Origin of the sequence: Desulfosalsimonas propionicica (assembly GCF_013761005.1) — a bacterium.
Taxonomy (GTDB): domain Bacteria; phylum Desulfobacterota; class Desulfobacteria; order Desulfobacterales; family Desulfosalsimonadaceae; genus Desulfosalsimonas; species Desulfosalsimonas propionicica.
The window spans coordinates 1-57,671 of sequence record NZ_JACDUS010000013.1; the positions used below are offsets into that span (position 1 = coordinate 1).

General features: G+C 52.4%; 48 protein-coding genes and 1 tRNA gene (1 of these 49 running past the window's edge). 25 read left to right on the plus strand and 24 right to left on the minus strand.

What is annotated here, in order from left to right; translation table 11 throughout:
• Window positions 1-79: 79 nt before the first annotated feature.
• From pglX to HNR65_RS15510, 6 genes are all read right to left on the minus strand, one after another.
• Window positions 80-2,296 (minus strand): BREX-1 system adenine-specific DNA-methyltransferase PglX, encoded by a 2,217-nt coding sequence (gene pglX / locus HNR65_RS15485; protein ID WP_181552436.1) that lies wholly within the window; start codon window positions 2,294-2,296, stop codon window positions 80-82.
• Window positions 2,293-3,153, minus strand: coding sequence for a HEPN domain-containing protein (locus HNR65_RS15490; protein WP_181552437.1), 861 nt, complete (start codon window positions 3,151-3,153; stop codon window positions 2,293-2,295). The genes pglX and HNR65_RS15490 overlap by 4 nt, the downstream gene beginning before the upstream one ends.
• A gap of 6 nt (window positions 3,154-3,159) precedes the next feature.
• Window positions 3,160-6,789 carry a BREX system P-loop protein BrxC gene (brxC, locus tag HNR65_RS15495; RefSeq protein ID WP_181552438.1) on the minus strand — a complete coding sequence of 1,210 codons (3,630 nt, stop codon included), beginning with the start codon at window positions 6,787-6,789 and terminating at the stop codon, window positions 3,160-3,162.
• On the minus strand, window positions 6,789-7,388 hold the full coding sequence (locus tag HNR65_RS15500) for a BREX protein BrxB domain-containing protein (RefSeq protein ID WP_181552439.1): 600 nt from the start codon (window positions 7,386-7,388) through the stop codon (window positions 6,789-6,791). Before HNR65_RS15500 ends, brxC begins: the two co-directional genes overlap by 1 nt.
• Window positions 7,360-8,178: a BrxA family protein gene (locus tag HNR65_RS15505; RefSeq protein WP_181552440.1), complete on the minus strand. Its 819-nt coding sequence runs from the start codon at window positions 8,176-8,178 to the stop codon at window positions 7,360-7,362. Before HNR65_RS15505 ends, HNR65_RS15500 begins: the two co-directional genes overlap by 29 nt.
• A 539-nt stretch (window positions 8,179-8,717) precedes the next feature.
• The gene (locus HNR65_RS15510) at window positions 8,718-8,957 is read right to left on the minus strand and encodes a YheU family protein (protein ID WP_181552441.1); all 240 of its coding nucleotides are present in this window, start codon (window positions 8,955-8,957) and stop codon (window positions 8,718-8,720) included.
• A 167-nt stretch (window positions 8,958-9,124) separates the two neighbouring features.
• On the opposite strand from HNR65_RS15510, the gene HNR65_RS15515 reads away from it, so the two are divergent.
• Window positions 9,125-9,484, plus strand: coding sequence for a helix-turn-helix domain-containing protein (locus tag HNR65_RS15515; protein ID WP_232364801.1), 360 nt, complete (start codon window positions 9,125-9,127; stop codon window positions 9,482-9,484).
• Window positions 9,435-10,544 (plus strand): tyrosine-type recombinase/integrase, encoded by a 1,110-nt coding sequence (locus tag HNR65_RS15520; RefSeq protein WP_232364806.1) that lies wholly within the window; start codon window positions 9,435-9,437, stop codon window positions 10,542-10,544. The genes HNR65_RS15515 and HNR65_RS15520 overlap by 50 nt, the downstream gene beginning before the upstream one ends.
• A 49-nt stretch (window positions 10,545-10,593) precedes the next feature.
• Here the strand turns inward: HNR65_RS15520 and HNR65_RS15525 are convergent, their stop codons facing one another.
• From HNR65_RS15525 to HNR65_RS15555, 7 genes are all read right to left on the minus strand, one after another.
• Window positions 10,594-10,941 (minus strand): hypothetical protein, encoded by a 348-nt coding sequence (locus HNR65_RS15525; RefSeq protein ID WP_181552443.1) that lies wholly within the window; start codon window positions 10,939-10,941, stop codon window positions 10,594-10,596.
• A gap of 201 nt (window positions 10,942-11,142) precedes the next feature.
• Window positions 11,143-11,217 (minus strand) — tRNA-Val (locus HNR65_RS15530).
• Between the two features lie 50 nt (window positions 11,218-11,267).
• Window positions 11,268-11,828: an SMC-Scp complex subunit ScpB gene (gene scpB / locus HNR65_RS15535; protein WP_181552444.1), complete on the minus strand. Its 561-nt coding sequence runs from the start codon at window positions 11,826-11,828 to the stop codon at window positions 11,268-11,270.
• Window positions 11,829-11,838: 10 nt separating this feature from the next.
• On the minus strand, window positions 11,839-12,555 hold the full coding sequence (locus HNR65_RS15540; protein ID WP_181552445.1) for a segregation and condensation protein A: 717 nt from the start codon (window positions 12,553-12,555) through the stop codon (window positions 11,839-11,841).
• Window positions 12,556-12,566: 11 nt separating this feature from the next.
• Entirely contained in the window at window positions 12,567-13,553 is a 987-nt protein-coding gene (trpS, locus tag HNR65_RS15545; RefSeq protein WP_181552446.1) for a tryptophan--tRNA ligase, read from the minus strand.
• Between the two features lie 54 nt (window positions 13,554-13,607).
• On the minus strand, window positions 13,608-14,246 hold the full coding sequence (locus HNR65_RS15550; RefSeq protein WP_181552447.1) for a site-2 protease family protein: 639 nt from the start codon (window positions 14,244-14,246) through the stop codon (window positions 13,608-13,610).
• 61 nt (window positions 14,247-14,307) lie between these two features.
• Entirely contained in the window at window positions 14,308-16,998 is a 2,691-nt protein-coding gene (locus tag HNR65_RS15555) for a CBS domain-containing protein (protein WP_332309039.1), read from the minus strand.
• Between the two features lie 203 nt (window positions 16,999-17,201).
• On the opposite strand from HNR65_RS15555, the gene HNR65_RS15560 reads away from it, so the two are divergent.
• The 17 genes from HNR65_RS15560 to HNR65_RS15640 all read left to right on the plus strand — a co-directional run bounded on the left by HNR65_RS15560 (window position 17,202) and on the right by HNR65_RS15640 (window position 37,466).
• On the plus strand, window positions 17,202-18,413 hold the full coding sequence (locus HNR65_RS15560; RefSeq protein WP_181552448.1) for a type II secretion system F family protein: 1,212 nt from the start codon (window positions 17,202-17,204) through the stop codon (window positions 18,411-18,413).
• A gap of 10 nt (window positions 18,414-18,423) precedes the next feature.
• Window positions 18,424-19,749 carry a two-component system sensor histidine kinase NtrB gene (locus tag HNR65_RS15565; RefSeq protein WP_181552449.1) on the plus strand — a complete coding sequence of 442 codons (1,326 nt, stop codon included), beginning with the start codon at window positions 18,424-18,426 and terminating at the stop codon, window positions 19,747-19,749.
• A 103-nt stretch (window positions 19,750-19,852) separates the two neighbouring features.
• A complete protein-coding gene (gene lysS / locus HNR65_RS15570; protein WP_181552450.1) occupies window positions 19,853-21,352 on the plus strand; it encodes a lysine--tRNA ligase in 1,500 nt (499 codons plus the stop codon).
• 53 nt (window positions 21,353-21,405) lie between these two features.
• Complete coding sequence (locus tag HNR65_RS15575; protein WP_181552451.1) at window positions 21,406-22,641, plus strand: lipoprotein-releasing ABC transporter permease subunit; 1,236 nt, start codon at window positions 21,406-21,408, stop codon at window positions 22,639-22,641.
• On the plus strand, window positions 22,634-23,371 hold the full coding sequence (locus tag HNR65_RS15580) for an ABC transporter ATP-binding protein (protein ID WP_181552452.1): 738 nt from the start codon (window positions 22,634-22,636) through the stop codon (window positions 23,369-23,371). The genes HNR65_RS15575 and HNR65_RS15580 overlap by 8 nt, the downstream gene beginning before the upstream one ends.
• A 26-nt stretch (window positions 23,372-23,397) precedes the next feature.
• Window positions 23,398-25,653 carry an outer membrane protein assembly factor BamA gene (gene bamA / locus HNR65_RS15585; protein WP_181552453.1) on the plus strand — a complete coding sequence of 752 codons (2,256 nt, stop codon included), beginning with the start codon at window positions 23,398-23,400 and terminating at the stop codon, window positions 25,651-25,653.
• Between the two features lie 224 nt (window positions 25,654-25,877).
• Entirely contained in the window at window positions 25,878-26,402 is a 525-nt protein-coding gene (locus HNR65_RS15590; RefSeq protein WP_181552454.1) for an OmpH/Skp family outer membrane protein, read from the plus strand.
• 57 nt (window positions 26,403-26,459) lie between these two features.
• Window positions 26,460-27,530 (plus strand): UDP-3-O-(3-hydroxymyristoyl)glucosamine N-acyltransferase, encoded by a 1,071-nt coding sequence (lpxD, locus tag HNR65_RS15595; protein ID WP_181552455.1) that lies wholly within the window; start codon window positions 26,460-26,462, stop codon window positions 27,528-27,530.
• A gap of 24 nt (window positions 27,531-27,554) precedes the next feature.
• On the plus strand, window positions 27,555-28,325 hold the full coding sequence (lpxA, locus tag HNR65_RS15600) for an acyl-ACP--UDP-N-acetylglucosamine O-acyltransferase (RefSeq protein WP_181552456.1): 771 nt from the start codon (window positions 27,555-27,557) through the stop codon (window positions 28,323-28,325).
• A 23-nt stretch (window positions 28,326-28,348) separates the two neighbouring features.
• Window positions 28,349-29,200, plus strand: coding sequence for an LpxI family protein (locus HNR65_RS15605; RefSeq protein ID WP_181552457.1), 852 nt, complete (start codon window positions 28,349-28,351; stop codon window positions 29,198-29,200).
• Between the two features lie 167 nt (window positions 29,201-29,367).
• A complete protein-coding gene (locus HNR65_RS15610) occupies window positions 29,368-30,342 on the plus strand; it encodes a Gfo/Idh/MocA family protein (protein WP_181552458.1) in 975 nt (324 codons plus the stop codon).
• Window positions 30,339-31,535 carry a lipid-A-disaccharide synthase gene (gene lpxB / locus HNR65_RS15615; RefSeq protein WP_181552459.1) on the plus strand — a complete coding sequence of 399 codons (1,197 nt, stop codon included), beginning with the start codon at window positions 30,339-30,341 and terminating at the stop codon, window positions 31,533-31,535. The genes HNR65_RS15610 and lpxB overlap by 4 nt, the downstream gene beginning before the upstream one ends.
• A 7-nt stretch (window positions 31,536-31,542) precedes the next feature.
• On the plus strand, window positions 31,543-33,336 hold the full coding sequence (locus HNR65_RS15620) for an ABC transporter ATP-binding protein (RefSeq protein WP_181552460.1): 1,794 nt from the start codon (window positions 31,543-31,545) through the stop codon (window positions 33,334-33,336).
• A gap of 21 nt (window positions 33,337-33,357) precedes the next feature.
• Window positions 33,358-34,545 carry an LPS export ABC transporter permease LptF gene (lptF, locus tag HNR65_RS15625; RefSeq protein WP_181552461.1) on the plus strand — a complete coding sequence of 396 codons (1,188 nt, stop codon included), beginning with the start codon at window positions 33,358-33,360 and terminating at the stop codon, window positions 34,543-34,545.
• A complete protein-coding gene (lptG, locus tag HNR65_RS15630; RefSeq protein WP_181552462.1) occupies window positions 34,542-35,639 on the plus strand; it encodes an LPS export ABC transporter permease LptG in 1,098 nt (365 codons plus the stop codon). Before lptF ends, lptG begins: the two co-directional genes overlap by 4 nt.
• Before the next feature lie 22 nt (window positions 35,640-35,661).
• The gene (lpxK, locus tag HNR65_RS15635) at window positions 35,662-36,810 is read left to right on the plus strand and encodes a tetraacyldisaccharide 4'-kinase (RefSeq protein ID WP_181552463.1); all 1,149 of its coding nucleotides are present in this window, start codon (window positions 35,662-35,664) and stop codon (window positions 36,808-36,810) included.
• The gene (locus tag HNR65_RS15640; protein WP_181552464.1) at window positions 36,807-37,466 is read left to right on the plus strand and encodes an RIO1 family regulatory kinase/ATPase domain-containing protein; all 660 of its coding nucleotides are present in this window, start codon (window positions 36,807-36,809) and stop codon (window positions 37,464-37,466) included. The genes lpxK and HNR65_RS15640 overlap by 4 nt, the downstream gene beginning before the upstream one ends.
• On the opposite strand, the gene HNR65_RS15645 is transcribed toward HNR65_RS15640, so the two are convergent.
• The 8 genes from HNR65_RS15645 to HNR65_RS15680 all read right to left on the minus strand — a co-directional run bounded on the left by HNR65_RS15645 (window position 37,463) and on the right by HNR65_RS15680 (window position 48,271).
• Window positions 37,463-38,053, minus strand: coding sequence for a methyltransferase family protein (locus HNR65_RS15645; protein ID WP_181552465.1), 591 nt, complete (start codon window positions 38,051-38,053; stop codon window positions 37,463-37,465). The genes HNR65_RS15640 and HNR65_RS15645 overlap by 4 nt on opposite strands.
• 44 nt (window positions 38,054-38,097) lie before the next feature.
• The gene (kdsB, locus tag HNR65_RS15650; RefSeq protein ID WP_181552466.1) at window positions 38,098-38,844 is read right to left on the minus strand and encodes a 3-deoxy-manno-octulosonate cytidylyltransferase; all 747 of its coding nucleotides are present in this window, start codon (window positions 38,842-38,844) and stop codon (window positions 38,098-38,100) included.
• Complete coding sequence (locus tag HNR65_RS15655) at window positions 38,841-40,136, minus strand: 3-deoxy-D-manno-octulosonic acid transferase (protein ID WP_181552467.1); 1,296 nt, start codon at window positions 40,134-40,136, stop codon at window positions 38,841-38,843. Before HNR65_RS15655 ends, kdsB begins: the two co-directional genes overlap by 4 nt.
• 134 nt (window positions 40,137-40,270) lie before the next feature.
• Entirely contained in the window at window positions 40,271-41,203 is a 933-nt protein-coding gene (locus HNR65_RS15660) for a methylenetetrahydrofolate reductase (RefSeq protein ID WP_181552468.1), read from the minus strand.
• Window positions 41,200-41,871, minus strand: a complete 672-nt coding sequence (locus HNR65_RS15665; protein WP_181552469.1) for a methylenetetrahydrofolate reductase C-terminal domain-containing protein — start codon at window positions 41,869-41,871, stop codon at window positions 41,200-41,202. Before HNR65_RS15665 ends, HNR65_RS15660 begins: the two co-directional genes overlap by 4 nt.
• 52 nt (window positions 41,872-41,923) lie before the next feature.
• A complete protein-coding gene (locus tag HNR65_RS15670) occupies window positions 41,924-42,355 on the minus strand; it encodes a hydrogenase iron-sulfur subunit (protein ID WP_332309041.1) in 432 nt (143 codons plus the stop codon).
• Window positions 42,352-46,818 carry an FAD-dependent oxidoreductase gene (locus tag HNR65_RS15675; RefSeq protein ID WP_181552471.1) on the minus strand — a complete coding sequence of 1,489 codons (4,467 nt, stop codon included), beginning with the start codon at window positions 46,816-46,818 and terminating at the stop codon, window positions 42,352-42,354. Before HNR65_RS15675 ends, HNR65_RS15670 begins: the two co-directional genes overlap by 4 nt.
• Before the next feature lie 274 nt (window positions 46,819-47,092).
• A complete protein-coding gene (locus HNR65_RS15680) occupies window positions 47,093-48,271 on the minus strand; it encodes an FAD:protein FMN transferase (protein WP_181552472.1) in 1,179 nt (392 codons plus the stop codon).
• A 144-nt stretch (window positions 48,272-48,415) separates the two neighbouring features.
• Here HNR65_RS15680 and mobB point away from each other — a divergent pair, with 144 nt between their 5' ends.
• Both mobB and HNR65_RS15690 read left to right on the plus strand, forming a co-directional pair.
• Entirely contained in the window at window positions 48,416-48,913 is a 498-nt protein-coding gene (gene mobB / locus HNR65_RS15685; protein WP_181552473.1) for a molybdopterin-guanine dinucleotide biosynthesis protein B, read from the plus strand.
• Window positions 48,910-49,773 (plus strand): TP0624 family protein, encoded by an 864-nt coding sequence (locus HNR65_RS15690; RefSeq protein WP_181552474.1) that lies wholly within the window; start codon window positions 48,910-48,912, stop codon window positions 49,771-49,773. Before mobB ends, HNR65_RS15690 begins: the two co-directional genes overlap by 4 nt.
• A 45-nt stretch (window positions 49,774-49,818) precedes the next feature.
• Here the strand turns inward: HNR65_RS15690 and metK are convergent, their stop codons facing one another.
• The 3 genes from metK to HNR65_RS15705 form a co-directional block, all read right to left on the minus strand.
• Window positions 49,819-50,988 (minus strand): methionine adenosyltransferase, encoded by a 1,170-nt coding sequence (gene metK, locus HNR65_RS15695; RefSeq protein ID WP_181552475.1) that lies wholly within the window; start codon window positions 50,986-50,988, stop codon window positions 49,819-49,821.
• Window positions 50,989-51,060: 72 nt separating this feature from the next.
• On the minus strand, window positions 51,061-51,975 hold the full coding sequence (gene panC, locus HNR65_RS15700) for a pantoate--beta-alanine ligase (protein WP_269750895.1): 915 nt from the start codon (window positions 51,973-51,975) through the stop codon (window positions 51,061-51,063).
• The gene (locus HNR65_RS15705) at window positions 51,965-53,293 is read right to left on the minus strand and encodes a DUF1015 domain-containing protein (protein ID WP_181552476.1); all 1,329 of its coding nucleotides are present in this window, start codon (window positions 53,291-53,293) and stop codon (window positions 51,965-51,967) included. Before HNR65_RS15705 ends, panC begins: the two co-directional genes overlap by 11 nt.
• A 376-nt stretch (window positions 53,294-53,669) precedes the next feature.
• On the opposite strand from HNR65_RS15705, the gene HNR65_RS15710 reads away from it, so the two are divergent.
• The 4 genes from HNR65_RS15710 to HNR65_RS15725 all read left to right on the plus strand — a co-directional run.
• On the plus strand, window positions 53,670-54,506 hold the full coding sequence (locus HNR65_RS15710) for a class I SAM-dependent methyltransferase (RefSeq protein WP_181552477.1): 837 nt from the start codon (window positions 53,670-53,672) through the stop codon (window positions 54,504-54,506).
• 143 nt (window positions 54,507-54,649) lie between these two features.
• Window positions 54,650-55,288 carry a corrinoid protein gene (locus HNR65_RS15715; RefSeq protein WP_181552478.1) on the plus strand — a complete coding sequence of 213 codons (639 nt, stop codon included), beginning with the start codon at window positions 54,650-54,652 and terminating at the stop codon, window positions 55,286-55,288.
• A gap of 157 nt (window positions 55,289-55,445) precedes the next feature.
• Window positions 55,446-56,915, plus strand: a complete 1,470-nt coding sequence (locus HNR65_RS15720) for a trimethylamine methyltransferase family protein (RefSeq protein WP_181552479.1) — start codon at window positions 55,446-55,448, stop codon at window positions 56,913-56,915.
• A gap of 95 nt (window positions 56,916-57,010) precedes the next feature.
• Window positions 57,011-57,671, plus strand: partial view of a trimethylamine methyltransferase family protein gene (locus HNR65_RS15725; protein ID WP_181552480.1) — the start only. It continues 806 nt past the right edge of the window; 661 of the gene's 1,467 nt are visible here — the first part of the coding sequence; it begins with the start codon at window positions 57,011-57,013; the stop codon falls past the right edge of the window.

Here is a 57,671-nt window from a genome sequence, read left to right on the forward strand (position 1 = left end):
ATTCTCGGGCCGCCGCCGGTCCGACCGATGTGCTTGAGTCTTCGATCAACTATCTGGGAATTTCAGTCTATCCCGGCATCTACCGGATGACCCAGTTATCTGCTGTTGCAAGTCCTTGTCTTGGTGGAGAATTTTCAACAAGGGTTGGATAGCTTTCAAACACTTTCCGTAAATTTGGTGTGATCCAATAAACCCATGGGCTTTCTGGTATAGAATCGAAATCTTTTTGCTTGTACTTAAAGGTTCTTATATCTGAATTTGATGTGCGAAGGTTATTCAATGCCTCTTCAAATTTGAGTCTCTTGGCCTCACTATTTGGTTCTTTGACGAGACGAAAATATATCCCTAATGATTCATCATCTTTTTTTCTTTTTGTTGCTTTACTGAATATGTAAGCAGTTGTTTGCAGTCTGCCGGGGTTACCAACAGCGAAAAGACTCGGCCCAGTATGAACCATAGTCTCAATTGTTGCTGCTCCGCGGATATAAAGCCTTAATTCTTTATATGTGGTGATAAACATAAAGGAGTGCATAGTTAGCATCCCCATATGCCCATAGTTTTTTGTCATTTCAAGGCAACGTTTAATAAACGCGCCATATAGATCACCTTTTCCCTCAGGATAATGATTCGCTACTATCTCCTTGAGCTTAGCGTTCATATTTCGATTGGACATATAGGGCGGATTGGTCACCACAACATTATACCTCTTAGATAAAAGCTCCAACAGCCTCAACCCCTTTACAGTTTCGCCCCCGAAAAAAGACTGCCCCTGCTGCTCTTCCATTGTTTTTGCAAAATGGTGGAGCGTTAATTCAATTTGTCCTTCTAGCGAATCCCAGAATTCCTTCTGAACTGCCCGGGATTCAAATTTGTTGTCGCCTTCTCCGAACAACTTTGTTTGGCGGCCTTCTTTGTTGAACTGTTTGCGTTCTCTTTCAATCAGGTTTTGAATTTCATCTTCTATTCTTAAAAGCGAGCCCAACTGCTTTGAATCTTTTAGTCGCTCCGAGAGGCTTTTCAAAATCCTCTGATAAATGGGTCGTTTTAATCCTACCTCATCCATAAACGCCTGCATTCGTTTATCATCTCCCAGTTCAACCCGGGCAGCCACCAGGTTGCTGTCCGTGAGCTTGGCTTCCGGATTAAGAGACTTGGCTTTCAAATACAGCGTCAGAGCGGATAGCTGCACAGCGCGGGTATCAATGTCAATACCGTGAATGTTGTTGGCAATGATGGCGGCAGGGATTTCATCTTCATTATTAACAGAAGGGCTTTGTGGCCAACCGGGCTGTCCGGCATTTTCAAGCTCTTCCCGGTACATTTCGACAAACAGATCAAATGCAACCAGCCCGAAGTGCATGGTCCCGCACGCAGGGTCTAATAGGGTAATTTCCCTGGCCGATTTTAGTGAGATGTCAGCAGTTGAATCAATGGGCACCAGGTATTGTAGCGTATCCTTTAAACGGGAATCCGGGTGCATGTCGATCCAGGTCCGGCCCAGGGTATTTTCCACGAGGTAGCGAACAATCCAGCGCGGTGTAAAAAGCTGGGTAACTGATGGGATATCTTTAGCCTCGAATTTGGTGCCGGAAACTCGGACTTCGCGGAATGCCGCTTCCAGCGCTTCGGAATTAAAACTCTGATATACCCACCCAATGGTTTCTTCGTTCCCCGGCGCCCAAGCTTCCTCAAGCGCCCCATCATTCATCATATCAATGAGCTGGTTTAATGCACGTGGCCGTGGAAAGATCCGGCTGGCTATGTTATCCGGATCAAACAGCACCTTGATCTCCCGGGATAACTGTTCGCACAGCCACAGCAGATACCAGCGATAGGCCTCCTGGCGCGGCCCTTCGCCGATGGCGTTTTGCGGCAGGTCGCCGGCTTCGTATTTTTCATAGGCGGCTTCATTATCCTCTTTGGCCAGCCATCTTAGAAATCCGTTGGATTGAGAGCCTTTCGAGACGCTTTGACGGATAATTCTCCGGGTTTCCATCATTTTAAGCGCCACCAAGCGGTTAAGCCTTGTAAAGGCGATCTCTAAAACTAGTTTTTCACGCGCCTCCCGGGCTGATAGGCCGGCATTTTTTTCATCCGCGATATATTGTTCCAGCCGATTGCGAGTTTCTCTGGCTTCATCAAGTCCTGAAATCGCCGGATATTTGGCAGCCGGTTCAAACGTGCCATCCGGCAAAAAGCCATACAGGCCTTCGAGTTGCTCTTCGGTCTCCTGGCACATGAGTTCTCTGGCTTTTAACGTGAAATTGTGAATGGCAGATACGGCTTCGTCTTTCATGACTGGTCCACCTGTTTGGAGATTTCTTCGAGGACTTGATTCGCCTTGGATTCCTGCTGCTCTTCGGCGGCCTGAATATCAGATTTCAGCTTGTTCATCCTTTGTTCAATAAGTTGGGCACTGGCGGATACCAGCGTTTTTGCGGTCTGAACCCGTTGGTTGGTCCAGGCAAGCGAGATCGGGCGCAGTCCATGTTCATTGGCTTCTTCATCTGATTCCGGCCGATCCGCCCGGTGGGTAATCTGGTTCCGCCGGTTAATCAGGTCGCCTACCAAACGTTTGATATCTTTTGCCGGGGTGCCGGCAATCTGTTCGACCTGGTCCCAGAATTTTGTAATCGTCATCACCTTGGTGATTTCTTCGATTCGCTCAGCGCTGTATAGGGTACCCCGCTTAAAGTTGTTTAATATGATTTGCTGCAGCCGGTAATCCGGATCCTCATATTGCTGGAGAGACACATAATCTCCCAGCGTGAAGGTGATTTTTCTGAGCATCTCATCAGCCCCGGTCTTTCTGGCTTTAACAATCGTGAGCACGTTTTCCCGCAAGGCATCCCAAAAAAAAGATTCTACGGTCGTGCATGCCGCAATTACCGCTTGACGGAGAAGAAAATCAAGCCCTCCGTCCATGGTGAGAAGCTCCGGGATCGGATTGGAGGACCGGGCGAGAACCATGACCCTGTCATTCAGCGCTGGGTGGATGGCCGCATTTTCCGGGGCTTCCCAGAAAGAACAGAGTGCAAGACGCAAGTTGTTGTCATTGATTTGCGTTTTCTTCAGGCCATTAAAAAGTTCATAAAGCTGCAGCAGGCTTTGGGTAACGGAGAAATTCTGATTAAAGAGGTTATAGGCTTCCATTCGGGATTACTCCAATATTACCCTGGCGCCGCTGGCCAGTAATTTTAACAAGTAATTTCTTATTTCACTGACCACGGTTTCAACATCTTCTTCCGATTCGACCGTGCCGCTGAATATCTGGGAAACATGTACCCGTTCGATTTTTTCTTCCGGGTCCGCGGTCATTTCCTTTAGTTTTTTGACCACCTGATCGTGGATGGCATCCGCAATAGATATATCGGTTTCTATCTGTTCAAGACTTGCGTTGCAGGTGTTGCAAACACCGTCCTCGGAAAGGGATAAACTGTCACAGGAGCGCGTTTTTAGGGGCTCGAGGGTCGTTTCCAATTCCGATTCATTCAGATTGGCAGCTTCCGGTAACCCTTTTGCCGAATCTATCCTTTCTGAATAGATCTTTGCCCGTTCTTCATGCTTGTCCTGGTACAGGGCATTGTATTTGTCAGTGATATATTTGGTTGCCTGGCGAATGGCCTCAATGTGTTCATAAAACGTTTCATCCTCGAGGCAGTCAATCAGTTCTTGCGCCTTGGTTTGCAGTTCTTCTGTATCATCAAATTTTTTCAATACGGGCAAAAGAGACAAATAGGCTTTACGCGCCTTTTTGAGGATGGCAATATTTTGTTCCGTCAAAGTTTTGTTTAGTTTTGCGCTGCGCTGCCGGGCCTCCATGTAGCTTTTTCCTTCACCAGCCAGGGTTCTTACACAGTCATCATTTGGCATTTCCAGCACGCTGTTAATTGTTTGCCGATGTTCTTCCAGGTAATCGGTGCCCGGAAAATTGTTTGCTTTCATGGTGGCAACAAGCTGGATGATTGTTTCGCGATCCTTGTAGGCAAGGTTCTTAAAGGCCTCGGCGATTGCACCTTCTTCGATATCCACTTCTTTGCCCGTGATTTCTTCATAGTTGTCTGCGGCCTTGGTAAGGGTCTTTAAATCAATGGCTTCCCTTGGGGCAAATGAGGCGGCTCTGAAGGTCTGTACCTTGGTAAAAGGGACCTTGCATGCAGGATCATTGTGATGCCGGTATTTGCGGCCCTGGTGGGTGACTTCGACAGCGCCCCCCCGCAGCAGTACAGCCAGAACCAGTTGAATCACTTCCCGGTCCCAGCCGTAACCAATGCCTTGGAAATGCGATTCCAGCATCTTGCCAGTGACCTTGTTGCCGTACTTATGCTCCCTAACAAGATAGGTCAGAATTTCTTTACAAATGTCCGCAGACAAATTGGGTATGTATTTCCCACCTTGCTTGGCTACAAGAAAAAGCCCGTTGTCCCCGTCATAAAATACCGGCGGCAGGTTGTTGAGGTTGGCTGCTGAGAGAAATTTATCTGCCTCGTTCCCCGATAGCTGCCTTATGCCCATCTCCAGTTTTGGGTAGAGGTCCGGGACAACGGTATCGAGATATTTCTGAAAAATTGCCGGCAGGTCAGTGCCAAGGCCAGAGGCATCTTTTTGGACACCCCGGAAAAAGCCGGTTCCGCCCTGGATACTTTCAGTTATTTTATTTCGTAATTGCCGATGATAACGGTCCCGGCGGACCTTTTCCTCGGACAGGCATGTGGATTCTTCCGCGGTCAATTTGCCTTGCGCGGCAAGCCGTTCATAGCTGGATATCATCTCCCGGGACCTGAAGGTCTCCAGCAAAAGCCGATCCATTTCATCATTGAATGGGGCGACCCAAAAGATCTCATTTTGTTTCGAAATACTTTCGCTTCGGGCCTCTTCGCAACGGCTGGTGAGATCGGTGGTGTCCTCGGCGATTAACATATTGAGCTGTATCTGCCCCTCGGACTCTACCGGCACGTTTTCCACGGACAATTTCAGCCTGAAGTTTTTAAGATTTTTGTATCGATAAGTCTTGATTTTGGGATCTGTGAAAATTTCCTTCACAATTTCCCGGATGAGGCGGTTCCTGTCAGCGGGTTTGGGCGCCATTTCATTGCGCTTGATGTCCCAATTTTTTTCCTGCACCGTCAGTAGCTTGTAGCCCTCATCCGAATCCCGGATAATTTGGTTGGTCTCCAGCATATTAATTGCTTCTTCGACTTCTTTTTTGATGGATTCCGCGTCAACCCTTGGATGAAGGACAACCGCAATGTTTTGGACAGACCGGGGAAGGTCCTTTACGGTTTCAAGAAGAGCAATTGCTTTCACCACCTTTAAGGCTTTTGGATGATCCGAAAAATCCTTGGTAATCCTGTCGATTTCCCGAGTTGTTTCGGTTGAAAGCAGATTGCCCAGGTAAAGTAATTCATAGACCTTATCAAGCGTTACCAGATCACCGAGGTTTGACTTTGCCATCTGGGTGTGCGGGTTGATCATCATTTCCTGGGCCTGCTTGATAATTGTCCGGTTACTGCCGCCGATATGACGGTGCGCGCCTCTTTTCAGGCGGAGACCGGCCACGATATCAATACAAAGATCAATTTGATAAGGCAGATAGGGGTAGAGGTTTATGAATTCTTCTTTTTCAATTTTGGTGGCGCGGCTGGTGCGTTCCAGTCTGCAGAAAGTATTCAACCTTCCCTCGTTGGCATCAAAAATCTCCGATAGCTTTTCTCTTGCTTCTTTGGTTTTTGAAAGAACCCGTTCTCCGGTGATTTTGGGAATGTCGTTCTGCTTTAAATCAATGGGGATGCGAAACCGCTCTTGAAGCCGGGCCAGTTCGATTTTTTTGGAATCAAGGGAGTCAACAATTTCGTTGAGTTTTTCCTGGGATGTCACGACAATCCAGAAAGGAGCGGGGGCTCTTTTCTGGCTTACCCGGTTTGTGCCTTCCACGCCGAAGGACTGGATAACCGCTTGGAGATCCAGCATCTTATCGACGCTTCTGGATACATACTGCCCGACTTCATCAATGACAAAAATCAAGGATTTCCCGGGCAGGCGTCGTTCAGTTAAATCAAAAGCCGCCTTGGCCAGTTCATTGGGGTTGATATCCGCCCTGCCGGCACCAATGGAATGGGCGTAGGAATCCGGTGTGGAGTATGTCTCGGGATCCATTTTATGAAGTACGCGGCTGGCCTCGTTAATCGCCAATGCCAGTTTTCTTCTCTGCTTCCAGGGCTTGCCGTGTATCTCTTCAAATTTCTGGGTGAATTGCTCCAGCAGCCCATCTCCTTCCAGCGTGATTTCAAGTTTGGCGAGATCGAAATCTTCAGCATAATCAAGTCGCCGCAACAGGGCTTTGTACATGATTTCCGTAATTCGCTCGCCGGCGGTTCGCACGCCTCGGTCCATGGAAACGTCAAATATGACAGCGTCTGTGGGCAAGGTTCTGTTGATGATATCCAGACAGCCGCTGATTTTGGAATCCTTAACGTTTTCCTTGAAAATTTCACTGGCGGATTTATCCAAAACCGGTATGTTGGCAACTGTATACCCTATGATCTTTGCAAAAGACGATTTACCGGAACCGAAAAATCCGGAGACCCACATGCCGATGCCTTCCCGGGGACTTTTTGACACCTGAATGATTTCATCATAGACGGTTCGGTAATGGTCAAGGATTGAATCCGTAGCGACGTATTCTTCCAGTTCGTTTTTTACAGTTGCCTGATCCGCCTGATCGACCTTGATTACTTCCTCAATCTTGCGATCAATCGGCCGTGAGAATAGTTCCTTGATCTGTTCCATTAAACGCCTCCGTATATTTTAACCCGGTAATTGTAGGCACCAGTTCCGGCTCGGTCTTCCATCCCCATAAACCGTAAATCGGTTCGTCCCTCAGCAGTTCCCGGGTAAAATAAAATAATGGGAACTTCGGTTTTGCCGTGCATTTTGTCAAGCAGCGTGGAGCAGCGGTAAATATGCGGTGCTAAGGCACCGGCCCGCACCAGAAAAATAATATCCTGCTTTGATTTGAGGGTAGCAGCCCGATCTTCAATCAGTCCTGATAGCGGCATGAAGTCATCTTCATCGGAGATTAGCGTGTGCACGGTTTTTTGGGCGTTTTCAAAGCCTCTTTGCTTTTCATCGGCAATAACCGCGTCAATGCCTTCGGTTTGAGAAATCGCCTGCCATAGGAGTTTCCCCAAAGATATAAAATGGACATTTCGGGCATGGTTTTGCTCAAGCGAAATCGCCAAGAGCCGAATATGCTTACGGCAAAGGTATTCATCCGGGGGATCGTATCGAAATATAGCAAATGGCATGTCATGGTATGTGCTGATCCGCATGGGATCAGCCACCAGATCTTCCCTAAGCTCATCCAAACGATCGGGCAGTGATAACATCGGTCATTTCCTTGTAGCTGTTGGCTGGAAATTCTATCCTGTAAATATTGCCGGCAGCCTCATAGTGCAGCAGGCCATTTTGATGCGCTTCAAGAAACATGCGTTCTGCCACGGTTGGGCTGAACAAGAATAACTGCCAATCCTTGTGGTTTGTCAAGCGTCCGCCATGGAATCCAAGCGAATTTAGCGCGTATGCGATATAAGCAAAAGACTCGAGGGGCAGGTATATTGGGGCGATTTTCTTTTTTGTGGCGCCTTCGAGAATGCCAAAATCTCTGAGAGCTGCCAAGAGGCCACGGGCCACCTTTAAGGTGACAGTTTCCGTCCACACTTGCTGGTGGTTTTGCTCCAGGCTTGATTTGATCCATTGTGCCGTCTCATCGATTTTCACATCCAGGCTGTAGCCTTTGCTGCGTGAGTAAATTTCATCAGTTACAAAGTCGTACATTAAAGGATCGCTACGGGCTGTAATCCAATAGTAGATGGGCTTAATGATTTCTATGGCGAGCTCGTTGTCCTCTAGTGGACGGATAATTTGCCATGCATTGGGCGGATCCCCTTTGATAAAACGGTGAGAGAATGCCCGGCGATATAAATCCGTAGACCGGGTTTTGGTTTCTTTTCCCAAAATATTGTCTTTAATCAGGGTCTGGATCAGATGGTGCGCCGTTTGTTCATCGGACCAGTTTCTAACGATGGCACGCATATCCTCAATCAGCGCCCCGCCTTTCTGAAGGCGTGAGGTATAAACAGGTGTTGATGGGCGTTGGGTCTCACTTTTTTCAGTCATAGGTCTATCTTCGTGGACTCAGGATACAGAAGTTTTTGTTTTGGCTATTGGTATCCAGTTAGATATAGCGAGAAAGAAAGAAATTATAGAATAATCTTCCAATGAATTCAAGGACGGTCTTGTTTCCGAAGTGGTATTGCCTGATTTTAAAGAAGCTGATGGGTTTAATCGCGTTCAAATGTTTGTTCATGAATGAAGCACGGGGTCATAGTTTTAACCTCGCTGTATTCCTTTGGTTCATCTCCTGCCAACGAATAGCGTTTTGTCCTTTACCCTGCAAAGCAAGGGTGTAAAAAATAAAATTTTGTACACCCTTGCTGGAATCTCAAAAATCAGACGATAGAAAGGATGATAGATAAAACGTGGTCGAACTGAAGCGCCTAGCATATAAGACTATTTTTGCACTGATAGCGCTCTTTTTCAAGTACGGCATAGCCCATCAACCAATATCATGGTTCTCCCAGAAAATTGTGTATTCCGATGCAAATTGCCGATATATCCCCTCTCCCGATCATCTGCCGCAAAATATACGAACCAGCTTATCTCAGGCCCGGCAAGGATGGATCATCACTTTTTAGGATATTACAGCTTTGTGATTCCTGATCAAAGACAATCACAGCTTCTTTCGACTTCAATTGCTTGATAATGTGTGAAATCTTTACTCCCAAAGAGACCTCCTGCTCACCATAGTCCGTACCTTCTCGCGTTACGAATTCTTCGACAACGCCATAAAGTGTTTCCGGACTCAACTGGTCATACGGAATTATTACAAACGACATTTTAAATCGCGTTTTCTTTTGCAGTGCTTGGCATGCTTAATGTCAAATAGCGTACCACAAAAATTGCACAAAAAAATATTGAAATTATGTATTGTGTAGTACATAATATAAATATGGAAAATAAATTCGGTTCATACATCAGGGAAAAGCGAGAGGTATTAAAGAAAATGGACAAGCGCTATTCTCTTCGCCAAGTTGCTTTTAGAGTTGGTGTTGAGCCGTCATATTTAAGCAAGATTGAACGTGGTTTTCCCGTAACTCTTTCTGAAGTCAAAGTTCGGATTTTGGCAGAGGACCTTGGCGAAAATCCCGACCTGCTTTTAGCTCTGAGCGGCAAGGTGTCTGCCGATGTGCAGGAGATAATTCGCGGGCGCCCTGAACTTTTTACCGACTTGATAAGGCAAATAAAAAACATGCCTGAAAACGATTTATTGAAACTTGTGCAGGATTTGCGTGCTGGGAAATGGTACGTTGCTGATGAAGAATGGATGCAAAACCAAGGGGGGCAATATGGCGAAAATCGCTAAGAGAAGAAACCGATATGTTCTCGACTATTACGACAATGGAGGAAAACGGGTGCGGGAATCCTTGCCCCAAGGCACAACGCTGAAAAAGGCAAAGGATAAGTTGCGGGAAATTGAGGACCAGCTATCCAAGGGAAACTACATCCCGGACAAGAAAATGCCCTTATTCAAAGAGGTGGCAAAAGACTGGGTCGAGTATAAAAAGCCGAATTTGCGGCAGTCCACTTGGTCAACCTATGACGGGATCACCCGGAATCATTTTGACGCCTTCAATGATTTGAAAATCAGCAGGATCACCACGGCCATGATTGAAAAGTTTATCCGGGACCGGCTGGGCGCGGGGATGAATATTTTGACACTTCGGAAAATCCTGCTTCCGCTTGGTCAGATCATGGCTTATGCAGTCCGGCATGGGTATATCAGCTATAATCCTGTACGGGATGCTGAACGACCAAGGGGCCAGGGTAATGAGCAGGAAAAGAAAATCCGGGTTTTAACCCCGGCTGAGATTCAAAAATTGCTTGATGCTGTGACGGACCAGAAATACAAGACCCTTTTTCAACTGGCGATCATGAGCGGGGCAAGGCAAGGCGAACTGCTTGGGTTGAAGTGGTCAGACGTGGATTGGACAAACAATCAGATTCATATCCAGAGGACTTTCAATAATCAGCTATGGTATGATGTCAAAACCCGCACATCAAACCGGCGGGTTGACTTGGGGCCGCAAACGATGGCAGACCTTAAACGCTGGAAACTGGCCTGCAAGCCAGGCAAGTTGAATCTGATATTCCCGAATCAAGCAGGGGGGGCGATAAACCACAACAACATGATATATCGGTATTTTTCCCCAGCATTGAAAAAGGCGGGGATCGGCAAGATTCGGTTTCATGATTTGCGGCATACCAAAGTGAGTCTGATGATCGAGCAGGGCGAAAATATCAAATATATTCAATCACAGATGGGGCACAGCAGCCCTACCGTGACTTTAAATGTGTATGCGCACCTGATGAAGCCAGTTAATCAGGAGTCGGCAAGGCGGTTTGAAAAAGTTATTCTGGGATAAAAGCAGAATGTAATTTCAAAAAAAAAGCACTGTAAAACTCAAAACATAGTTACGCTTCACTAATCCTTAAAACATTATTTGAGGACGCATATTCAAAAATCTCCGGATATTCAAGAGATGCTTCAAGAACCCCTTCCGCGGCTTTTTTTTGAGCCTTGGGGAAAAAAGAAAGCCCTATAACCAACACAATTAATGCAATATACCATTTCGTAAAGAAAAAGAGTGCGGCCCCACCTATTAAACCTCCCAACCCAAACGCTCTGGTCATTGTTTGTTTGCGTCTCAGGTGCTCTGGCATGAAACCCTTTGATTGATAAAAAAAACCTGCTGCGTTTTTATCAATGTGCACACTGATTTCATTGTTTTTGTATTTCCTTACAAACTCAGAATGTTGCATTTCTTGCGGCCTTGCTAATTATTTTTCTGTGCTAAGCCCTCTAAAGGGTTGTTGGTCACAAAATGGTCACAAATGGTTGAAAAATTAATTTTTGTCACACCAAAAACTCTTTGTGTTTAATTATTTACAAGGACTCCCTTGTTCAGACACCTATAAAAAAAAGGTTTATGAGTAATCATGCTCATAAACCCTTGTAATTCCTGGTGGGCGGTACTGGATTTGAACCAGTGACTTCTACCGTGTGAAGGTAGCACTCTCCCGCTGAGTTAACCGCCCGTGTATGTGTGGGGCATAAAATAAGGGTGAAGGGCCGGTGAAGTCAAGCATTATTTTTTCTCTGTCCCCGGATCTGAGCCGGTGTCTTGATTTTCTTCTCCGGGCTGGATTTCATCCGGGGCCGGCAGATCCTTTAAATCCTTTAGATCAAAGGTTTCCAAAAATTTTTTGGTGGTGCCGTAAAGCAGGGGGCGGCCCGGAATCTCCTTTCGGCCCAGAATTCGAATGAGTTTTTTCTCCAGCAGAAAACGCAGGGTGCCCCCGGAATTGACCCCCCGGATGTGCTCCACATCACTTCGCAGCACCGGTTGGTGATAGGCCACAATGGCCAGCGTTTCCAGGGAAGCCCGGCTCAGGCGAACGGGCTGGGGGGCCAGCAGTTTTTCCACCCATTGCCGGTGCTCCGGGCGGGTGCGGAACTGAAAACCGCCTGCCACCTGGTGGAGTGCAAAGCCCCCGTCTCGCTTCTGGTGCTCCCGGACAAGGCTTTCCAGGGCATCTTTGATTTCAGCGGCATCGGCATAAACAATGAGTTCACGGATCCGTTCTGCGGACAACGGCGCTGGCGAGACAAACAAAAGGGCTTCAATGATGTTTTTCAGATCTTTCATGGTCCGCCTTTCATCTGGAAAACAGCTTGAGTCCGCCAGCGGTTTCTTCCTGGGAGATGCCCACAATATTGAGCCGCACCACCTCCAGGACCGCCAGAAATGTTGCAATGATTTCGCCTTTGTCAGCGCATTTGGCCGCCAGATCAGAAAAGGTCACGCTTTTGTGGGTTTGCAGCAGATCCAGAATATCGGTCATCTTTTCTTTCACGGAGATTTTTTCCGGGGTTATGGAAAAATCCGGGTCCCCGGCCATCTGTTCTGACAATGCCTGGTAGGCCCCGAGCAGGTCATACAGACTGGCTTCCACCGGCATGTGTTCGGCATTGCCCCCGTGGACCAGGGGTTCGGCGGGCCGGGCAAACACATGCTCGCCCAGGATGTTGCGCGCTGTCAGCTTTTCGGCTGCGGATTTGATGCGCATGTATTCGGCCAGGGGGCCGGCAATGGCATCCCTTGGATCCTCTGATTCCTCCTGGTCGGATTCCTGCGCCGGCAGCAGCATCCGGGATTTGATCTGGGCCAGGGTGGCGGCCATGACCAGAAAGTCGGCGGCCACATCGATTTCCATGCCCTGCATCCACCGGATATAGGACAAAAACTGGTCCGTGATCAGGGCGATGGGAATGTCATAGATATCCACCTGGTTTTTTTTGATCAGGTGGACCAGCAGGTCCATGGGCCCTTCAAAAACGTTTTCCAGCCTGACCTGGTATCCGGTGTTTGTCATGGACTCGCCAATCAGATCCGTACCGCGTCTCTGACCTCGGCAAGGGTTTTTGCCGCCACCTGCCGGGCCTTGTCTGAACCTTCGGCCATGACCTGTTCCACCTGGTCGGTGTGGTTTTTATAATACTCGATTTTGTCCCGGATCGGGGACAGGTATGCCACCAGGTGTTCGGCCATTTTCTTTTTGCATTCCACACAGCCGATTTTTGCGCTGCGGCAGTCCGGGTCCACCTGCGCCACAAGATCTGTCGGCGAATAGAGCTGGTGGAAGGTAAACACGTTGCACACTGACGGGTCCCCCGGGTCTGTGCGCTTGATCCGTTGGGGATCGGTTATCATCTGGCTGACTTTTTTCCTGATCTGTTCAGGGGAATCAGACAGGAAAATGGCATTGCTGTAGCTTTTGCTCATCTTGCGCCGGTCAGTGCCCAAAATTTTACTGATTTCCGTCAAAATGGTGTCAGGCTCCGGAAACACCCGGCCGTAGAGATGGTTGAATCGTCTGGCGATCTCCCGGGTCAGCTCGATGTGGGGGGCCTGGTCAATGCCCACGGGTACGCCCTCGGCCTTGTAGATAATGATGTCTGCGGCCTGCAGCACCGGATAGCCCAGAAATCCGAACGTAGAGAGATCCTTGTTTTGCAGGGCATCAATCTGTTCCTTGTAAGTGGGGTTTCGCTCCAGCCAGGGTACCGGCGTGATCATGGACAGGAGCAGAAAAAGCTCGGCATGCTCCCTGATCCGGGACTGAACGAACAACACGCTCTTCTCCGGGTCCAGGCCCGCGGCCAGCCAGTCAATCATCATGTTTCGGGTGTATTTTTTGATATTGCCTGGGTTTTCATAGTCGCTTGTCAGCGCATGCCAGTCGGCAATAAAAAAGAAGCAGTCATAATCGGGCTGCATGTTGATCCAGTTCTGCAGGGCTCCGTGCAGGTTGCCCAGATGCAGGGCGCCGGTTGGGCGCATCCCGCTGACAATTCGTTTTTTTTCAGTCATGTGCTTGCTCTCCGTATGGTATTGCCTGTACTTGCCTGATAAAAGTTCATGAAATCAGCCGCCGGTAAAAAAGCGCACTAGTGGACTGATCACTGCTGTAATCAGAAAATCAAGGGATCGGGTCATCAGCAGCACCAGCAGAATCAGGACGCCGAATGTGCCGATTTGTTCGTATTTCTGCCGGGCCCCCGGTGGCAGCAGGGCCGACAGGATGTGACTGCCGTCTAAGGGTGGAATCGGCAGCAGATTAAACACCCCGAGCACCACGCTGATAATACAGAAGCCGTAGACCAGCCTTGCGGCCAGCAAAAAAATCGTTGAATCTCCTGCAAACGGAGCAATGATCTGGTAGACAAGACCTGCTGCCAGCGCGCACGCAAAATTTACCCCCACCCCGGCTGCGGAAACCACAATGGTACCCAGTTTGGGATCGCGCAGATTGCGGAAATTCACCGGAACCGGCTTGGCGTATCCGAATATGGCCGGTGACCCGGAAAATATCAGCAAACCCGGTAAAATCAGTGATCCGAACGGGTCCAGGTGCCGGACCGGGTTGAGAGTGAGCCGGCCGGCAAGCTTGGCCGTGGGATCACCAAACATCCATGCCGCATAACCGTGGGCGACCTCATGGAGGGTGACGGCCATGAGAAGCGGGATGATCAGTATCAATGCCTGTATAATTTTTTCTTCCACTCCGGGTCCTTGTTTGTTTTTTTGGGGGTGAATCCGCCGGTTTCCGGTCGGGAAAACCGGCTTACCCGGCAGTTTCCCGGCCATCAATCAGGCGGCGGGCAAGTTCCAGTTCGTCGTGCCGGGTTTGGAGCCGGCCGTCGAGCTTTTCCCGCAGCAACGTCCGCAGAATCCGGCCGAACAGAGGCGAGGGCGAAAGCCCCATTTTCTGCAAATCCTTACCCTTAACCGAAATCCGAATATCTTTCAAGTCTGTGACGTAAAAAGAAATGGCGCGGCGCACATCATCCCGGCTGGTCACGGCCATCATGTAGAGGATCAGTTCCATGCGCAGCCCGTTTAATTCTTCGTAGAGCCGGCTGTTTTTATCCGGCAGTCCCTGGCTGAGCCGGTACAGGCAGGTTTCGGCCTCGGCCCGCTCCTGGATGAAAATTTTTTCATGCCTGGGGGCCAGTTCAAAATGCCGGCAGATGGCCTGGGCCTTTTCCTGGTCTGCATGCCGGGTCAGAACCAGAAAGTAGACGATCCACTGGCGGCATTCTTCCGGTCTGTAGAGCAGGACATACCAGGACAGGACGTTTCGCGCCGAATCCAGCATTTGCCGGAGGGCTTTGTTCATCCGGATGGAGGGATCGATGACTTTGAGCAGACCGAAATCCTCCAGGCGAACCAGGGCCGGGATCGGATTTTGTTCTTCCAGGATGTGGCGGAGTTCGGAAAACACTCTGCGGCCGGATAAGCGCTTAAAAAAATCCATTTTCACCGCATTGTGAATCAGTCCGGCGGTAAGCTTGCCAATGGAGAAATCAAAGCGCTTTTCAAACCGAATGGCCCGAAAAACCCGGGTGGGGTCTTCCACAAAGCTCAAATTGTGAAGGATGCGGATGGCCTTTTCCTTCATGTCCCGCATGCCCCCGAAAAAGTCAATGAGCCGGCCGAATTTGTCCGGGTTGAGAAAAATGGCCAGGGTATTGATGGTAAAATCCCTTCGGAACAAATCCAGTTTGATGGAGCTCATTTCTACTGTGGGAAGTGCAGCCGGAAATTTGTAGTATTCCATCCGGGCCGAGGCCACGTCGATTTTAAACCCGTCTGCAAAAATGATCACAGCGGTGCCGAATTTGTCGTATGCGTTTACCCGTGCGCCTTCCTTTCTGGCAAAGGCCCTGGCAAACTCGATGCCGTTTCCTTCAATGACAATGTCGATATCCTCATTGTGCCGATACAAAAAAAGGTCGCGCACAAAGCCGCCCACAACATATGCGGAAAATCCATGGGCGTCTGCCACCCGGCCGATGCGGCGGAGCATGTCGAGGATATCGTCGTTGAGCCGTTCCCTGAGAAATCCGGAGACGCTTTTGGTCTTGGGCTGGCGGGATTCGGCCGGGGGTTCGGCGGAATGGCCGGCCTGCTGCTCCTGCTGGTTATGATAAATCAGGGTGTTGAGCAAATCTGTGCGGGTGATGGCACCGATTGCATGCCCGTTGTCGACCACCGGCAGTATTCGCTGCTTGTTTTCGATAATTTTTTCCTGGACTTCGGAAATGTCGGCCTCAGGCGCCACCACGGCAAATTCCGTTGTCATGTACTCTTTGATGGGAATTTCATCAAGGTGGTGGTACAGTGCTTTTTCAATTACCTGCCGGGTGATAAACCCGGCCAGGCGCTGTTTTCTGTCTTCCGGTCCCATCACCAGAAGCGCGTTTATATTGTATCGCGACAGCAGTTGGCGGGCTTTTTCGCAGGAGATGTCGTGCGGTGCCGTAATGGCGGGAGTCGACATAATGTCTTTTGCCTGTTGGGTGGACCGGACATGGGTCTTTAACAGGTCAATAATCCGATTTTCAACCTGGGCCAGGGTTTTGTTTTTTATGGAGGCGGCTGCTGCAAAGCTGTGTCCTCCCCCGCCGATTTCCCGGATGATGGCGCCAACGTCAACATCCGGGGTCCGGCTGCGGGCGGCGATATAAATTTTGTTTTTCATCAGCGCAATGGCGAAAACCGCGCTGAGGTTTTCAATGCGGAGCATTTTCTGGACCAGAAAGGCCAGGTCGTGAATGTATTCGTCCCTGGAGACCGTTGTGATCACGACATCTTTGCCGTTGATCGGGTAGTGTGTGGCCGCCCGGAACATGTCGTTTAACAGGGCGATCTGTTCGGAATCCATCTCCTTTGCAATCAGGTCGGATATGGTTGTCAGGCTGGCGCCTTTGCCGAGCAGAAATGCGGCTGCCGCGAAATCGTCCTGGGTGGTAGATGGATAGGTAAATGCCCCGGTGTCCTCATAGATGCCAAGGCACATCACGGTTGCTTCATCCGGGCTGATGCCGATGGTTTGTTCGCGGATCAAATCAACGAGCATGGTGACATTGGCGCCGGTGGACCTGTGCATCTCAAAGTCGGCCCGGATGTCATTTTCCAGCTGGGGATGATGATCATATACATGGATTTCAATGCCGGTGCGGTTGAGCAGTTCTTCAAGTTCGCCGATGCGGCCGGCCTGCTTGGTGTCCACAATCACCAGCCGGCCCACCTGTTCCGGCTGGATCTGCCGGTAATCAGCCATTTGAAACAAGTAGGCCATAGTGCTGACAAAGAAATTTTTCATGCTTTTTTCATGAAAACCCGGAAATACCACCACCGAGCCCGGATAGAGCTTCTGGGCGGCCAGCATGGATGCTACGGCATCAAAATCGGCATTGGTGTGGGTAGTAATCAGGGTGAGCGGATCGGATCGGTTCTCTGTATTTGTCACGTTGCCTGCCTGTATCCATAAGACAGCGGCCAATTGCCGCAGATTGATATAAATGTTTGTTTTTTAGTCTTTATTATGATAATCAGTGTTTTTCAACCGTAAAAGTAAAATTGGCGTATTATGCCACAAGCGTGATCCATCGCCAGGCTTATCTGAGTAAAATGAGACATATTTCCTGAACCAAGAAGTCAAGGGGGAAACACATGCCTGTTTTTCAATGGGAGGGCAAGGACCGCAACAATCAGGTCCGCAAAGGGGAGATCGAGGCTGCCACTGAACAGGAAGTCCGGGCAGTGCTCGGAAGGCAGCGCATCGTGCCGACAAAGCTGAAAAAAAAGCCGAAAGATCTTTTGGAAAACATCTCTTTTTTCCAGCCCAAGGTCAAGCAGCAGGACATCATCATTTTCTGCCGTCAGTTTTCCACCATGATCGATGCCGGCCTGCCCATTATCCAGTGCCTGGACATCCTTCAGTCCCAGCAGGAAAACCTGACATTTAAAAAAATGTTAAAAGATATCAAGGAGTCGGTGGAAGGCGGCCAGACCCTGGCCGATTCTCTGAAAAAGTATCCCGATCACTTTGACTCTTTGTTTGTCAACATGGTGGCCGCAGGCGAGGCCGGCGGTATTCTGGATGTGATTTTGCGTCGGCTGTCGGTTTACATGGAAAAGGCCGCCCGCCTCAAGGCCCAGGTCAAGGGGGCCATGACATACCCGATTGTTACCCTGATTATAGCGGTTTTGGTGGTGGCCGTGATTCTGGTGTTTGTAATTCCCGTGTTTGAGGAAATGTTTGCCAGTTTCGGCCAGGGGCTGCCCGCACCCACCCAGGCGGTCATTGCCATGAGCTTTTTTGTCCAAAGCAAGATCTGGTGGATTATCGGCGGGATTGTGCTGGTGATATTCGCCTTCCGGCGGTTTTATAAGACCGAGAAAGGCCGGGCCATGATCGATGAGTTGACCCTGCGCCTGCCGGTGATCGGTATTTTGATTCGAAAAGTCGCAGTCGCCAAGTTTACCCGGACCATGGGGACCATGCTGGCCAGTGGCGTGGGCATTCTGGAAGCCCTGGACATCGTGGCCAAGACCGCTGGCAACAAAAGCATTGAAACCGCTGTTTACAAGGTCCGCACCGGCATTGCCGAGGGACAGACCATTGCCGACCCCCTTTCTGAAACCGGGGTGTTTCCGCCCATGGTGTGCCAGATGATCGCGGTGGGTGAATCCACGGGTGCAATTGACGCCATGATGGAGAAAATTGCCGATTTTTATGAAGAGGAGGTGGATCAGGCGGTTGAGAACCTCACCTCAATGATTGAGCCGTTTATGCTGGTGTTTCTCGGTGTTGTGATTGGCGGGCTGGTGGTATCCATGTACCTGCCCATATTCAAGATGGCAGGAGCCATTTCCGGATAAACGGGAATCAATGATTATTTCCCGCACCAAGCCGGAACAGGATCTGTATCGAAAGCTTAGATGGCTGATTTTTTTCCGGGGCCTGTTTGCGCTGGTGATGCTGGGATCGGCATTTGCCGCAGATTCCAGGCCGGCGGTGCATCTTGGCTTGGCGGACGGCTCCCTGGGTTGGCTCATGCTGCTCGGCATAGGGCTGTTGCTGCTTTCTGCAGGCTATCTCCTGGTCTTGCCCCGGATCAGAAGTCTGGTCTTGTTTGCCTACCTCCAGATAGCCGCAGACACGGTTGCGGTCAGTCTGATCATATTGATCACGGGCGGATTCTCAAGCATCTTTGCGTTTATGTATCTGGTGGTCATTGTTTATGCCACCATGGTCATCTACCGCCGCGGCGGGATGGTGACGGCCACGCTTTGCGCCATCCAGTACGGGATTCTCATCGACCTTGAGTACTATGGCCTTCTCCGGCCCTTTGGTGATGACGCCCAGTTCCTGATTGACAATTATGACTGGCCTTATGTGATATACAAGCTGCTGTTTACCATTGCAGCCTTTTATGCCGTGGCCTTTTTGAGCGGATTTCTCTCTGAGCAGGAAAAAACGGCCAAGCGGGATCTGTGGGCCATGGAAGACCAAATGAAACGGGTGGAGCGCCTTGCCGCAGTGGGGGAGATGGCCGCCGGCCTGGCCCACGAGATCAAAAATCCCCTGGCTTCCCTGAGTGGTTCGATTCAGCTGCTGCGCGATCAGCTCCCTTATGACCCGGCCCAGGAGCGGCTCATGCAGATTGCGCTTCGGGAAGCCGACCGGCTTTCGACACTGGTTACCAACTTTCTGATGTTTTCCCGCCCCGGGGTGGGAAAAGCCGAAGTCATTGATCTGGAGCGGGCCGTATCCGAAATCACCACCCTGTTTAAGTCCAATCCCGGCCACAGAGCCCGTATTGACGTGCGCATGGATTTGTCAAAAGGCCTGTTTGTGCGCATAGATCCGGAGCACTTCAAGCAGGTGGTGTGGAATTTGCTCAATAATGCAGCAGAATCCATCGAGGGCAGCGGGGTGATCGAAATCCGGCTTTACCCTTGCCGGAAGAATCAGGCATGCATTGATATTTCCGATACCGGCAGTGGCATTTCCCGGGACATGCTCGCCCGGGTTTTTGACCCGTTTGTTTCAACCAAATCCCGGGGCACCGGGCTGGGGTTGTCCATTGTCCAGCAGCTTATCAATGCATACGGGGGGTTGGTGCATATGGAAAGTACTCCTGGTGCCGGCACTGCTGTGACCCTTCGCTTGCCGACCCATCAGCCGGCTGCTCCGGGGGTGGCCGGAGACTGACCAGCGGTCGCCTCCGCTTTGTGCCGCGCCCGGCAAAACCCTTGACACCAATTGGTAAATGGGATAGCAAGCCCCTTAATCATTTAAATAAACGGGAGCATTCATGGCGCAGAATCAGGCAACGGATGTCATTGCAAAGCGAAGGGAAAAAATTCAGGCTCTCAAGGATGCCGGTGTGGAGCTGTTTCCCAACGATTTTGCTGTTACGCATACAGTGGCGGGTATTTTAAAAAGCGTGGCTGACAAAGACGAGGATATGACAGGCGCAAAGACCGTGGTGCGGGCAGCCGGACGCATGATGGCGGTCAACCGGTTTGGCAAATCCGCATTTATCCGCTTTCGGGACCGAACTGGCCAGATGCAGGCCTATATCCGCCAGGACCGGGTGGGCGGGGATGCCTATGCTTTTTTCAAAAAGATGGATATCGGTGATTTTATCGGTCTGCAGGGAACCCTTTTTGTGACAAAAACCGGGGAGTGGACACTGCTGGCAGAACAATTTGAATTGCTGGCCAAGTCTTATCGTCCTTTGCCGGAAAAATTCCATGGTCTAAAGGATCCGGAAAAACGGTATCGTCAGCGGTACCTGGATCTGATCATGAATCCGGAGGTGCGCGACGTATTTGTCAAGCGTAGCCGCCTGATCCGGGAAATCCGGGATTTTTTGACGCAAAGGGAGTTTCTGGAAGTGGAAACGCCCATGATGCAGCCCATTGCCGGCGGGGCGGATGCCCGGCCGTTTAAGACCCATCACAATGCCTTAGACATGGATCTTTACCTGCGCATCGCACCGGAGCTTTATCTGAAACGTCTCGTGGTGGGCGGATTTGAACGGGTGTTTGAGATCAATCGAAATTTCAGAAACGAGGGTGTTTCCACCCAGCATAACCCTGAATTTACCATGCTGGAATTCTATCAGGCCCATGCCACCTACGAAGATCTAATGGTTTTCACAGAGCAGATGTTTGAGACTGCGGCCAGGGCTGTTACCGGAGCCACAAAAGTGCTCTGCCAGGGCCGGGAGATTGAGTTTGGCGGACCCTACCAGCGTCTGGATCTTTTGGATGCCCTGACTTCCGTGGGGGGTGTGGATCCGGCGCTGCTGTCGGACAAGGCCGGGCTCATGGCTTTTGCCAAAGACAATGAAATTTCCCTGGACCGGGGCCCGGGAGACGATATCAGCATGGGCAAACTGATCACAAAAGTTTTTGACCACCTGGTTGAGCCCAATCTCATTCAGCCGACCTATATTACCGGCTATCCGGTTGAGGTCTCGCCGTTGTCCCGGCGAAGCGCCCGAAATCCCGAAATAACAGAGCGCTTTGAGCTTTTTATTGCCGGCCGGGAGATCGCCAATGGTTTTTCGGAATTAAATGATCCCGTGGATCAGAAAGCCCGTTTTGTCAGCCAGGTGGAAAGCCGGGAACTCGAGGACCACGAGGCCCGTGTGGATGAAGATTATATTCTGGCGCTGGAATACGGCATGCCGCCAACAGCCGGAGAAGGCGTGGGCATTGATCGTTTGGCCATGCTGCTCACCGATTCGGCCTCCATTCGGGATGTGATTCTTTTTCCGCATCTGAAGTTTGCAGATACCCGATAGTCCAATGCGGATTTCAGACAGCAGGCAGCAAAGCGCGGCATTTTGGAATGCAAATGAAATTTGAGTATTTTATCGGAAGCCGGTATTTGAAGTCCCGGCAAAAGACCGGCTTTATATCCTTTATCACCGTGCTCTCTATTGCCGGGGTCACGGTGGGGGTTATGGCGCTGGTGATTGTCATTGCCGTGATGACCGGGGCGGAGTCCTATTTCAAGACCAAGATCCTGGGTGTGGAGCCCCATGTTGTTTTGCATCATCACGAGGGTTCCATACCGGAATACGCTTCGGTGATTGACCGCCTGGAATCAAGCGGTCTGACGGAATCGGTTATGCCCTATGCTGAAACCCAGGTAATGCTTCGTTCGGGTTCGGGCATGTCGGGTGCGGTTTTACGGGGCCTGGATCCGGAAGCCGGAGGATCTCACATCATCGGCCTTTCCCGGAAGGAATTAAAGGAGAAATTATCCCCCGGCCAAAGCCGGGACAGCAATACAGAAACCCCGCCCCTGGTCCTTGGCAAAAATCTGGCCCGGCGTCTGGGCGCGGAAACCGGAGATGTCATCTATCTGATATCGTCGCGGGGCATGGTGACCCCGGCCGGGCACATGCCGTCAATGAAACGGTTTGTGGTCAAGGGAATTTTTGAATCCGGGTTTTACGAATATGACGCATCACTGGCCTATACGCGCCTGGAGGCCACGCAGGGATTGTTGCGCATCGGCGATGCGGTCACCGGTATCGGCATCCGGGTCGACGATATTTACCGGGCGGACCGGATCGCCGAAAAAATTCAGGAAAATCTGGGCTTTCCATATTGGACCATGGACTGGATGGAAATGAACCGCAATTTTTTTTCCGCCCTGAAACTGGAAAAAACCGTCATGTTTATCATCCTGACCCTGATTATTCTCGTGGCGGCCTTTAACATTGCATCCACCCTGATCATGATGGTGATGAGCAAAACCCGCGACATTGCCATTTTAAAGGCCATGGGCGCAACAGACCGCAGCATTCGGAAAATATTTGTCTTCAATGGCCTGGTCATCGGCACAATCGGCACGGTTCTGGGCACGGTCCTGGGTCTGACGGGCTGTTTTCTGCTACAGCATTACCAGTTTGTTCAGCTTCCCGGGGATGTGTATTATTTCACCACCCTGCCCGTGGAGGTGCGCTGGACAGACGTGGCCATCATTGTTTCCGCGGCCCTGGGCATCTGTTTGGGCGCTACTTTGTATCCGGCGGCAAAAGCTTCCCGGATAAACCCGGTGGAGGCACTGCGCCATGGCTGACACAGATGTTTCAAAAACCGGTCCCTGCGGCAATAAAGCAGGGGCGCCAACCGGCCCCCTGCTGGAAGTTTCCGGGCTGTGCAAGCGGTTTACGGATAAGGGCAGCCGTATCGAGGTTTTAAACGATTTGTCCCTGTGTCTTGACCCCGGCAGTACCATGGCTGTGGTGGGGGAATCCGGGGTGGGAAAGTCCACCCTGCTCCATGTGCTGGGTGCCTTGGATCCGCCGGATCAGGGGCGGGTGTGCTATCAGGGTGCAGATGTCTTTGGGTTAAGCAATTCAGAACTTGCAGCATTCCGAAATGCCCGGATCGGATTTGTATTTCAGTTTCACTACCTGCTTTCCGGATTCACCAGTATTGAGAATGTGATGATGCCGGGCTTGATTGCCGGCATGCAGAAGAAGGAGATTCGGGATAAATCCGAGGCCATACTGGTGCGGGTGGGTCTGCAGGACCGGCTCGGACATCGCGTCGGCGATTTGTCCGGCGGTGAACAACAGCGCGTGGCCCTGGCCCGGGCCCTGGTGTTAAACCCGGATATCCTGCTGGCCGACGAACCCACCGGCAACCTGGACCGGAAAAACAGTGCTCAGGTGCATGAATTTCTGGTGGAGTTGAACCGGGAAATGGGAATGGCCATGATTGTTGTCACGCACAGCGCCGCACTTGCAGAAATGATGCAGCGCAGAATGCAGATTGTCAGCGGCAGGCTTGAGTCAATCGAATAAGCCGGAAAAGACGGGATAATAAAACCATGCGAACAGGAATCTGGACAGCGGTTGTTTTGCTTTGCATCCTGACGGCCATGATTGTGCCGGCGGAAGCAGAGACAGTGGTGCAGCAGGTAAAAGTTGAGGGCAATCAGCGGATTGAAGATGATGCCATACTCAGGGCCATTAGTACCCAGGCGGGTGACGTCTATGATGAAAGCCGGCTCTCCGAGGATCTGGAGGCCATTTATCGCATGGGATATTTCGATGATGTGCGTGTGGCCGCAGAGCAGCAGGAAGACGGCAATGTTGTCGTTTTTACGGTCAAGGAAAAACCCACCCTGCGAAACATCACCCTGTCGGGAAACCGCTTTTTTGATGATGAGGAAATTCGTGAACAGATCGATATTTCTACAGGCGCCATTCTCAATATTTATCGGATCAAGCGAAATATTAAGGCCATTGAGGCCTTTTATGAAGAAAAAAATTACCACAACGCGCAGGTGGATTACAACATCAAGGAGCTTGACCACAATCAGGCTGACCTGGAGTTTGTCATCGAAGAGGGCAAAAAGGTACGGATCAAAGAGATCCGGATCGAGGGCAACCAGGATTATTCGGATAAACAGCTTAAGAAAATAATGAAAACCTCTGAAAAGGGTTTCTTCTCCTGGCTGACCTCCTCCGGGGATCTGGATATGCAGAAGCTTGAGCAGGATGCTGCCCGGCTCGAGGCCCATTACCAGAACAACGGCTATGCCCGTGCCCGGGTTGGGGAACCGGTGGTAAAATACGAGGGCGACTGGATTTACGTGACCATGAAAATCCATGAAGGACCCAGATTTAAAGTCGGGGATGTCCGTTTTGAAGGGGATTTGCTTAAACCGGCCGGAGAGCTATCCCAAAGCGTCTCCATTGATCAGGAGCCGTATTACAACCGCCAGGTGCTGCAAAATGACGTGGTCCGCCTCACTGATATCTATGCTGATGAAGGCTACGCCCGGGCTGATGTGCGGCCGGGCATGAATCCCCGTTCGGAAGAAAATGTCATGGATATCGTTTTCCGGATGCAGAAAAATGAACCGGTATATTTTGAAAAAATTGTCATTGAGGGCAACACCAAAACCCGGGACAAGGTCATTCGTCGGGAACTGGAAGTCCACGAACAGGAAAAATACAGCGCAAGCGATTTAAAACGCTCTGTGCGCAATCTTCATCGCCTGGATTATTTCGAGGATGTCAATGTTCAGACCCTTGAGGGTTCCTCTGAAGACCGGATGCGATTAAACATTGACGTTACGGAAAAAGCCACTGGCAGTTTCAGCTTCGGGGCGGGCTACAGCGCCATTGACAAGCTCTACATCATGGGATCGATTTCCGAACGCAATTTTCTGGGCAAGGGGCAGAAAATTGAACTGCAGCTGCAGACCGGAAGCGAATCCCAGCATTTCCGGTTCCGGTTTACCGAGCCCTGGCTTTTTGACATTCCGTTGTCTGCCTCTGCCGAAGCCTATAACTGGGAGCGGGACTATGATGACTATGAGCTTGACAGCAAGGGCGGCAGACTTCGCTTCGGCTATCCCCTCTATGATGACGTGCGGGGTTATTTGTCCTATGGTTATGATGTCAGCGAGGTCGACGATATCCTCGAAGATTTCAGAAATACCATTGACGAAGGTCGGTATACCACAAGCAGCGTGACCGCCAGTGTGGTTTATGACTCACGGGACCGGATCATCAACCCCACTGAAGGGGCCCGCCATTCGTTAAGCGTGGAATATGCGGGTCTGGGCGGAAACGTGGGTTTTGTCAAATCCACGGCTGAGGCCGGCAAATATTTTCCCCTGTTTTGGGACACCGTTGGATTTCTCCATGCCGAAGGCGGATACGTCAAAGAGACCGGCGATAAACTGCTGCCGGATTATGAAAAATTTTATCTGGGCGGGATCAATTCCCTGCGCGGGTTTGACTGGCGGGATGTCAGCGCCTTTGATGAGAATGGCAACCGGATCGGCGGTGAAAAGTTTGTGCAATTTAACGTGGAATTTATATTTCCCCTGCTCAAAGATGCGGGTTTAACAGGAGTGCTGTTTTATGATACAGGTAATGTATACGGCGAGGATGAATCCGTGGATCTGGGCGAATTGCGTGAAAGTGCGGGATTCGGCATCCGCTGGTATTCGCCCCTTGGGCCCATCCGGCTGGAACGCGGCTACGTGCTTGACCGGCGGAAAAATGAGCAGGGAGAATATATAGAAGACTCCGGACGCTGGGAGTTTTCCATGGGAGGGGCGTTCTAGAAGGTTCAATGTTCAATGTTGATGGAATCGTAAAAAGTATGATTTTAGATGGTGCCGTAAACAGTTCAAGATCAAGGCTTGCGCAATTTTGAAGAATGCAGCGTAGTTAGCCGTACGTGAAATTTTGAGAAAATGCGCGTAACGCAGATATTGGATTTTTTACGGTGCCATCAATGTTAAAGCGTGGATGATTGTGGATGGATATAAGAATTAAAGGGGGACCAATGAAGGCAATACAAATACTTGCAATTTCGATGCTGGCGTGTCTGTTTCTTGCCGCCGGACCGGCAGGCGCGGCAGATGTGGCCAAAATCGGAGTGATTGACTTTCAGAAGGTGATCAGCGAATCTGAAGCCGGCCAGAAGGTCCAGGAAGAGATCCAGAAAAAGGGCCGTCAAATGGAATCCGAACTTCAGGAGATGGCAAAGGAGATCGAGGAGCTCGACAAGCAGCTTTCCCGGGACGCGATGGTGATGAGCAAGGAAAAACGCCAGCAAAAACAGCGGGAACTGGAGATTAAAAAATATGACCTCCAGTCCAGGCAAAGAGAATATGAAAACGAGTTCCGGCAGATGCAGTCCAAAAAGGTGGGAGCGCTTCGTGACGAGATCCTGGCACTGGCCGAGCAAATCGGGAAAAAGGAAGGCTATCTGCTCATTATTGAAAAAAATGCGGCGGTTTATTATCCCAGTGCAATTGACATGACCGATAAGATTATCCGTAAGTACAATGAGCGAAATCCTGCATAAACAAATCCGCGGCCGTCCGGCGGCCGAAGGGTTGTCCCGTCAGCGGAGAGCCGGCAGATGAGTTCCCTAACCCTTGCAGAGCTGGCGGAAATCATTTCAGCCCGCACTGAGGATATCCACGGCGATGCCGGCACCACGGTCACATGCGCTGTGCCATTTGACCAGGCAGGTCCCGGGGCTGTGACCTTTGCAGATAATGCCCGGCTGTGCAGCCGGGTCAAAGACAGCCGTGCGGGTGCGGTGATCGTGCCGCGCAGTTTTTCCGGGCCGGCTTCGGCAAATCTGATTTTATCGGACAATCCCAGGCTCGCCTTTGCCCGGATCATGCAGTATTTTTATCCGCAAACGCCTTGCTTTTCAGGTATCAGCCAAAAGGCCGTCATCGGGGTTGATTTTGTTGCCGGCCGGGATACGGCTGTGGCGCCTCTTGCCTTTATCGGCAACAATGTGACCCTCGGCGAGCGCGTGGTGATCCATCCGAACGTGTTTATCGGTGACGGAGTTTGCATCGGCGATGATACGCATATTCTGGCCAATGTTTCCATCCTGGAAAATTGCGTGCTCGGCAGCCGGGTGATTGTAGGGGCGGCATCGGTGATCGGCGCGGATGGATTCGGCTATACCCCTGATGAACAGGGACAGCACGTGAAAATCCCGCAGACCGGAATTGTTCAGATCGATGATGATGTGGAGCTTGGTGCATCCAATACCATTGACCGGGCCACATTTGGCCGGACATGGATCCGGCAGGGCGTCAAGACGGACAATCATGTGCATATCGCCCATAATGTCACAATCGGCGAGCATACCATCATTGTGGCCCTGGTGGGAATCGCCGGAAGTACCAAGGTGGGCAGAAACGTCATTATAGCGGGCCAGGCCGGTATCGGCGGGCATTTGACAATCGGCGACAAGGCGGTAATCGGTCCCCAGGCGGGTGTGGCCAGGGACGTGGCGCCCGGAAAAACCGTTTCCGGCACCCCGGAAATGCCCCACAGCCAGTGGCTGCGGGTCCAGCAGGCCCTGGGACGGCTGCCGGAGATGAAAAGGCAGGTCACAGCGATGCAGCGTCGCCTGGAAAGCTTGGAAAAAGCAATGGCCGGCAATGAAGCCGAAGATAACAATTAGTCAAACCCGGAGTTGTGGAAAAATATGATTCATCCCACTGCAATTATTGACCCTGAAGCAGAAATCGACGAAGATGTAGAAATCGGCCCTTATTCGATTATCCGGGCCAATGTTTCCATTGCCTCAGGGACCTGGATCGGTTCTCATGTGACCATTGATTCGTATGTGGACATTGGGCCGGACTGCCAGGTTTACCAGTATGCCTCAATCGGGGCCGTTCCCCAGGCCATCCGGTTCAAAGGGGAGCAGACCTATCTGAAAATCGGGCGCAACACCATTATAAGGGAATTTGTCACTTTAAACCGGGGCACGGAATTCGGCGGCGGGGTCACGCGTATCGGGGAGGACAATTTCTTAATGGCCTACACCCATGTGGCCCATGACTGCATTACCGGCAGAGGCGTGATTATGGCCAATAACGCCACTCTTGCCGGCCACGTGATTGTCGGCGATCACGTTACCATTGGCGGTCTTGTGGCGGTTCACCAGTTTGTCCGCCTTGGCGAGTATTCCTATATCGGCGGTAAATCCGCCGTTGTCAAGGATATCCCGCCGTATTTGATTGCAGCAGGCGACCGGGCAAACCTTCATGGATTAAACAAGGTGGGGCTACAGCGCCATCAGTTCTCCGAGCACTGCATTGCCCAGCTCAAAAAAGCCTACCGCATTATTTTCCGTATCGGGCTGACTGTCAACGAGGCTGTGGAGCGTGTGCTGGCCGAGGTGGAAAATACGCCGGAAGTGCTTAACCTGGTTGATTTCATACGCAATACCCAACGGGGAATCACCCGGTAAGGCAATCAAGCGGAAAACCATTTATGACACTGGCGGAAAACCGAATCGGATTGATCGCTGGCAGCGGCCCCTTTCCGATTTTGTTTGCAAAAAAGGCCGCCGCCCGGGGCTACGAAGTTTTTGCAGCCGCCTTCCACCATGAGACCGACCCGGCACTGGCCGGGCATGTGGCCGCCATGGAGGTTCTGCACCTGGGCCAGGTGGGTCGTTTAACCCGTTTTTTTCGCAAACACGGGGTGCAGTCAGCGGTCATGGTGGGAGCCATCCAAAAACCGCGGGCCGCTTCTGAAATCCGCCCGGACATCAAGGCCCTTTCCCTGCTGGCAGCGGTGCGCAAGGACACCCATGATGACAGGCTTTTGCGGGCCTTTGCCAGGTTTTTGGAAAAAGAGGGCATCATTGTCCGGTCATCGACTTTTCTGTTGCCTGAACTGCTGGCCCGTCCCGGATGCTGGACCCGGAAAAAACCATCCAAAAAAGAGCGCAGCGATATCCTCCTTGGCTGGCAAAAGGCCAAGGCCATTGGCGCTTTGGATATCGGTCAGTGCGTTGTTGTGGAAAACGGTTCAGTGCTGGCCGTGGAGGCCATAGACGGAACCGATGCCACAATCAAAAGGGGCGGCGGGCTGGGACGGGGCAATGCTGTTGTGGTCAAGGTCTGCAAGCCGATCCAGGATTTTCGTTTTGACGTGCCGGCAGTCGGCGCCCGGACCATTGAAATCATGCATGAATGCGGGGGCCGGGTGCTGATAGTGGAAGCCGGCCGCTCGCTTGTGTTTGACAGGGAGGAAATGGTAAAACTGGCGGACCAATACGGGATATCCATCGAAGCCCTTGCGGATATGCAGGAACAATCTCAAAAAAAACAAGGCTGAACAATAAAAATGATGGCACCGTAAAAAGTCCAATATCTGCGTTACGCGCGATTTCTCAGAATTTCACGTACGGATAAGTACGCTGCATTCTTCGAAATCGCGCAAGCCTTGATCTTGAACTTTTTACGGCGCCATCTGAAAATCGACTTTTTACGAGTGTGTCAAAAATGAATCCGGAGCAAAAAATCCGTGCCGCAGTTGTGGGCGTTGGCTATCTTGGCAAGTTTCATGCGGAGAAATACGGCAATCATCCAGGTGTTGACCTGGCCGGTGTTGTGGATACGGATCCAGCTCAGGCCCAAACAGTGGCCGAAAAAACCGGTACCCGGGCGTTTGCCGATTACCGGCAGCTTTTCGGTCAGGTGGATGCTGTCAGCATTGCCGTGCCCACGCATCTGCATCATGAAATTGCCAAGGACTTTTTAAACCAGGGTGTTGATGTGCTCATTGAAAAGCCCATCACCCGCACGGTGGCCGAAGCCGATGAACTCATTGCCCTGGCTGAAAAAAAAGCGTGCATTATTCAGGTGGGACACCTGGAACGCTTTAACCCTGCGGTGGTGGCTGTGCGAAATCAGGTGGTGCGCCCCTTGTTTTTCCAGTGCGAGCGGCTCAGCCTTTATCAGCCCAGGGGTACGGATGTCAGCGTTGTCCATGATTTGATGATCCATGACATTGATCTGATTTTTAATTTTGTTAAAGCGAATATCCGCTATTGCCATGCCCTGGGCGCATCCGTGGTCACTGATCAGGTTGATATCGCCCATGCCCATATTGAATTTGACAACAACGCCGTGGCCAATGTTACTGCAAGCCGGATTGCCAACAAAAATGAGCGAAAAATCCGGATTTTTCAGCCTGACGGCTATTTTTCCATTGATTTTGCCAATCGCGCCATCACCCATATCCGGCCCGGCTCCGGTGAAGAGCAGTGCCCGGTGCCCGGCATGATGATGGAGCAGCAGTCATTTGCCGCAGCCGATGCCCTGGCCGATGAAATCGGCTCTTTTGTGGATGTCGTGGCCCGGCGGGGCGAGCCCGAGGTTTCAGGTCGAATGGGACGGGATGCCCTGAAAGTGGCCGTGGATATCACCGGTCAGATCAATGACGCCATGGCCCGGGTCAGGGGATCGGGTTCATGAAAACACAGGATTTGACCGGAAAACAGGTCATGATCATCGCCGGCGAAACCTCGGGGGACCATCACGGAGCCCGGCTGGTGGCCGAGATGGCAAAAAAGGAGCCGGATCTGCATGTCTGCGGTATCGGCGGTCCGCAGATGCAGGCCGCTGGCGTGGAGATTCTCGTGGACGCCGGACAGCTCTCGGTGGTGGGTATTACCGAGGTGTTTTCCGCACTGCCCGTGGTGCTGCGCGAAGCCGGGCGCGTCAAGCGGGAGATGCTGCGGCGGATGCCGGATCTTCTGATCCTGATCGATTTTCCCGATTTTAACCTGCACATGGCCGGATTTGCCAAAAAGCACGGCATAAAAGTGTTTTATTACATTAGCCCGCAGATCTGGGCCTGGCGGCGTTCCAGGGTCAAAAAAATCAAGCGCCGGGTGGATCACATGGCTGTGATTCTACCCTTTGAAGCGGATTTTTACCGGACTTGGCAGGTTCCGGTAACCTTTGTGGGTCATCCGCTTCTGGATCATTATGGGCAGAAGCATTGGCAGGAACCGGCCAACAACTCCGGGCAGGAGTCGGCGCCCGAAGCTGCCACGGTGGTGGGTCTGCTTGCCGGCTCCCGCAAAAGCGAAATCCGTCGAAATTTACCAGTTATGCTTGCTGCAGCAGGCCGGCTGGCAGAAGATCTGCCAGGTGTTGAATTCATAGTCTCGGTTGCCCCGGGTATTGATCCCCTGTGGCTGGAAGACTGGATACAGCCCTGGCGGGATCGGATTGATATGAAGCTGCAATCCGGAGAAATTGCAGGAGTATTGGAGCAATGCACACTGGTGGTGGCCGCCTCGGGAACCGTCACCCTGGAAGCCGCTATTTTCGGGGTCCCGATGGTCATCATGTACCGGATTTCCAATTTAAGCTACATGCTGGGCAAAATGCTGGTGAAAGTCGATCATATTGGTCTTGCCAACATTATTGCCGGCCAGCGGGTGGTTCCCGAGTTGATTCAGCAGGATGCCAATCCGGGAACCATTGCCCGTACGGTGCGGGATTTGCTTTCTGACAGGTCCGCGCTTTTGGCTCTGCGCCGCCGGCTCAAAACCGTGCGCGCCATGCTGGGCGAGCCCGGGGCGTCGGAAAAGGCGGCAAACATTGCCCTTTCCCTGATTTATCGAAAAACGGCGGCAACGCCGGCCGGAAGGGTTTAAATTCTTTATGACACCCCCCATTATTTCCAAACTGCCCCTGCGCAGCCGGCACCACCGGCTGATAGGATATATCCGGGGAAGCTGGCCCCAACTGGCCATGGCCATGGTGTGCATGCTTGTGGTTGCGGCAACCACTTCAACCACAGCGTTTCTCGTCAAGCCCATGCTCGATGATATCTTCATGGAAAAAGATGAGACCATGCTGATGATCATTCCCATTGCCCTGATTGTGCTTTACCTGCTGAGGGCTGCGGCCATGTACGGCCAGGAGTTTCTGATGCACTACGTGGGCGAAAGCATCATCCGTCAGCTGCGGGACAGTCTTTACGACAAGATATCCGACCTGCCCCTGATGTTTTTTCAAAAGGAAAAAACCGGGGTGCTGATGAGCCGGATCACCAATGATGTCAATATTATCAAGGCCATGGTATCCAATGCGGTCACCGGCGCGTTAAGAGACGTGTTTACCATTTTCGGCCTGATCTTCGTGATTTTCTACCAAAGCTGGAAGCTTGCCCTGATTGCACTTATTGTTTTGCCCGTGGCCTTTTTCCCCATTGCCGAATTCGGCCGCCGGATCCGGCGGTTTAGCACCAGGAGCCAGGAATCCATGGCGGATTTGAACGCCTTTCTGCACGAAACCTTTGCGGGCAACAAGATCGTCAAGGCCTTTGGCACGGAGGCAGAGGAAAAATCCCGGTTTTTTGAAAAAAATCGCACGCTTTTTCGCTACGAGGTCAAAACGTTCCGGACCAAGGCCCTGACCTCGCCGGTCATGGAGGTTTTAGGGGGCGTCGGTGTGGCAGTGGTGATCTGGTACGGCGGATACGCGGTGATCAATGAGCAAATGACCCCGGGCACGTTTTTCTCATTTATGACCGCGCTGATGCTTTTGTACGCCCCTGTAAAAAAACTGACCCGGTTAAACAATGCCGTGCAGCAGGGGCTGGCTGCCGCAGATCGGATATTTGACGTCCTTGAGACGGAAGTGGATATCACGGATCCGGCCGAGCCTGTTGCCCTGCCGAAACCGCCTCACAGGGTGGCCTTTGCAAACGTGTCTTTCGGCTATAGCCCGGATGAAACCGTTTTAAAAGACATTTGCCTGGAGGTCCGTCCTGGTGAGCGCCTGGGAATCGTTGGCACCAGCGGCGGGGGAAAAACCTCCCTGGTCAACCTGATTCCAAGATTTTATGATGTCACGGCCGGCAGCGTGAAAATTGACGGCACAGATGTCCGTCAGTTGGCTGTGGCAGACCTGCGCAGCCGCATTGGCCTGGTCACCCAGGAACCGATTTTGTTTAACGACACCCTTGGCCGAAACATTGCCTACGGTAGCCCTGATGCCACTGCGGCGCAAGTGTGGGAGGCGGCCAAAGCCGCCTATATCGCCGATTTTATAAACAAGCTGCCAAAGGCAATGGATACAGTGATCGGGGAACTGGGAAGCCGGCTTTCAGGGGGGGAAAAGCAGCGCATATGCATTGCCCGGGCTCTTTTAAAGGATGCGCCGATATTGATCCTTGACGAGGCCACCTCGGCCCTGGATTCAGAGGCCGAGCATCTGGTGCAGAAAGCCCTGGAAAATCTTATGCAGGGGCGCACCTCTTTTGTGATCGCCCACCGGCTGTCAACCATCATGGGTGCAGACCGCATCATCGTGCTTTCCGGCGGCCGGATCGCGGAGCAGGGCACGCATGCAGATTTGTTGAAGCAAAAGGGTGAATATTCCCGGTTTTATTATCAGCAGTTTTCCGACCCGGTTGACACAGCCGGGCAAAAAAATCCCGCATCCCGGTAAACACATGGAATTCATCATCCCATGAAGCCATACACCCTTGTCAACCGGTATATTTTCAAGGAACTGATCCCGCCCTTTGTGATCAATCTCGTGTTTTTCATGTTTATTTTTTTGATGAGCGAGATTCTTGATATTACGGACATGATTGTCAACTACCAGGTGAATCTGTCCGTGTTTTTCCTGATGATTGTTTATTCCATGCCTTACTTTCTCGTCTATATCATTCCCATGTCCGTGATGATGAGCATTTTGCTGACGTTTTTACGAATGTCGGCCGACAATGAGATTGTTGCCCTCAAGGCCGGCGGAGTCAGCCTCTATGGCCTGATTCCGCCGGTGCTCTTGTTTGCGGCTTGTGGTTTTTTGATTACTGTGGCCATGGCTGGCTGGGGCATGCCCTGGGGCAAATCCGCTTATGAAAAAACAGCCATGGAAGTGGTGCGCTCCAATTTCAACATTGGAATGAGCGAAGGTCGTTTTAACGACGATTTTGCCGGTTTGACTTTTTATGTCAATAATGTGGATATGAAGACCCGTGAACTCAATGATGTATTGATCCAGGACAGCCGGCAAAGCCAGACCAGCAGTACCATCATCGCCCCCAAAGGCGATCTGCTGAAGGGAAACGATGACTATACGTTTGTGATCCGCCTTTATGACGGCGTCATCAGCCAGGTTGAACCCGGACGGGGCGGGGCGCATGCCACGAATTTCAAGACCTATGATATCCGGCTGGATATCGCCGGGTCTGGTACGAATATGGGATCAAGGCGCAAAGATGAGAAGGAAATGTGTTTTTCCGAACTGCGCGAATATATAAAAACTGCAGAAAACCGGGATAAACGTTATTATTCGGTTCTTCTGGAACTGCACCGGAAATTTTCCATCCCTTTTGCCTGCATTGCCATGGGGCTTCTGGCCCTGCCGCTTGGGGTCATGTCCGTGTCGGCAAGGAAGTCAGCCGGCCTGGGAATGGGTCTGCTCTGCTTTCTGCTCTATTATCTGCTTTTGTCAGCCGGCACAGTGCTTGGTGAAAGCGGCCGGTTTCACCCGGCGATAGGCTTATGGGCGCCAAACGGGATCATGGGAGTCCTGGGTCTTTATATGCTGGTGAAGACAGCAAAAGATGAGCCGGTTGGGCTGCAGTCCGGGTTTGCTTTCGCAGTGGGCCGAATCCGGGGGTTTTTGGCGGGCAGGACAAAGCCATGAGCATTATCCATCGATATATTACCGCTGCTTTTGTGCGATATTTTTCCATGGTCCTGGTCATGGTGGTGGCCATTTACCTGTCAGTTGATTTTCTGGGACGAATCGACAATTTTATTGAAGATCAGGTGCCGGTGGCGGAAATTGCGTTTTTTTTCCTGCTCAAAATCCCCTTGATCATATCCCAGATCACTCCCGTGGGGGTGTTGCTGACCGTCTTGATCATTTTTGGCCTGATGAACAAAAACAATGAAATCATTGCCTTGAAAAGCAGCGGCATCAGCGTGTTTTACCTTCTGGTGCCGGTTGCGGCCATGGGTGCTTTGGTATCGGTGTTCTTGTTTATGTTCTCCGAGGTGGTGGTGCCCATCAGCGTTTCAGAAGCCAACCGGATTGCCGAAGCCGGCGATGAGACACCCCGAACGGTGCCCCGGGAAAATATCTGGATCCGTTCAGGGCAAAACATTGTGCATGTGAAATACTATCGTCCCGGCGATGAAACATATTCCGGGATGACCATTTACTTTCTGGACCGTGAGTTTAATCTGGTGCGGCGGATAGATGCTTTGTCTGCCCGGTATGATCAGGGCCACTGGGAACTGACAGGCGGCATGGAGCAATCCTTTAGAGGTGGTGCGGCCGATGGCGGGGGCTTTGAATCCAGGGGCCCGTCGCAGGTCCGGCAGTACGAGCAAAAACAGTTGGATCTGGCGTTTTCCCCTAAAGATTTCAAAAGGGTGGCCCGTGAGTCCGGGGAGATGAATTTTATCGCCCTGGGACGATATCTCCAAAAGGCCGAGTCCGAAGGCTATGACGCCACCCGTTACCGGGTTGATTTTCATGCCAAGACCGCTTTCCCCCTTGTATGCCTGGTGATGAGTTTGATGGGAGCGGCCGTTGCCCTGGGCGGCACGACCCGTGACGGCATGGCAGTGAGTTTTGCATACGGCATTGTCATTGCCTTTGTATACTGGTCAGTTTACAGCTTCTGCCTGTCGCTGGGTTATGGCGGAATGCTGCCGGCGTGGCTTGCGCCCTGGTGTGCCAATGCAATGTTTGGCCTGGCCACGGCTGTGATGTTGTTGAATCTGGAGTAGATGCGGGCAATTGCAGAAGAACATGTTTGAAAAATTAAAACACAAGGCCGATGCTGTGAGAACCGATTGCCGTCACAGCAATCCGGATGCGTTGAGCCGGGTGCTTTATGCGGCCTCAAGGATTTACAGCGGGGCTGTAAGGCTTCGCAACAGCGGCTTTGACAAGGGGCTTTTATCGGTTCGCCGCCTGCCGTGTCCGGTTGTATCCATTGGCAATATCACGGCCGGTGGCACGGGCAAAACCCCCATGGCCCTGTACATGGCGCGGCTGATGCGGCAGATGGGCTACCGGCCCGCTGTGATCAGCCGGGGATACCGGGGTAAGGCGGAAAAAGCCGGAGCTGTCGTCACTGATGGATATCATTTGTTTGCTGATTGTGCCGCAGCCGGAGACGAGCCATTTATGATGGCCAGTGTTTTAAAGCGAGTGCCGGTGCTGGTGGGCAGGGATCGGTTTCAAAGCGGCATGCGGGCCGTGGCGGCTTTTGATTCGGATGTGATTGTTTTAGATGACGCTTTCCAGCACCGGCGGCTGCACCGGGACTTGGATCTGGTGCTGCTTGATGCCGCCCATCCGCTGGGAAACCGCCATGTTCTGCCCCGGGGGAGCCTCAGGGAACCGGCATCCGGGCTTAAGCGAGCAGATGCCGTGATTTTAACCCGCAGCCAAAGCCGGGAGGCCCGGGAAAGTTTGCCGCAGATGATTTCCGGGCATGTCCCTGTGTTCCGTGCCGACCATGTGCCGTTTTTGTCCGGTATTTATGGGCAGGCCGACTGTTTGGGGGAGGAGATTTCAGGAGGATATTCTGAGGATTTGTCCTTCCTGGGTGCCGCCCGGGTTTTTGCTTTTTCCGGAATCGCAAGAAATCAGGAGTTTTTAAACATGCTCTCGGGATATGTTGGTTCATTGGCGGGTTTTGCAGAGTATCCGGATCATTATTGCTATTCCACCAGGGATCTGGAGAAAATTGAACAAAAGGCCATCTCTGAGTCCGCAGACTGCCTGATGACCACGGAAAAGGATTTTGTACGCATTGCCGGCCGGCTGCCCGCAGGGATTCCCCTGGTGGTAATGGGTGTGGAAATGCGGTTTTTAAACAATGACGAGTCCGGGTTTGTTGCGCTGCTGCGTCATAAGCTGCTGGAAACAAAATTGGAAAGCAGATCATGAAGCAGCGAAGTCCTATATTTGAAACAGATGAGCAACAGTTGGAATTGCTGTCAAAAGGCAGATGGGCAAATGCCGATTTGTTCTGCTTTTCCGCGCAGGGCAGCAAATGGGTGGTCAAGGATTTTTCCGGATGCCCGCCGCTGGTATCCGGAACCTGGGGACGGTGGATGGTAATGCGCGAATACCGGGCCCTGGTCCGCCTCCAGGGCATTGACGGCATCCCCGAAAAGCCGTTTCTCCGCGATGGCCAAGCCCTGGGATATCGGTACGTGAACGGTACAACCCTTCGCCATGTGCGGACTGAGGAGATTCCGTCCAATTTTTTTTCAGACCTGGAACACCTGGTCCGCCGGATGCACCAGCGCAAAATGGTGCATCTCGACATCCGGAACCGGCGAAATATCATGCTCCGCTCAGACGGCCGGCCGGCGCTGCTTGATTTCCAGTCCAGCCTGGATGTGCGTCACATGCCCCCTGCACTGGGGCGCATGCTCAAGCAAATCGACCTGTCCGGGGTTTATAAAACCTGGTACAAGCTGAGGCCTGACTTGATGGATGCCTCTCGTCTATCCAGATTGCAGGCCATTGAGCGCAGGCGTTTTATCTGGGTGTTTAAGGGCTATCCCCTGGAGCACATGAAAAAACGCCGGCGCTAAAGGGGGCGGACAAACGTGAAAAACAGGACAATGAGCCAGCAGATGCCCACGGCTGTGAGGTTGCGCACCCCGTGGTTGTCGGCAAAGCTTCTGCGGTCAAAAACAAAAAGCCGGGATGCGTCAAACCGCTTGTTGAAGGTGGGCAGATAGGGCCGGACATCGCGCTGGTACTGCTGATAATCCTGGCCGAAAAGCCCGGCCAGCAGCTGTTCTTCCCGGTTGACCCGGTTGACCATGTAAAAGTAATAGATAACCGAGTAGGCAATCAGGATCAAAAGGCTGCCGGTTGCCATCAAGATGCCGAAAATAAGAAAGAAGCGGCCGAGATACATGGGATTGCGGACAAACATATAGGGCCCGCCCGTGGTCAGCTGCTTTTTGGTTTTAATGGTGGCAAAACACCACAGCTGCAGCATTTCTCCGGCAACAGAGACGATCAGGCCCGGCAGAAACCATTGTTTTTCCAGCAGGGGCAGCATGAGCACAAACAAGACCGCCATGAGGGGAAAGCGCAGTTTCAAAAACGTTTTCCGGGCCTTTCGGTCGTTAAACAATTCATTGATCCGGTCAAATACGGTGTTGCTCATGAGAAAACCTTTCCAGGGACTTGGCGTCCCGGTTTGTTAAATGTTTACAATTGATTGAATTCGGCAATGACTTTCTCCAGATCCCCGGGGCTGTCCACGCTGAGGCTTTTTCCATGGGTGATTTCCACGTGAATGGGAATGCTGTTTTCCAGAAGTCTTAATTGTTCCAGTTTTTCAATTTGCTCCAGCCGGCCCGGCGGCAAACTGACAAATTGATCCAGCGCGGATTTGCGAAATCCGTACAGGCCGATATGACAGAAATAGGCGGCGCTTTGTGCATTTCTGGGATGGGGGATGGGCGCGCGGGAAAAATACAATGCCCGCCCGTTGGGAGCAAAAGCGGCCTTGACCCGGTCCGGGTTTTGCGCGGCTTCAGGTTCCAGGAAATGGACAAGGGTGGTGACCGCCATTTCCGGGTCTGCAAACGGCCGGATCAGCGCGGACAGCATGTCCGGATCCAGCAGGGGTTCGTCGCCCTGGATATTGACCACAACCCCGTTATTACGGATTCCAATCCGGTCTGCAGCCTCATGAACCCGATCCGTGCCGCTTTGATGATCATCCCGGGTCATCACCACGGGCACATCCAGGGCTTTTGCAGCACTGAAAATTCTTTCATCGTCTGTGGCAACCACCACATGCTGCAATTCCGGGCATTGCCGGGCCCGCGCATATACATGCCAGAACATGGGCTTTCCCCGGATTTGCGCCAAAGGCTTTCCCGGAAACCGGGTGGAGGCGTATCGCGCCGGAATTACGCCGCAGCATTCCACGGGAGGGGATAAATTCATGATTTTTTCCCTGAGTTGTGGGGTTTCAGATGGGCACCAATGGTTTGGCAGGCCTGGGATGTGCCACCCTGCCGGCTTTGGATATACTGCCGGGCCTGGTGTTTGATTTCACGGCGGTCAGGCCGGGTTTCAAGCTGACGCAACAGCCGGGCTGAGACCTTCTGCCAGTTGATCTCCTTAAAGACCAGGCCCTGACGGAAAATGCTTTCCCCCACCCAAAAGAAATTGTCCCAGTGCGGCCCGATAACCGGCTGCACACCGTGAACCAGGGGTTCCAGAAAATTCTGACCGCCCAGGGGCGCTATGCTGCCGCCCACAAACACTGCATCTGCGGCGCTGTAGCCATCCGAAAGTTCACCAAAGGTGTCCCACAGCAGGATATGGCCGGGCTCGGCGGGTTCTTTTAAATCCGATCTCAGGGCCCATTTGGCCTTTATTCGGGAAAGGGCGGACTTCCAGAAGTCGATCCGGTGCATGTGTCGGGGAAACAGGCCGATGGTCAGATCGGAGTTGGCCGTTCGGATCTGTTGAATCATCTCCAGGACCTGCTGTTCCTCGGGCTGGCGGATGGAGCCGAGGACAAGAAATTTGCCCTCCGGCGGCAGCAGGTTGGATAACGTACTGCTTTCTGCCGTTTCTTTGCCAACCTGTAGTCGGTCGAACTTGATATTGGACATCCGGGTGACAATGCGGCTTCCGAACAATTTCGCAAACCGGGCGGCATCTGCACCCGATATGGCAAGCACCTGTTCGGGACCCAGGGCATAGAGCAGGCGGCGCAGGCGGATGTATCGGCTAAGGCTTTTTTCTGTCATTCGGCCGTTGACGATCACAGCCGGACAGCCCCTTTTTTTCAGGGAATGCAAAAGCCCGGGCCAGATTTCGGTTTCCAGCAGCACCACGAGTTTCGGGCTGACCTGGCGCACGGCCTTTTCCATGATTTCCGGCCGGTCAAAGGGAAACCAGCGGCACATCAGATCGGGTTTGCCGTTTTTGCCCTGACTTTTGCCCGCATGTTTTTCAAGGATCTCCATGCCCTGCCGGGTATTGGTGGTCACCAGTATTTGCGGCCGCAGCCCGGATGTCCGAAGTCCCTCGGCAATGGCGCAGGCCAGATAAGCCTCACCGGCAGAGGCGGCCTGGATCCACAGGTCGGCGGGGGGTAGAGGGGTTTTGAGCCGGCGCCGGGCATATCCGTCCCTGAGCCGGGCATTGAGACGCAGGGTTGGTATGGCCAGTTGCCAGACCCTATCATAGGCGGCAATGGCGATTTTCAGGCTTCGTGTGTTCACTTTTGATGTTAATCCGGTTCCGGTTACAGGTTTGACTTGTGTCTATAACACCTTTTGCCGGGTTTGATCAAAAAAAAAACCGCTCCGGTATCTGCCGGAGCGGTTTGCTGCAGGAGAAAAAAGAAGATCTGCAATCAGTCTGTTTCAGGGCGGGGCATCAATCCAGCGCGCTCAACAATTTCAGGGACTTTTTCCTCCCATTCAATGGCCATGATATGAAAGCCGCTCACGCCTTTGAGCTCTTTTAGCCGCTGAATGGTTTCCACGCAGATGTTGATGCCTTCTTCTGCCTGGCTGCCCTTGGGGGTATCGGCCATGCGCTTGACCACGTCATCGGGCACATCCATTCCCGGCACCCGGTTTTTCATGTACTTGGCCATACCCGCGGATTTAAAAGGGGTGACACCGGCCATGATATAGCATTTTTCCGTCAATCCCCGGTCTTCTGCCAGGCGGATCCATTCCTCGAACTTTTCCAGGTTGTAAATGCACTGGGTCTGGATAAACTCGGCACCGGCCTCGATTTTTTTGGCCAGCCGGGGAACCCGGATTTCAAATGGATCGGCAAAGGGGTTGGCCGCAGCGCCCACAAACATTTTCGGGGGCCGCTTGATCTCATCTCCGCCAAGGAAGGTGCCTTCATCGCGCATTTTCCGGACAGTCCACAGCAATTGCATGGAATCAAGATCATGGACGTTCTGTCCCTGGGGATTGTCGCCGAAACTCTGATGATCGCCGGACAAACACAGTACATTGGCGATGTCAAAAGAAGCCGCTCCCAGAATATCGCTTTGCAGGGCAATGCGGTTGCGGTCCCGGGTGACCATCTGCAAAATCGGCTCCAGGCCCATGAGCTTTAAATGAATGCAGGTGGCAAGGCTGCTTGTGCGCACAACAGAGGTCTGGTTGTCTGTTACGTTGATGGCGTCTACACAGTCCTTGAGCAGTTCGGCTTTGTGTTTGATGACCTCGGGGTCGCTGCCCCGGGGCGGACCGCACTCGGAGGTGACCCCCAAATGACCGGCAGCCATGACTTTTTCGAGTTTGCTCGGAGTCTTCGCGCTCATATTTGTACATCCTCCCTCTCCACTTTTCTGGGGCCGCCCGCCCGGTCAGTGGACCAGTCCTTAATATTGAAGAATTTTTCATAAAGATCCATGCGGTCGATGGCCTTGAGGCGATCGATGATCAGTTGCCAGGCACAGTCGAGTTCCTTGTTGATCTCGCATTTGCCTTGGGAAGATCCCCCGCACGGGCCGTTAAACAGGCGCTTGGCACATCGGGCCACCGGACAGATGCCGCCGGTATAAGCCAGGATGCACTGGCCGCAGGCCTGGCACCGCTCTGTCCACAATCCGCGCTGCTCGGTCACACCCAGAAAACAGGTGTTAACGCCCGGATACACGGGAATGGAGTGGTACTTTTCGGCAGTGAACTGGATGCCCACGCCGCAGGCAATGGACACAATGCCATCGTACTGATCCGCAATATCCCGGATTTCTTCCAGGTATTCGTGATCGCACTGGCGTTCCAGGGTGCGCTCGTCAACCTGCACATCTTCTGCTCCCTGGTTGGAAAAGTACATGCGCAGGGTGGCGGCCAGTACGCCCACTTCCTTTTTACCGCCTGCCTCGCAGACCGTGACGCATTCATTGCAGCCGAGAACCAGGATTTTTTTGCAATCCTTCACATATTCAATGATTTCCTCGACCGGCTTTTTATCTGCAACAATCATTTACAGACCTCTTTGGTAGAAGGTTTAAGTATTTAATATATCCTGATTATTGTCAGGCTGCTGTTTTTGTTTTTTTCTTCATTGGGCTGGGCCCTATCTTCCGGATTAGTTCATCCATTTCTGCGGCATACTTGGCAAACAAAGGGCCGTCGTTGGATGAGAGGTTATACATAAGAGCCCGCTGCGGATCAATGCCCACAGCTTTGAGGATTTGCTGTGCCTGCTCCACCCGTTTTCTGGCGCGCAGGTTGCCGGTTTTATAAAGGCATTCCCCCTCCATACATCCAATTATGCAAACACCGTCAGCGCCTTTTTCAAGCGCCCGGAGCAGGTGCTGTACATCCACCTTGCCGGCGCACGGCACCCGGATAATGCGGAAACTCGTTGGATACGTCAGTCGCATGGAACCTGCCAGGTCCGCTGCAGCGTATCCTCATGTGTTGCAGCAGAAAGCAACGATTCTGGGATTAAATTCCTGAGTCATGATTCTTCCCCTTCCAGTAAAGCGTCCACCTTACTTATGATAAGATCATCTTCATACCAGCGCAGTTCAATGGCCTTGGCCGGACATTCCGCGGCACAGGCGCCGCAGCCCTGACAAGTGGCATCATCAATTTCACTGACGCCTTCTTCATTTATATGAGGTACACCATAGGGGCAGGTGCGCACACAGATCAGACAGGATGCGCATTTTTCCGGATCCACCTGTGCAGTCACCGCAGACAGTGTCAGATACGGCTGGGTCAGCATGGTGGTGGCCCGCGATGCTGCGGCCATGGCCTGTGCGATGGATTCGGAAAGGAGCTGAGGACTGTGGGCTGTTCCGCACAGAAAAACGCCTGCTTTGTCCATTTCTACGGGCCGGAGTTTGACATGGGCCTCTGTGAAAAAATGTTCTGGAGTCCGGTTCAGCTTCATGATATTGGCGAGTTCATCTGTGTCGGCCGCCTCCATTCCCGCGCTGAGTACCAGCAGATCGGCATCCGCGCTGACCTTGCGGTTCAGGATATGGTCGTTGAAGACCACGTTGACCAGTTCTCCGGAAACGGAAACCTCCGGCGGATTTTCCGGATCAAACCGGAAAAATTTCACTCCCAGCCGCCGGGCTTCGGTGTAATAGTCCTCCAGCAGGCCGTATGTCCGGATGTCTCTGTAAAGGATATAGACTTGGGTTTCCGGGTTGAGCTTCTTTATGTGAATGGCGTTTTTAATGGCGCTCTGGCAGCAGATTCGCGAACAGTTGGGATTTTCCTCGTTTCTGGAGCCGATGCACTGGATCATCACCACCGTGTTGAGATTGTCTGCAGCGCCTTTTTCCTCCAGCCGGCTTCCGAGTTCGAGTTGGGTGACCACCCGGGGGTTTTCGCCGTAGAGGTATTCCGAGGGCTGATACTCGGTGGCGCCGGTGGCCATGATGGTCACGCCGTGTTCGATCTTGCGGCTGACCATGTCTTCGCCCACAAGCAGCTCGGTGGTGAAGTTGCCCTTAAATCCGGAAAAATCAACAATCACGGAACTGGTCATCACCTCAATCCGGGAGTGCGCGCTGACCTGGTCCACCAGGCCGGTGAGGTAATCGCCCACATCCATGCCTTCGATGGTTTTGGTCAGGCGGTTGGCCAGACCGCCGAGTTCGGCTTCCTTTTCAACCAGCACCACTTCAAAGCCCTGGTCGGCAATGCCCAGGGCCGCATTCATACCCGCTACCCCGCCGCCAACCACCAGGGCCCGCTTGGTGACCGGGATCTGGCGTTCATGCAGGGGCTGAAGGGAGGCGGCCCGCCCCACAGCCATGCGCACCAGTTCCTTGGCTTTTTCCGTTGCCATTTCCGGATTGTCGCCATGCACCCAGGAATCCTGATTGCGGATATTGGCCATCTCAAAGAGATATTTGTTTAATCCCACCGATTCCAGGGTGTCCATGAAGATGGGCTCGTGGGTTTTGGGGGTGCACGAGGACACCACCACGCGGTTGATGTTGTGTTCTTTGATGGTTTCCTTCATCTGGTCCTGGGCGTCCTGGCTGCAGGTAAACAGGTTTTCGCCGGAATAGACCACATAAGGCAGTTTTTCCGCATATTCCCGCACATGGGGGACATCGATCACGCCGGCAATGTTGATGCCGCAGTCGCACACAAACACCCCGATTCTGGGAATTTCGCCTTCCACATCGATTTCATCGGGCCGGACCACTTCCTTTAACAGGGTGTTTCGGGATTCGGTCAGATTCCGGCCGGCGGCACAGGCCGCAGCACTGGCTTCTGTGACCGAGGTGGGAATGTCTTTTGGTCCCTGGAAGATGCCGCAGGCAAACACGCCGTCCCTGGAAGTGTTAACCGGGGCAAACGGGCTGGTTTCGGCAAAGTTGTATTTGTTTAGATCAATTTGGAGCCGTTTGGCGGTTTCCATGGTGGACTGAGGAATCTGGAGGCCAACGGAAAGCACCACCATGTCAAATTCTTCTTCCACGATGTTGCCGGCCTCGTCCACGTAGTGCAGCAGAAGATTGCCGGTTTCCGGCATTTCGGTGATCGTGTGAATCCGGGATTTGACAAACCTGACCCCGGCGTTGTCCTTTGCGCGGATGTAGTATTTTTCATAATCCTTGCCAAAAGTGCGGATATCCATGTTGAAAATGGCGCAATCCAGATCGTGTTCCGCATGGTCCTTGGCGATCATGGCTTCCTTGATGGCATACATGCAGCAGACAGACGAGCAGTAGCCGTTGCCGCACCGGTTGGTGTCCCGGGAGCCGATGCACTGGAGCCAGGCGATTTTTTCCGGCTCCTTATGGTCCAATGGCCGCACCAGGTGGCCCATGGTGGGCCCGGATGCCGACAGGATCCGCTCGAACTCGGCGGCGGTAATTACATTGGGACTGGATTTGTACTTGTAGGTGTCTTCCAGGTCCGAAGGATCAAAAACGTCATTTCCCGGGCACAAAACAAGGGAGCCAACCGCGATGTCGCGCTCCTGTACGGTTTGCTCGTGGTCGATGGCGTCGGCCAGGCAGGCCTTGACGCATTGATAGCATTCCGAGCAGATGCCGCATTTCAGGCACCTGTCAGCTTCTGCCTGGGCCTCCTGTTCATTGTAGCCAAACGAGACTTCCAGGAAATTGCACTCCCTGGCCTCCGGGTCCAGGCATCGCACGGGTACGCGATCCTTGTGGGGCTCGTTGATCACATCCGGCTTGTCATATGTCCATTCTTTCTCCCGACCCTCGTGCAGATCCAGGCCGTTGATATAGCGGTGGATGCTTTCAGCGGCCTCCTTGCCGCAGGCAACAGCATCAACCACTGACTTGGGGCCGTAAAAGGCGTCTCCCCCGGAAAAGACCCATTCCATGGTGGTCTGAAGCGTGACCGGATCTCCCTCCAGGCCACGGGCGTTCATGGGCACATTTTGGCCTTCGAGATCCGAGGCATCGGTTGCCTGGCCGATGGACAAAATGAGCGTGTCTCCGAAAAAGGCCTCGCAGGCGCTTTCGTCAAACTCCGGGTTAAACCGGCCTTCCGGGTCAAATACATTGGTACAGGTTTTAAATTCAATGCCGGAAAACCGGTTTTCATTGTTGATAAAAAAGTTTTTGGGGCCGTAGGAATTGACGATTTTGATATCGCTTTCCAGGGCTTCCTCGATTTCATGTTCCCATGCCGGCATTTCCTCGCGTTTTTCCAGGCAGACCATGGTGACGTTTTCCGCGCCTTTTCGCTTGGCGGTCAAAGCCACGTCAACGGCCACGTTGCCCCCGCCGATCACCAGCACGTCCTTGCCCACGGGCACGTCATTTCCAAGGGCGGTTTCCCTTAAGAAATCCACACCCTGGAGCACACCCTCGGCATCCTCGTTTTCAATGCCCAGGCTGCGTCCCTTGTGGAGTCCGATGGCCATGAATACGGCCGAATACCCGTCTGCTTTCAAACTGTCAAAGGTGATGTCTTTGCCGAATGTGACCCCGGTTTTGATTTCAACGCCCTGATCACGGATAATATCGATTTCCCGCTGCAGCATATCTCTGGGAAGGCGGTATTCTGGGATGCCCACAGCCATCATGCCGCCGGCCACGGGCAGTTTTTCATAAATGGTGACCCCGTAGCCTTTTCTGGCCAGAAAAGAGGCGGCTGCAAGACCTGCCGGACCCGAGCCGATCACGGCCACTTTTTCGCTGCGTTTTTCTTCAGCGGCTTCGGGCAGTATTTTTTCGTCTTCCTGCTTTTCCCAGTCCGCCAGAAACCGGTGCAGTTCCCGGATGGCCAGGGGTTCGTCATAGTCGTTTCGGGTGCAGGCACTTTCGCAGGGATGGTGACAGACCCGGCCGCAGACGGCCGGAAACGGGTGTGCGTCCCGGAACAGCTCTAAAGCTTCCCGGTATTTGCCCTGGTTGATCAGCGCGATATATCCCTGAATGCTGACGTGTGCCGGGCAGGTGGCCTTGCAGGGGGCTGTTCCCCGCTTGCTGATGGCATAGGCACCGGGGATGGCCTGGGCGTATTTCTTGTAGGCCGCCTTTCGGGTGGCGATGCCAAAATCTTGTTCACTGGGGACCTCGATAGGGCAGACATTGGCGCATTCCCCGCAGCTGGTGCATTTGTCAATGTCAATATAGCGCGGTTCCTGTCGGATATGGGCACTGAAATGCCCGGGATCGCCGTTTAATTCCAGCAGTTCGGTGTTGGTGAGCAATTCGATGTTTAAGTGCCGGCCGACCTCGACCAGTTTGGGCGAGATGACTCACATGGCACAGTCATTGGTGGGAAAGGTCTTGTCCAACTGGGACATGAGCCCGCCAATGGCAGATGTTTTTTCCACCAGATAAACATAGTATCCGGAATTGGCAAGATCAAGAGCGCTTTGCATCCCGGAGATGCCGGCGCCCACAACCATAACGGAGCCGACCGGCGCCTGGCCGGAGCCGGCCACAGGGGCTTGTTCATTTTGTTCCATTCATGTTCTCCCTTATATTCTTGAATTCGGCCTGATGCTGTTGAATATGACGGGACAGGCCCAGCATGGCGCTGGAGGCCATGGTAACCATAAAACCGGTTTTTGTATTAAAGGGCCGGCAACGCTGTAGTTTGGCGCGTCCCTGTCGGTGCTGCCGGCAACTGCCGTTATTGGAATTTTTTCAGAAATTTGATCCAGTTGATACTATAAATGCAATACAGTGTCAATGGGAATAAACACCTCTCTGTTGTTGGATATCCGGGCCTGCGGGAAATCATTGCCGGCTTCTGCTTTTGGTATCCATGTTATCTGGCAGATTCGGAGTGAATTGCTCCTGAAGTTGTTCTTTTGGGTTTATGCTCAATACAAGGGCTTCAATGCTTAACTTTTCAGCCAGTTGGATGCCTTTTTCGGTTCCGAGCACTGTGATGGCCGTTGCCGCCCCATCCAGCAGGGCGCTTGAATGACCGCCGAAATCAGCCGTGGTGACCCCGGCGATTTTTTCCGAAACCGGCCGGCCGGTTTTCGGGCTGAAAATGTGGTAAAAAGAGTGGCCCTGAATAACAAGGGGCTGACGGTAATTGCCGCTGGTCGACACCCGAATGTCGGCCGGCGACGAGATCGTTTTCCAGATTTTTTCCATGTCCCGGGGATGCTGGATGCCGATGCGCCATGGACGCCGGAGACGGGAACCGAAAGCCGCCACTTCCCCGCCGAGCTGAACCATGCCCGCTTGAATGCCGGCACCCCGGAGTACGTCCCGGCTCCGGTCCACGGCAAAGCCCTTGGCAATGCCGCCGAAATCAAATTGCATGCCGCTGGCCGAGCACGCCACAGCCGGCGGATTGTCCATGATCGTGACCTTGTCAAAGCCGGTGCGGGCCAGTATGCGTTGAATATCTCTGCTGGAAGGGATTTGTTGGGTTTTGACCGCGTTTTGCCACAATTTTTTCAAAGGAGCGGTGGAGGGGTCAAAAGCCCCGCTGCTGGCATCCCATAGGCGCTTTGAAATGCAGAAAACCGCATGCATCTCATTTGAAATCGCCACCGGCGCTGTTTTGTCCGCGGCATTAAGCCGGCTGACCTCTGATTGCGGATCAGAAGGGTTGAAGATGCGGCCGATGCGTTCAAATTCATTCCATACCGCCCGGGCGACAGCCTCTGCTTCGCCCCGGCTGCCGTTCGGCAGGTAAAACAATACCCGTGCCGGAATATCAAAATAAATCAGACGGCGGCTTTCCCACCAATCGGGTTCAGGCCGGGTGAGTGAAATAGTGCTCTTTTGTCCGGAAGCATTTTTCGAATCGTTTTTGGCATTGGGTTGTCCCAGGGGCAGAAAAAGCAGGGCTGCCAGTACGGCCAGTGCAGGGATTGCGGCGACTATGCCCAAAAGCAATGAACTTCGGGATATTTTCACAAACTGCTCCAATGGTTGAATTTTTCGATCCCCCATCAATTTAAGCCTCCTGCAGCCCCCAGTCAAGTTTTGTTGCCCGGTGCGGCGGGTTATAAAGACTGGCATTTTAAGCCAAATCATGGCATAGAGGAAAAAACCGGCTTCGGCATCAGGCGGGAAAACAGCGAATGGGTTTGGGAGATGACAGCTATTGTGGCCATTGTGGGGGGGAGCAACTCCGGCAAGACAACCTTGATTGAAAAATTGATTCCGGTGTTTACACGCAAGGGATATCGGGTGGGAACCATCAAGCATGTGATGCATGAAATGGTCTTTGATCAGAGCGGCAAGGACAGCTGGCGGCACGCCAGTGCCGGTGCCGACACTGTAATGGTGGACGCCGATGAACAGATCGTTTTGCTGAAAACCCGGATACGGCCGCGCGCTGCCGACCGGCTGAAGAATTATGTCGCGGCCTATTTTTCAGACATGGACATTGTCCTGGCTGAAGGTTACAAAAAACAGAATCTGCCAAAAATTGAGGTGTACCGGGAAAACAGCCGCACCGGGCCCGTGTGCCTGGAGGACCCGGATTTGGCCGGCCTTGTAACAGATGCAAAAATGGATGCCGGGGTTCCGTGCCTCGGCCTTGATGACATTGAATCCATAGTTCACTTGATTATTCAGACAATTTCATGAAACAGGTTCTTAAAGCCGCTGTTTTGATTGCCGCAATGGTTTTCACCCAGGTCTGCCCGGGATGGACGCAAGATTACGAATTGGTGGAAACCACCGGCAGCGGCACCATTAACTGGACCCGGCGAATTGTTGAGGCAAAGGGGGCGGGCGGAGCTTTTCCGGAAGCCACCAATACGGCCGGCGGATGGGCCGCTGCATCCCGAAGCGCCAAACGTGATGCCTATTCACACCTGCTCAAAACCGTTGAAGATCTGCGCTTGAGCCGGCACGGCCGGGTGGGGACCCTGGTCGCAGATGACGACCGGATGCTTGCAAAAATTGAGCAGCTGTTGAAATCCTCGGAGGTCCGGGAGACGGTTTACCGGTCGGACGGAACAGTGGAACTGGTTCGCCGGATGTCGTTTTCCGGCGCCTTTTCACAGTTGATACTGCCGGAATCAATTGTTCAGCTGGAGATGAAAAATCTGGGGCGCACCGCTCTGGACCCGGATCACAGGCCGTTTACCGGTTTGGTGGTGGACGCCCGGGGCGTGGATGTCAAGCCGGCCATGTGTTTTGCCATTGTGGATGAGGCGGGACGGGAGGTTTACGGGTCTGCTTACGTGAGCCGGGAATTTGTTGTGCAGCACGGCATGTGCGGCTACATCACCGATGCCTCGGCCGTGGACCAGATCGGACGGGTGGGGAGAAACCCCCTGACGGTCAGGGCTCTGGGCACCAGCGAGGATTCGGAAACCGATATTATGATCAGCAACACGGATGCATCCCGGCTGCGCAGTACGGTGGACAACCTGTTTTTTCTTCGGGAATGCCGGGTTATCGTTGTTCGTAATCCGCTCAAAAAAAACCCCCGGCAGTAACTGCCGGGGGCTTTGGCCAAACATGGCGGGATGCACCCGTATTTTTTACAAACCGGCTTTGGACCGGATTTCATCGGCCTTGTTGGTTTTCTCCCAGCCAAAATCCGGATCATTTCTTCCAAAATGTCCGTATGCCGCGGTTTTGTTATAGAAGGGGCGCAGCAGGTCCAGATATTCGGTGATGGCTGCCGGCCGCAGGTCAAAAACATCCCGGACGATTTCAACGGCCTTGTCCTCGGCGACATTGCCGGTGTTGAAAAAATCCACCAGAATGGAAACCGGCTCGGCCACGCCAATGGCATAGGCCAGCTGAACTTCGCATTTTTTCCCCAGACCGGCAGCAACCAGGTTTTTGGCAATATGCCGGCCCATGTAGCAGGCGCTGCGGTCCACCTTGGACGGGTCTTTTCCGGAAAATGCACCGCCGCCGTGTCTTCCCATCCCGCCGTAGGTGTCCACGATAATTTTGCGGCCTGTCAGACCGCAGTCGCCCATGGGGCCGCCAACTTCGAATTTGCCCGTGGGGTTGATGAAATATTTTGTTTCATCGCCGATCATCTCCGCGGGCAGCATTTTTTTGATCACTTCCTCAATGACGCCTTCCCTGATCTGGTCGTAGGTGACATCCGGGGTGTGCTGGGTGGAAATGACCACCGTATCGATACGCTTGGGCCGGCCGTCTTCATACTCGATGGTTACCTGGGACTTGCCGTCCGGGCGCAGAAAGCCGAGTTCATTGTTTTTGCGGGCTTCGGCCAGCCGCCTGGTGAGCTTGTGGGCGTAGAGAATCGGCATGGGCATGAGTTCGTCGGTTTCATCGCAGGCATAGCCAAACATCAGCCCCTGGTCGCCGGCGCCCTGCTCCTTGTAAAGGCCTTTGCCTTCGTCCACGCCCTGGGCGATGTCCGGCGACTGTTTGTCAATGCTGGTTACAACTGAGCAGGTCTGCCAGTCAAAACCCATGTCAGATGAGCAATAACCGATATCCTTGATTGCGCTGCGCACCACTTCCTGGAAATCCACCGTGGCCTTGGCCGTGATTTCCCCGGCTATAAAGGCAATGCCTGTGGTTACCAGGGTTTCGCACGCCACCCGGCATCGGCTGTCCTGGGAAAGAAATGCGTCGAGAACCGAATCGGATATTTTGTCGGCCACTTTGTCGGGATGGCCTTCTGTGACAGATTCTGAAGTAAACAGATGAGATCTTTTTGACATTGAACACTCCTTTTGTTTCAGGTTTATATTTTGATTTGTCCGGATTCACCTTATTGGTAAAAGATGCAGCCGTCAGCCCGGATTGTCCACCTGCGGATATAAAATAATATTGTCAATCAGGCGGGTTTCGCCCACCCGGACCGCCAGGGCCATCAGTGCGGGCCGGTCAATGAATTTTTTATCCGCCAGGGTGTCCGGATCGCAAACGGCGATGTAATCAATACCTGTTTCCGGGGCCGAGCTGATGATTTTTTTGACCGTTTCAATCAGGGCGGCAGCTTTTGTTTCTCCTCGTGCCACGGCCTTTTTGGCCTCCTCCAGGCCGCGGTACAGCTCCAGGGCGGATTGGCGCTGGGAAGGGCTTAAGTACTTGTTTCTCGAACTCATGGCCAGTCCATCGGATTCCCTGACAATGGGGCCTCCGATAATATCGATGCCGAAATCAAGATCCCGGGCCATTTTGCGGATAATGGCCAGCTGCTGATAATCTTTTTGCCCGAAAACCGCATAGTCGGGCTGTACAATATGAAAAAGCTTGGCCACAATGGTCATCACCCCGGTGAAATGCGTGGGTCTGGATCTGCCGCATAGATGTCCGGGCAGATGGGTCTGGGTGATATAGGTTTCGTAGTCTTCGGGATACAAATCTTTTTTATGGGGCATGAACAAAATGTCCACCCCGGTTTGCTCTGCCAGGGCTGCATCCCTTTCCGGGTCCCTGGGATAGGCGTCGTAATCCTCGCCCGGGGCAAACTGGGCGGGATTGACAAAAATGCTGGCAACAAGGGTGTCTGCCAGTTCCCGCCCTTTGCGCATCAAAGACAGATGGCCTTCGTGCAGATAGCCCATGGTCGGCACAAAGGCAATGGTGTTGCCCTGTGCGTGCAGGGTTTCAGCCGTTTTCCGCATTTGCCGGATGTCATCGATGGTTTTAATGGCAGCGGTCTCCTTTTTGTGCGTTGCCCCTTGTTTTTCTTTATCGTTCAAGCTGGTTAAATACCTGGCCGGTGACCGCCTTGGGGTAGTAGAAAGTGGTTTTTCTCGGCATTGTCAGGCCTGCTTCGGCAATTTTGCGAACCTGCTCATTGGTGGGCGGGTTTAAGATAAAGGCCATGTCGTAGTCACCATTTTCCACAAGCTCAACAGCCTCGTCATGGCTGCTTGTATAACCGATCAGGGAATGATCATCCAGGTTCTGCTTGTCAAAGCCCATCAGCTTCATCAAAATCAGGCGCGTGAGCACGGTGACATCCAGTCCCTGCAGAGGGGCGGCGATTTCGTCGCCAAAAAGGGTTTCCATGACACCGGGCTTTAATACCAGCGCATAACATGCCGGTTCATCTTTCATTACCAGGCCGATGATGTGGTCGTTTCGATGTTTGTGAAGGGACTTGTCAAGCTGTTCTACTGCCTGCCCGGGGTCGGCTCCATCGCGGTCGAATTTCTCAATGTCAAAATATTGGGCTGCCTGCTGCATAAAATGCTGCCGGGTCTCTGCGGCCACGCTGGGAAGCAGCCTGTGCGTGGGCAGGATAATCAGGCCCTGGTCTTCGACCGCACACAAATACATCATGATAAAATTGGCCGGATGGGTTTCATCAAAATCCGGATCATTCTGCCTGACCCACTCCCTGTAGTTTAAGGCGGTTTCATAACGGTGATGGCCGTCTGCAATAAACAGGCGCCGCTGTTCCATGGCTTCTGTGACCTGCCGGCACAGTTTTGGATCGGTTATCCGCCACATGCGATGGAAATGGCCGCTGTCATCAGTGAATTCTGCCTCCGGGGAAATCTGCTGAATGTGATCCTTCAGGGTCTGGAGGAGCCCGTCTTTGTCTGAATAAACCGAAAAAATATGGCTGAAATTGGCGTGACAGGCTTTCATGAGTTCCAGCCGCTCGGACTTGACCTTGGAAAAGGTCTCCTCGTGGGGCAGAATCACGCCGGATTCAAACGGCTCAAGCTGCACCGCCCCGATCAGTCCGTAACGGGTCACGGATTTTCCTTCAATGGGAAAGGTCACCGTGGTGAGGTAAAAGCCCGGGGTTTCATCCCGGATCAGCACCCCGTTTTGCCGCCACTTCTGAAAATCTGCGGCCGCACGGGTATAAGGGTTGTCGGTTTTGTCGTCCTTTTCTGTGACCAGGGCCTTGTCCAGCCGGATGGCATTGTTTGTATGGCGTTTGTAGTAGGCCTGCTGCTCTTCTTCAGAAATCACGTCGTATGGAGGCGTAACCACCAGTGAGAGGTCTTCGATTTTGCGGCGATTATAGCGGACGCCCCTGAAAGGGTATATCTTTGCCATAAGTATCCTTTTTTCAGTATGTGGTTGCTCTTTCTGGTTCAGTTTTAGTGCGAACACTGACGGGGATTTTTTAAGCTTGAAGTTTTGAATCATGACAAAAAAATTTTTTTTTGTCAACAGGCTTGTTATGATTTAGGAAAACTAATAAATTGTATAGGCAAACGATGCATTTAAAAAAAAGGTTGACAGCTTTTGATGTTTATTTTATGATATCAAAATATTATATGTAATTTAATCAAATTACTCGGAAAAACTATGGGTTATCCTCGTTGAAACAATCTTTCAAGCAAGAGGGTATTATATTTTTTTGCAACAGACTAAAAGCAGTATAACTTATTAATTTTATAATATTTAATTCTAAAATAAGGAGGATATGATGAGCAACGATATTCCGGAACCCGTAAAAGTTACAAAATCTTATTATGATAGTGAGGATGCAGATAATTTTTACTACACCATATGGGGCGGAGAGGATCTGCACCTCGGAATTTATGAGTCGGAAAACGATACGATATTCGAAGCCAGCCGTCGGACGATTGACCACATGGCTTCCAGGTCCAGGTTCAAAGGGCAGAAGGCCAGTGTCATTGACCTCGGGGGTGGCTTTTCGGGCTCTGCCCGTTATCTGGCCAAGAATTACGGCTGGAGTGCGGTGGTGCTCAATCTGAGCGAAACCGAAAACAATCGTGCCCGGAAAATGAACAAAGAGCAGGGCCTGGATCACATGATTGATGTGGTGGATGGCAATTTTGCGGAAATCCCCTATCCGGATGCCTCCTTTGAGCTGGTGTGGTCCCAGGATGCGATTTTGCACAGCGATAACCGGCAGAAGGTCCTCGAAGAGGCCCATCGGGTTTTAAAACCGGGCGGGGAGATGATTTTCACCGATCCCATGCAGGCTGATGACTGCCCTGAAGGGGTGCTGGGGCCGATATATGAACGGATTCATCTGGAGTCCCTGGGGTCTCCGGGATTTTATCAGGATTATGCAAAAAAAATCGGCTTTGAAGTTATTGGGTATGAATCTCTCCACCCTTATCTGGCCCAGCATTACGGCCGGGTTTTAACCGAGATGGAAGCCCGGGAGAAGGAACTGGAAAAGGTGGTCAGCCGGCAGTATATCGACAACATGAAAAAGGGCCTGCAGCATTGGGTCGACGGCGGCAACAAGGGCTATCTCACGTGGGGCGTGTTTCATTTCCGGAAAAAATAGCCGGATCCGGGCGCACCAATTAAATAGATAAAAAGAAAATTCGCCAAAGTCAAAAACAGGCATAATCTTTTTATCATGCAGCGGAAATGCGGTTTTGGCAAAGTTTATGATTTTATACACCATTTACAAGGAGGAGGAGAAACATGGCAGTTGATTTGGGAAAAATGGCAGATTTGCTTATCGCGGGCAAGGTCGAAGACGTCTCCGGCATGGTTCAGGAGGCCATTGATGAAGGCATGGCCTCACAGGAAATTCTTCAAAGCGGGCTGATCGCCGGCATGGACGTTGTGGGCCAGCGGTTTAAGGCCTGTGAAATGTTTATTCCGGAGGTACTGCGCTCGGCCAAGGCCATGAGCAAGGGGATGGAAAAATTGCGGCCCCTGCTGATTGAAAGCGGCGCGACCATGGCCGGTACCTTTGTTATCGGCACGGTTAAGGGCGACCTGCATGATATCGGCAAGAATCTGGTGGCCATGATGTTTGAGGGCGCCGGCTTCAAGGTGGTCAATCTCGGCATTGATCTCGACACCCAGGTGTTTGTGGATGCCGTCAAGGAACACAAACCCGATCTTCTTGGAATGTCCGCGCTTCTGACCACCACCATGCCCAAGATGGGCGAGGTGATCAACGCATTAAAAGAGGCCGGCATCCGGGACCAGGTCAAGGTTATGATCGGCGGCGCACCGGTTACCGAGGAGTTTGCAAAGGAAATCGGCGCTGATGTTTACGGAGCCAATGCAGGCAGCTCTGTGGACAAGGCCAAGGAAGTGCTGGCCGCTTAATTCGTGGATCTTGAAAGCGGAGCGCAGCCGCGGCCTGAATGTTTTCATGTTCGACCGCGGCTTCGCGTTTCTGCCGGCCAACCCCTTATCAGAACGTCAAAACCCGGCTGTATCTACGTTGCCGGGTACAGATAGGAGATAAACTATGAAATCTGTAATGCCAGATATGCAACCGATGAATCAGACCGTGCAGGAAACCCCGCAGTTTCGGGTCCTGACCGAAGACCAGATCGAGCAGATTTATTTTGCCGCCCTGGATGTCCTCGAGCGGGTCGGTTCCCGGGTTCACCACGACGAAGCCCTTGAACTGTTTCGCAGCAGCGGCGAGGCTGTGGTCGGAGATGACAAGCGCGTGCGCGTGCCGGCCTCCCTTGTGGAGCGGGCATTGAAAAATTATCCGCGCAAAATCACGCTTAAAGGCAGAAACGGTAAACGTTCCGTGGCCCTGCAAAAGGATCATGTCTACTTTGGTACGGGCTCGGATCTGCCCTTTACCTACGACCGCAAAACCGGAGAACGCCGGCGAACCACTTATAAGGACGTGATGGATGCCGGCCGTATTGTGGATTATCTGCCCAATTTCGATTTTTTTATGTCTCACGGCATTGTCAGCGATGCCCCCAATCCCCAGACCTACGACCGGCACCAGTTCATGGCCATGCTCGAAGGCTGCACAAAGCCCATGGTGCTTACCAGCGTGGACGGCGAAGGCCTTGAGGACTTGTGGAAAATGGCCTGTGTGTTTCAGGGCGGCGAAGAGGAGTTTCGTTTGAGCCCCATGTTTGTGGCCTATATTGAACCCATTTCTCCGCTGACAAATGATATTACCGCAGTGGAAAAACTTTTGTTTGCCGCGGAAAAGGGAATTCCGGCCATGTATACGCCGTGTCCCAGCTCAGGTGCTACAGCTCCGGCCACCATTGCCGGCATGCTGGTTCAGTCCCTGGCTGAAACCTTGCTGGCCATTGCGCTGTGCCATCTGAAAAAACCCGGTATGCCGCTGATCATGGGCGGGGTCACCACGGTCATGGACATGCGCACCACCACCTATTCCTATGGTGCGCCTGAAATGTCGCTGGCCTCTGCGGCCAATACAGACGTTTCCAAGTGGCTCAACCTGATCATGTTTTCCACCGGCGGGTGCTCGGATTCCAAGTGCCTTGATGAGCAGGCGGCCATTGAGTCGACCATCAGCAACCTGACCGCCTATCTTTCCGGGGCCAATCTGGTCCACGACGTTGGTTATATTGATTCCGGCGTGAACGCCTCCCTGGAAAGTCTTGTGATGAATGATGAGATCATCGGGATGGTTCGCCAGATGGGCAAGGGCGTGAGAACCGATGAGGAATATCTGGCCCTGAAGGAAATTGATGAAGTGGGCCCGGGCGGCGAGTATGTCACCCATGACCACACTTACGAGCACTGGCGCGAGTGGTTTTTGCCAAAACTCATGGACCGCTCTGACTGGGAGACCTGGAACAACGAAGGGGCCAAGAGCATGTCGGACCGGGTCAATGAGGAAACCCAGCGGATCCTGGATACCCATGAGCCACTGCCCATTGATGACGATGCCAGAAAAGCGCTCAAGGAAATCATTGATGCGGCTGAAAAGCGCCATTCCAAGTAATTGAGAAATATCCGGCTCCCGGCCTGCGGCCGGAAACCCAAATGGATTTGCCCGCAGACCGGATTTGGCGGATAGATCAGATAAGGAGAATGCAAATGACCTTCAGGACTAACTATACAGTAAACAGGACTCCACGGTTTTCGCTGCTTTCAGAGGATCAGAAAGCGCGGATGTTCCGCGGGGTGATCAAGACATTAAACGATACCGGTGCAAACGTTCACCATGAAGGTGTCCGTGAGCTGCTGGCCAAAAACCGCTGTAAAGTAGACGGCAAGCGGGTGCGGATTCCGCCGGAAGTCGTGCGCGACGCCCTGGCCTCTGTTCCGCCCACAACAACCATTTACAGCTGGGACGGCGATGAGGAAATGTGCTATGTGGAGCCGGGAAGAAGCTATTTCGGACCCGGGCCCACGCCGCCCAATTTCATTGACACCGATACCCTGGAGCGCCGGCCCTATCAGCGCAAAGATGCCACCATTGTGGCCCGGGTTTGTGATGCGCTGCCCAACATCGGCTACGTTCAGTCTTTGGGCTCCATTGATGACGTCACCCATGCGCTTTCAGATGTGTATGAATTTGCCGACATGATTCAAAACACCCGCAAGGTGATTATGAACTGGGCCTTCAGCGTGGAAAACGTCATGGACGAACACCGTATCGGCATTGTCATGGCCGGCGGGGAGGAGGCCTTTAAAAGGCATCCCAACTTCATTCACTACAGCGAGCCCATCAGCCCGCTAACAAGTGATTTTGATG

Bases quoted from the DNA above. Each gene is read 5' to 3' on its own strand.
- pglX (WP_181552436.1), bottom strand. From the start codon at position 2,296: ATGAAAGACGAAGCCGTATCTGCCATTCACAATTTCACGTTAAAAGCC.
- HNR65_RS15490 (WP_181552437.1), bottom strand. From the start codon at position 3,153: ATGGAAGCCTATAACCTCTTTAATCAGAATTTCTCCGTTACCCAAAGC.
- brxC (WP_181552438.1), bottom strand. From the start codon at position 6,789: ATGGAACAGATCAAGGAACTATTCTCACGGCCGATTGATCGCAAGATT.
- HNR65_RS15500 (WP_181552439.1), bottom strand. From the start codon at position 7,388: ATGTTATCACTGCCCGATCGTTTGGATGAGCTTAGGGAAGATCTGGTG.
- HNR65_RS15505 (WP_181552440.1), bottom strand. From the start codon at position 8,178: ATGACTGAAAAAAGTGAGACCCAACGCCCATCAACACCTGTTTATACC.
- HNR65_RS15510 (WP_181552441.1), bottom strand. From the start codon at position 8,957: ATGTCGTTTGTAATAATTCCGTATGACCAGTTGAGTCCGGAAACACTT.
- HNR65_RS15515 (WP_232364801.1), top strand. From the start codon at position 9,125: ATGGACAAGCGCTATTCTCTTCGCCAAGTTGCTTTTAGAGTTGGTGTT.
- HNR65_RS15520 (WP_232364806.1), top strand. From the start codon at position 9,435: ATGAAGAATGGATGCAAAACCAAGGGGGGCAATATGGCGAAAATCGCT.
- HNR65_RS15525 (WP_181552443.1), bottom strand. From the start codon at position 10,941: ATGCAACATTCTGAGTTTGTAAGGAAATACAAAAACAATGAAATCAGT.
- scpB (WP_181552444.1), bottom strand. From the start codon at position 11,828: ATGAAAGATCTGAAAAACATCATTGAAGCCCTTTTGTTTGTCTCGCCA.
- HNR65_RS15540 (WP_181552445.1), bottom strand. From the start codon at position 12,555: ATGACAAACACCGGATACCAGGTCAGGCTGGAAAACGTTTTTGAAGGG.
- trpS (WP_181552446.1), bottom strand. From the start codon at position 13,553: ATGACTGAAAAAAAACGAATTGTCAGCGGGATGCGCCCAACCGGCGCC.
- HNR65_RS15560 (WP_181552448.1), top strand. From the start codon at position 17,202: ATGCCTGTTTTTCAATGGGAGGGCAAGGACCGCAACAATCAGGTCCGC.
- HNR65_RS15565 (WP_181552449.1), top strand. From the start codon at position 18,424: ATGATTATTTCCCGCACCAAGCCGGAACAGGATCTGTATCGAAAGCTT.
- lysS (WP_181552450.1), top strand. From the start codon at position 19,853: ATGGCGCAGAATCAGGCAACGGATGTCATTGCAAAGCGAAGGGAAAAA.
- HNR65_RS15575 (WP_181552451.1), top strand. From the start codon at position 21,406: ATGAAATTTGAGTATTTTATCGGAAGCCGGTATTTGAAGTCCCGGCAA.
- HNR65_RS15580 (WP_181552452.1), top strand. From the start codon at position 22,634: ATGGCTGACACAGATGTTTCAAAAACCGGTCCCTGCGGCAATAAAGCA.
- bamA (WP_181552453.1), top strand. From the start codon at position 23,398: ATGCGAACAGGAATCTGGACAGCGGTTGTTTTGCTTTGCATCCTGACG.
- HNR65_RS15590 (WP_181552454.1), top strand. From the start codon at position 25,878: ATGAAGGCAATACAAATACTTGCAATTTCGATGCTGGCGTGTCTGTTT.
- lpxD (WP_181552455.1), top strand. From the start codon at position 26,460: ATGAGTTCCCTAACCCTTGCAGAGCTGGCGGAAATCATTTCAGCCCGC.
- lpxA (WP_181552456.1), top strand. From the start codon at position 27,555: ATGATTCATCCCACTGCAATTATTGACCCTGAAGCAGAAATCGACGAA.
- HNR65_RS15605 (WP_181552457.1), top strand. From the start codon at position 28,349: ATGACACTGGCGGAAAACCGAATCGGATTGATCGCTGGCAGCGGCCCC.
- HNR65_RS15610 (WP_181552458.1), top strand. From the start codon at position 29,368: ATGAATCCGGAGCAAAAAATCCGTGCCGCAGTTGTGGGCGTTGGCTAT.
- lpxB (WP_181552459.1), top strand. From the start codon at position 30,339: ATGAAAACACAGGATTTGACCGGAAAACAGGTCATGATCATCGCCGGC.
- HNR65_RS15620 (WP_181552460.1), top strand. From the start codon at position 31,543: ATGACACCCCCCATTATTTCCAAACTGCCCCTGCGCAGCCGGCACCAC.
- lptF (WP_181552461.1), top strand. From the start codon at position 33,358: ATGAAGCCATACACCCTTGTCAACCGGTATATTTTCAAGGAACTGATC.
- lptG (WP_181552462.1), top strand. From the start codon at position 34,542: ATGAGCATTATCCATCGATATATTACCGCTGCTTTTGTGCGATATTTT.
- lpxK (WP_181552463.1), top strand. From the start codon at position 35,662: ATGTTTGAAAAATTAAAACACAAGGCCGATGCTGTGAGAACCGATTGC.
- HNR65_RS15640 (WP_181552464.1), top strand. From the start codon at position 36,807: ATGAAGCAGCGAAGTCCTATATTTGAAACAGATGAGCAACAGTTGGAA.
- HNR65_RS15645 (WP_181552465.1), bottom strand. From the start codon at position 38,053: ATGAGCAACACCGTATTTGACCGGATCAATGAATTGTTTAACGACCGA.
- kdsB (WP_181552466.1), bottom strand. From the start codon at position 38,844: ATGAATTTATCCCCTCCCGTGGAATGCTGCGGCGTAATTCCGGCGCGA.
- HNR65_RS15660 (WP_181552468.1), bottom strand. From the start codon at position 41,203: ATGAGCGCGAAGACTCCGAGCAAACTCGAAAAAGTCATGGCTGCCGGT.
- HNR65_RS15665 (WP_181552469.1), bottom strand. From the start codon at position 41,871: ATGATTGTTGCAGATAAAAAGCCGGTCGAGGAAATCATTGAATATGTG.
- HNR65_RS15680 (WP_181552472.1), bottom strand. From the start codon at position 48,271: ATGGGGGATCGAAAAATTCAACCATTGGAGCAGTTTGTGAAAATATCC.
- mobB (WP_181552473.1), top strand. From the start codon at position 48,416: ATGACAGCTATTGTGGCCATTGTGGGGGGGAGCAACTCCGGCAAGACA.
- HNR65_RS15690 (WP_181552474.1), top strand. From the start codon at position 48,910: ATGAAACAGGTTCTTAAAGCCGCTGTTTTGATTGCCGCAATGGTTTTC.
- metK (WP_181552475.1), bottom strand. From the start codon at position 50,988: ATGTCAAAAAGATCTCATCTGTTTACTTCAGAATCTGTCACAGAAGGC.
- HNR65_RS15705 (WP_181552476.1), bottom strand. From the start codon at position 53,293: ATGGCAAAGATATACCCTTTCAGGGGCGTCCGCTATAATCGCCGCAAA.
- HNR65_RS15710 (WP_181552477.1), top strand. From the start codon at position 53,670: ATGAGCAACGATATTCCGGAACCCGTAAAAGTTACAAAATCTTATTAT.
- HNR65_RS15715 (WP_181552478.1), top strand. From the start codon at position 54,650: ATGGCAGTTGATTTGGGAAAAATGGCAGATTTGCTTATCGCGGGCAAG.
- HNR65_RS15720 (WP_181552479.1), top strand. From the start codon at position 55,446: ATGCCAGATATGCAACCGATGAATCAGACCGTGCAGGAAACCCCGCAG.